The organism is Legionella maioricensis (genome assembly GCF_023618015.1).
Taxonomy (GTDB): Bacteria; Pseudomonadota; Gammaproteobacteria; order Legionellales; family Legionellaceae; genus Legionella; species Legionella maioricensis.
The window spans coordinates 57,048-114,718 of the sequence record NZ_JAJKBJ010000003.1; the positions used below are offsets into that span (position 1 = coordinate 57,048).

Consider the following 57,671-nt stretch of genomic DNA (forward strand, 5'->3'; position numbering starts at 1 on the left):
GAAAATGGCCATTTGATTTTTCATGACAAGCTTGATGTTGACGAATCATTAAGTATAAAAGAGCAAAGTATTGCCCAGTGGGTTTATGATTTGGGACAACCTGCTGGAATAGGGACTCCCAACTTACCTTTTGCTAAGGGTCTGTATCTTCCCTTAGTCGGTTCAGAAAATCCTATTGGCGTTCTGCGCCTTACTCCTTTAAAGATAAAACGATTATTAACGCCTGAGCAAATGCATTTATTAGAGGCGTGTACTAATCATCTTGCATTAGCTATTGAAGTAGATAGAACGCATGAGCAAAAAGGAAAATCAGCATTGTCTCGGGATAAAAACTATATGGATAATGCATTATTGCGCTCCATTGCACATCAGCTGCGTGCGCCTTTGGCTGTCATTATGGTCGCAGCAAACAGTCAAATAGAATTGGCACGTGACTTACGCCCTAATAAGATTAGATCTTTGGGGAGAGAGATTTATTTTGAATCAGAGCAATTAAACCGTTTAATTAATAATTTTTTGCAAATTACTTATCTTGAGTCGAGAGCCGCAACGGTACATAAACAACTTCATTCATTAAGCGATACACTCAAAACAGTACTGGAACTGTTTCGTTTAAAACTTGGAAACAGACGGGTTAAAATTAATATGCCGGAGAATCTACCGCGGTTTTACTATGATAATGCTTTAATTCAGGATGTATTTATCAACTTGTTTGATAATGTAATTCAACTTACCCCTCCAAGCTATCCGTTGGAGATTTCAGTCGTTCGGAACGACGAGATGGTTGAGGTGAGCGTAGAAGATCAGGGGGCTGGCATCATGCCTGATGAAATAACAAAACTATTTGAAAAATTTTATCGTGGCCGGATGATCACCACTGAACGTGGTTTAGGCTTGGGACTGACAATTTGTCATCGAATTATTAAAGCACACGGCGGAACTATTTGGGCTGAAAACCGAAAAGAAGGGGGAGCTGCTTTTCGTTTTACTTTGCCATTAAAAGTATAAAAAACAATTAGTAAACTGATTTTGTTCTTGCTCAAATGATTTTATTGAAATCACATCTGATTATAAATTAACATGTCGGTTCTTTTTTATTAACCATAAGGTAGCAATAATGAAATTTGAACAAATCGATGCAGCCCTCAATAAAGCAGGATTCCAATTAGTAAAAGATGGAATAGGATTTGGAGTTGCAGAAGGATGGCCTTCCTATCTATACCAAAAAGGGATTTCCGAGCGTGTTTTTCAAACTATTCAGGTAGCAGTTTCACCAAAAGATGCAAATATCGTACACCTATGCTTTAGTCTCAATGTCCCAGTGAGTGTTCGTGATTTAATTTATGCTATTACCAACGAGGAAAATGTGGAAAATGGCATGAAAGCTGATATTAGATAAATTTATGGCTCTGTGGTTATTGATGCAAACGTAGTTTGTAATTTCAGTCTACGTTTGCTTAATTCAAAGACATATTATTAACTTATTGCCAAAGAAATGAAGCAAAAGATAATAAATAGGCCTCATGTCTTCTTAATCAATCGCGCTAATCCCCTTAATAGAACATAGCCGGCAAGACCAGAAGCCATAATGACGGGAGCATAAGTCAATGGATCTCGTATCGCCTTAAAATTAGCCGTTCCATTTCTTATTTCAATGTATCCTACAGGCTTAGCAAAAAAACCACCGCCTCCTCCTTCACCACTATCATTTGCTCTTGTGCCAACTCCTCCGCCTAACCCATAAACGATTTTAGCAACAGGAATCACTGTCACATCCTCTTTTACTATAGGGTCGGAAAAAATAATTTTGCTGTTGAATGCGCTAGTTAATGCATTGGCAATGTGATCCATATTCGTTAAATTAGCTTTAATTGTCATAAAAACCTCGTCCATTAAGTTTATCATTATTATAGCTGTTATCTATCAGCAGGCAGAGGCTGGCTTTTTAGCAATACCGGGATGGATAAAATAGGAATCTGGTGCTTGATGGGATGGCTTTTACTCGTTTTATCTCATCAGACTCTGTGGAGTTCCCAAAAATTGCGCCATTAGGGGTTTCTTCCGATCAGGCTAACTCATTAATAATGCACTATGAGTCAACCTGATGAAACATTCTTTTAGTTAAGGTTTATGCTCTACGCGTGCTAAAGACCCTCTGACAAAATATAAACTGGCATGGCGGATTTCCATAGGTCCACTTCCTCGGCGCCAGGTATATGCATAATCCCAGCGATCGTTATTAAATGTGGGGCTTATGATGCTAGTGCCCATTAAAATGGCCGCGTCTTCTTTACTCATGCCTATTTTTAAACGCGCAACTTTTTCTTGAGTCAACAAGTTACCTTGCTGAGTTATGCGTCTCGAGAAATCATAAGAGACACATTGAGTTAAGGTTAATGTGATGATGATACTAAAAATAAAGGTAATTACTCGCATTTTTTTGCCTACAGTGAAAAATTTCGCCATAATAACATGCCATTTATTGAAAGACACCTGCAAGTAGGTCAAATTCATTTCTGTTAAGGAGCACCAGTGGAAGAAAGTAAGCAATTAAAAGATGCCGGATTAAAAATTACTTTGCCACGATTGAAGGTACTGCAAATTCTGGAGCAATCCCGCAATCATCATTTAAGCGCAGAGGGTGTTTATAAAGCATTACTCGAAACTGGTGAAGATGTAGGCTTGGCAACAGTTTATCGAGTACTGACCCAATTTGAAGCGGCAGGATTAGTTGCGCGCCATAATTTCGAAGGAGGACACTCAGTATTCGAATTGAGTCAAGGCGAGCATCATGACCATTTGGTTTGTGTCAAATGTGGGCGCGTTGAAGAGTTTGTAGATGAAGTAATCGAGTTAAGACAAAAAGTGATTGCAGAGCATGCCAATTTTAAAATGACCGATCATGCACTTAATATTTATGGGATTTGCCCCAATTGCGTTTAACTTGTTTGGTAAAGCGAGATGTGATTTTTGGATTATACTTAACATATTTGGTTTATAAGGATATTACCTATGTATGACGATATACGTATTCCCTATCAAGCCGGAAGTTTGCCCGCCCTACAATTAGGCGAAATTATAGTCAACAGTCAATTGATTGCTGATGCGCCGGTTAATCTGGTTTTAAAATCGTTTAACCGACATGGTTTAATCGCTGGAGCTACAGGGAGTGGTAAAACGAAAACCATTCAGGTGCTAAGTGAGCAACTTTCATTAGCTGGTGTGCCTAGTTTAGTCATGGATATCAAAGGAGATGTTTCCGGATTGGCCATGCCTGGAGAGGCTACTGAGGCAATAAAAGCACGGGCCAAATCTCTAAATTTGACTTTTAGTCCTCGTGGTTTTCCGGTTGAGTTTTTAACTTTAAGTGAATCTCATGCTGGTGTGCCGCTTCGCTCCACAGTAACTGCTTTTGGCCCCTTATTATTTTCGCGTATGCTAGGAATCAATGAGACTCAAGAGGGTGCTGTGACCGTTCTTTTTGAGTACGCTAAAGAGAACAAGCTGCCTTTAATTACGTTGGCTGATGTAAGAAGTTTATTGCAGTATTTACAAACTGATGAGGGAAAGGAGAAGATAGAGGCACGTTTTGGTAGCTTAGCGTCGTCGTCAATCGGCACGATTATGCGCAAAATGTTGGAATTGGAATCTCAAGGTGGCGATGAGTTTTTTGGTGAGCCGGCTTTTGACGTAATGGATTTAATTAAAGTGAATAGTCAGGGTTTAGGCATCATCTCTATTTTGCGCTTATTAGATATGCAAGATAAGCCCAAACTATTTTCTACATTTATGCTGAAACTATTATCTGACGTTTATGCCAAAATGCCTGAATTGGGTGATCCTGACAAGCCGAAACTGGTCCTGTTTATTGATGAAGCTCATTTGATTTTTGCTAATGCAAGTAAGGCATTATTAAGCTTAATGGATACTATGGTGAAATTGATTCGGTCTAAAGGTATTGGCTTAATTTTTTGTACTCAAACTCCGAATGATATTCCTGAAAACATCCTTAGCCAATTAGGATTAAAAGTACAACATGCCCTACGTGCCTTCACGGCAAAAGACAGAAAAGCCATGAAATTGGTGGCTCAGAACTTTCCGCCGTCAACCTATTATCAGACAGAGCAATTATTAACCGCTTTAGGTATAGGTGAGGCCTTGGTCAGTGGATTAGATCGCAAGGGACAACCGACCCCCCTCATCCAATGCATGATGAGAGCGCCTGAATCCAGAATGGGGGTTTTGACTGACCAGGAGCTAGCGCAAGTTATTGCCTCATCGACTCTTTATCCCCGTTATAGCCAACGGCAAGAACGAAGTTCTGCCAAAGACATGTTAGCTGCTCAAGCCTCTGCTGAGAAAGAGTCGCAACCACCTACTAAAGGGACTCAAAAGGGCTCCAGTGAGCCGTCTATTGTTAGTGTCGTGACCAAAAACACTTTGTTTCGTCAAATTGTACGGCAATTAGTACGTGACATGACCCGTGCAGTGATGTCCGCTTTGGGCATTAAGAAGCGCTAATTGGCGTTGTTCTTAAGCCTCCGCTGGCATCATGACTCTTTAAGCAAAAATATTGTTATACGCTGCTCACATTTTAGCTTGAAAGAGCTTTCTGGGGCATTAGCACTTTCTCTTCTTTATCTTTTTTAGAGAAAAATAAAGATTTACCCTTTGATGCCTTTTTTGTCGGTATTGTTGGCGCTGCTGCTTCAGGGGTCAACCAATTAGCAATTATTTCTCTCAAGGAGGATACTTCATTTCTGAGCAATTCAGTCTCTTCGTCTTGTTTTTTAGCTTCAGCTTTTAAAAAAGACACCTCTGACTTAAGACCATCAATTTGTTCTTTCTGCTATTGCGAGGGCACATGATTCTAATACGTCGATATAGAGTAATGCCTGCTTTTCATCTGCAGCCGATTGTTTCACCCAATCTATCAAGGCTGAGTTTTTACTGCGAAGTAGCTTATTATTTTGTTGGAGCAGAGCGGCTCTTGCATCTGACAGTTGCTTACTTTCTTTGGTTAATCTAAGTTGCTCTCTTATTAATATAATCTGTTGCTCCAAAACCGATTGACTTTGTTTTAATTGTTTATTGTCTTGTCTTAATAATTCAATTTCTCTAATTAAATACTCATTTTCTTCTTGAAGACATGCATTTACTTCCTGATCGATTAATTCAGGGGTGTCTACTACGGATACGGAATCATAGTTGGGCGGTTCATCAATCAGTAAGTCATTTGTTTCTTGATTGGAAAGCATACAACAATCGCCCTTTGTTGATTACGATTTAAATCATAATGAATAAAAGCAAATAAATATACACCTGCTGAATAGGCAGTATTTTAGCCTAGAAAAGCCGGAATGATAGGAGAGCATTAGGAGGGTTAAGAATAATTGATGGTCCTCGCCCACAAGCGTCAAGCGAAGAAAAATCCAATGGTTAATTTATAGCAGTTTTCTCTGCATGCGGAGCTTGACGGTTGGGCCTTGGCCCAACCCAACCTAAGGACAGCAAGCATTTACGCGAACATAGTTCGGCGCAGATTGGCTCTTAATCCAGATTGATAGAATAAGAATAACTGCCAAGACCATCATAAGTCGTGTTGACATAGCGCATGCCATTACAGGAAGCACTAATAGATGGATGGTTCATATAAGGACCGTCTTTAATATCCAGTACGCACCAATGTTCTTGATCATAAGCAACAGTAACATGGGCATAACCTGAACGACAGAAATAAGAGTCTCTGATGATGAAACTACGTGGGCCTACTATCTGCAAAATGACATCTTGCTCACTAAAGCCACTAACAACATATATTCCTGGATGTGATTGATCACTTAAATGGAAGTAGTCTTTATAATCACAATACATTTTATTATCATTGGCATACGCATTCATCATAAAAACACTGCTTGCCGCCAGCAATATCCATTTTTTCATTTGAGAGTACCTTATTGTTGTTAGAATCAGGGCTGAATTATAGGGAAACATTGTCTATGAAACAACCATGTTGTTTCTTTTATTTCTGAAATTTTTTCATCAGTCATCAGAAAAGAACCGTTCTGGATAACGGTTGTTCAATTGGATTCCCATCATTACTTGAGATAAGTTACAATCGCTTATCTCAAATACTCAAGAACAACACCATGACTTTAGATCATTTTCTCGATAATCTTATTGGCAAAGAAGTGCAACTTGAGCCTCTAGCGGAGCGCCATTATCACTCTTTGCGTCATGCCGCGAACGACGAGCGTATTTGGTCCTACATGCCGATGAAGGCGCATGATGTTTTTTTTGATGATTGGTTTAATGACAGTTTAATAAAACATGCTCAGGGCTCGCAAATTACTTATGCAATACGACGAACCAAGGATCAAAGTATTGTTGGCAGTAGCGCCTATTATGATATTGAGACTGATCATAAACGCCTGGAGGTAGGCTATAGTTGGTTCACTCCATCAGTCTGGGGAACAAGATTAAATCACGAGTCTTTATGGTTATTGTTTCGTCAGGCATTTGAACAATGGCAATTTAATCGTATTCAAGTAGCTGCAGATCCCAATAATAAGCGTTCTTACAATACCTTAAAGAAATTAGGTGCCAAAGAAGAAGGGGTTTTACGCCAACATATGATTCACCATAATGGTTTGATCACGGATACAGTCATTTTTAGTATTTTAGCCAGCGAATGGCCTAAGTTAAAAGAAAATTTATGGAATCGCCTCTATAGACTGACTTGAAGCACTCATTGTTCTATATTGATTGTTTTGTTCTGTGTAATCAATCTTCAATCTAAATAAATTGAAATTCGTTTTTATATCATAGATATCAAGACGCTCTGTTTGCTTTAATTGTTTTGTTAGATGCAGTGATAGGGGTAAACCTATTACTTCAATCATGATTTTAAGAAACCACATGTTGGTGATGAAGTGAAGTAAATGGTCGTAATTCATTAAACCACAAAATGCAAGGGTTCCAAAAATGAAACTATCAACTGCAGAAGCAATGCAGGTTGAAGCAATAAAACGGATAGCCAGTTTATTTCCTGAATAGCGGATTTTTAACTTGGCCATTACTAATGAATTAAGCGGTTCGGCGCATAAATAGCTAATCGTGGACGCAATAATCACTCTAATATTCATAGACTGAATTTCATCAAATTTATTATTACTGAGCAAAGCATAATCCGGGCTGGGGAGATGAATCACTATCTGCCCATAGAGAATAAAAATCATATTAAATAAGAGGCCGCACCAGATGGCTCGGCGTGCTTGTTGATAGCCATATACCTCGGTAATCAAGTCAGAGAGAATAAAAGTGAGGGGAAAAATCAAGGTACCGGCATCAGTATCAAAAGAAAAAAGACGAATCAGTCGGACATCAAACCAATTGGCAAGTACGATCACCATGCTGTATGACAGAATCAAAAAACACAAAAATGACGGGGGTGGCAACGAGTCATTAATTTTTCTTACGTTCATCATCTCGGGCTTATTGGTGATACCATGTATCTCTTTGATTTTGAGTTAATGGGATTGTAGCAAGAATGAGGGCTGATTCCACTTGGTTTTTATGGCCAATCTAACTAAAGACGAAATGATATTGAATTCTCTGGAGACTAATAATGAGCGTTAATGATGATTTTTATAAACTGATGCTGGAGATGGGGGAACAATTTAAAGCGATGGGCCTGGAGTTGGAAATGCCACCCAACTCCATTAAAACTCATAACACGGAATACACTTATTTCGAGCCGGGAACCGTTTTATGGGCTGAGTTTTCCTTCGATGAGCGCTTCACTAATCCAATGAAAATGTATCAAGGAGGATTCCTGTGCGCTGCCTTGGATGATGTGTTTGGTCCTTTGACTTATATGGCTGCCAAAAAACCGGCAGTTACTGTACAAATGAATACAACCTTTATCCGTCCTTTTACGGCTAAAGATAAAAAAATAGTAATTAAAGCAGAAGTAGTTTCTCAGACTAAATCACTGCTGGTTTTGCAGGCAGAAGTAAAAACAATGGATGGAAAGTTAATTGCCATTTCTAACAACCAATCATTCATTTTAGCTAACGCTTAAATGGGGCATTAAGGACAGGTGCCCCGAAGCTCAGTTATAGAACGGATGAAGGACGTAATCGTCCAGGATACATTTTGGGGCAACGAACTATTATTCTTTGGGTAGGGCGGTTTTCTCCGGTGCTATGGACACTTTATTTCCCCGCATTTTTATTAAAGCATATCCCCCTAAAACCAGGATAACTAATAAGCCAATGGATACGAAGGGTCTGATGGCAAACCAGGCTATTGCGGTGACAATAATCCAAACACTTAATCCACAAAGAAAGGCAATAAATCCTGTGCCAAAGCCAATAATGGAGCCTAAAAATGGCAGTACATCAGCTAAAACGACCAATGGTTTCATGATTAAAGAAAATCCGCCAATCAGCATGACTAAAGAGACCAATCGCAAGATCCAAGCCCAAAGACTATTTTGTGATAGAGCTTCTGCGATCATTTGATCGGAGGAATGTTGGCCTGTTGATAATAACATGACACTTTCGCCAGCGGGTGCAAGATAAGGCTGAAGGGTATTACCCGTTTGCTGGGCGATGATGCTGACCTCTTGAGGGTAAGCCGCGGTTACGCTAATTCGCAGATCTCCAGTTTGTGGATTTTGGCTGTCTTGCCCCAGATATAATTCATTGTTGATCCAGTTGACCGGTTTATTAAACTGAGCCTTTAACGACTCTTTATTAATTGAGGCTAAATCCACAGGTTGACTGACATTGACTTGTTTAATCAGCGTTTCAGGCAGTAAAAAATCCCCTAAGGTTACCGTTTGGGCATATTGCATCTGGGACTGGATAGGCATGGATGTGGGGTTCTGATGTCCTTCCGGATTTTTGAAATTAGAACTATTAATCAGCTGTTCTGACCAGGTTTTTTCATAAGAATATGTGGTGATTCGTTTTTCAGAACCTCCTATTTGTTTCTCGGTTTTAGTTTCAGTTTTTTCCTTCCATTGATACATCTCCACTTTGCGATTGAGATTAATGGCATTTATCGTTATTCCTAACAGGGAGTCTGACAATTTATCTTTAGTCGTCGCTAGGCCACTCAAATAAACTACTTTTAGATTATTTTGATTATTAATAGGAGCGTTAGGTACTGAAATTAATACTTTTTTTGCTTGCGCCAATGATTGAGCTGTGTGCAGGCTATGTCCTTCGTTCCAGAAGACCAAGACAATTGCGCCTACAATTAAAGCCAGGCCAACTAAAATGCCGATAAAAGCATCTTTTAAACGAGTTAACCATGAGGTTGTTGTTATTTCTTCTGTCATGACGGCTCACTCCCTGAATTTGGATTTTTTGGCCAGTTATCCTCAATAATAGTACTAATTTCATGAAGCGCACTGCATTTCGTTGTTATTTGTCTTCCCCTTCCCCTCATCCCGAGGAGATTGTGACGGGGGAGCTTCTGAAATAGGCATGAGCCACATTTTGAAGATCCTTCGCTGCGCTTAGGATGACGTCTTTTAAGTCAATGGCAGTCCCCCTTTCCCATTACTATTCTCTTAGCCTCACTATTTACTTATGCGATTTTTATTTGTATCCAATTTTATTGGTAAATTAAATGTTATATCACTGTTGATCAGCGCTTGAATTTCAGGGAGGGTTATTGGTTTAGAAAAATAAAAACCTTGTATTTCATCACATCCTGCTTCTAACAAGAAATTGACCTGCATGGCATTTTCAACCCCCTCTGCAATTACTCTCATATTTAAGCTATGAGATAATTGGATCATTGCTTCCATTATTTTAATACTGTTCACATCTGATGGCAGACCATCAATAAAGGATTTATCAATTTTAACGATATCTGGCTTAAAGGTTTTTAGATATTCAAAAGAGCTGTAGCCCGCACCAAAATCATCCAGGGAAATGCTGATGCCTAACTCTTGCAATTGTTTTAAAATTTCCGCAGCCCGTTTTTTATTAGACATTAATAATGTTTCCGTTACTTCGAGTTCCAGATATTTAGGATTGAAATGGAACTCAGCGAGCAATAGATTTAATTTTTCTCTTAAGTCATATGACTTATTAAACTGACGTACCGAAAGGTTTATTGAGGTGCGGAGCGGTTTGTCGGTAAGCAACATGTCTTTAATGGCAGTACGTAATACCAGATCACTTATTTCCAAAATCAAATCAGATTGTTCGCAAACAGGAAGGAAGTGTTGTGGGCATTGGAGACCATTTTGCGGATCATGCCAGCGAATTAAGGCTTCAACACTAATAATTTTTCCCGTTTTTAAGGATATTTTGGGCTGATAATAGACTTCGAATTCCTTGTTTCGAAGCGCATTATACATTGCATTCTCTATTTTAATTTGATGTGATGACAGTCTGTGGGTCTCTGAGTCTGTAAATCGAAATAGATTGCTCCCCTCTTTTATTGCTTGGCCAAGAGCCAACTCAGCATTACTCATTAACATAAAGGTGGTAGTACCATTTTGAGGATAGCGACTAATGCCAATGTTGGTAGTTAAAAAAATATCGATACTATTTTGTACAACAGGTTTTTTAGTAATGGCAAGTAAGGCATTGGCAAAATCAGTAATCATTTTTGAGGTACGAAGTTGATGAGAAAGAAAACCAATAATATTGGGTTGAACTACCGCAATCATGTCTATAGTCGATAATGAAATGCTTGAATAAGCTTTGGCAAGATACTGCAGAAGTTTATTACCAATTTCATATCCCAAAGTATTGTTGATTAGTTGTAAATTATTAATGTGTAACTTAATAACAACAATTGACTTATAATTACTGTCGATCATTTGTTGTAATCTTTTAATAAAGGCGTTGCGATTGTGAAGCCCCGTTAAGACATCATAGTTTGATATGTATTCAAGTTGATTTATGAGGATATTATTTTGAATGTATTGGCTCAAATTTACAGTTAATTTCATTAATATTTTATAAATTTCAATATCCAGATTTGATATTTGTTTATTATAAAAATTCATAACCCCAATATTCTTATCAGGCAATAACAGCGGAATGCCAATAACCTCTTTAAAAATTAGATCTTGCCCATTTTGTTGCCCATAAATGTTCGTAAGATGCGAAGCATGAGTGCTGTACTGAATAGTATTTTGCAAAAAACACGGTACCTGAAAGTAAGAGTGATTTTCTTCTGAAACATGTATTGGGGGATGGATTAAATGATGACTTGGCGACTCCTCTTTAGACCAAGTGGCTATGCAGTTGAGATCATTAGACTTTTCATCAAATAGCCAGAGCTCTCCCATGTCATAATTTATCGCTAAGCCAATTGATTTCAGTGTATTTCGAGCAAATACTTTAATATCATTGGTTTCACTCAAATTTTTATTTAAATTTTTCAGCAATTCCTCCTGAAGCAATGCATTATGTTGGGCTGTTATGTCAGTTGCAATGCCCAGTACCCCCTCTAATCGTCCATCATTGTTTTTTAATTGAAAGAGTTGATCAGAAATATGGACGATTGCCCCATCTGCCCGTATGATTTTATATTCTATCTTTATTCTGGGTATACCATTTTTAATTTGATTTAAAGCCGCAATTACCGTTGGCCGATCTTCAGGACTTATTGCATTTAACCAGGTATGCAGATCCTGATTAAACAATTGGCTGGCTCTTCCCCAAATATGTTCATAGGCTGGACTCACATAAGTGATTTTATTTAGCCTGAAGGATAAACGCCAAAGTACCGCATTGATATTCTCGGTAAATTCGCTAAATAACTGTTCTCTTTTTTCTAGGGCATATTTGAGTTTATTTGATTTTGATTCAAAATTTCCCAAGATTAGAGTAACAATAAAAATAATAATACTGGTCACAATAAGGAAGAATATAGAAGCGAGCACCCCATTAAACGATGCTCCGTAAAGGTCATGTTTTGCCCCGCGCCCTATAAGCGCAAGGATAATAATTGATGAAATATAAATCGCGGGTAATACGTGTCGAGCAAAGCGGCCACTGAGGCTATTGCCTAGTAATATGGCGCCGATGCCTATTGTAGGTCTTGCAAAGAATAATCCGGCCACTATCAAAAGCATGGCTATTACTGTATGAATTGCTAGATAAAGATAAGATATTAATACGTAATGAATTTGCACATTGGCAACATATAATAAAAAGCTGAACATGCTCAAGAAAAAAATTAGAACAACGAAAATCTGATAAATCCATGGCCTTATTTTTTTTGTATCTAGCAAATAAAGTGCAATACTTATAAAAACAAAATTTAAGGCTGTATTAAAGGCCATGCGTCCTGGAAAATATAGCGCGTCAAACGGAGTATCAATGAATAACAATTGATCGATGCCCAGATCAACTTGAAATAGATATTCAATTAAAGTTAACAAACTGATGGTCAGTATAACTGTTGTGCTTATGCGCGCTAAATAACGAGATTGTCGACTCGTCTGGTTATCACGCAATAACCAGATTGCTACGCCACTCAAAAGAATACAAATTGCCGCATTGCATTTCATTGAAATCCAGTGCGGGGAAATACTTTTTAATAAAGGAACGTTAAAAATCCAGCCAGTTAAGCCTATGGAGCCGATTAATATAATACAAAAGGAGAGAGTCACGGTTATGGAGCGACATGTGTGAGAAGAAAGAATGAGCTTTGTCATACCATTTCCTAGACTTTTCCAGAGCTGATTCGATGTTGACCAAAATCATGATGTGCAAGCTCAATTGTCAACAGATGGCGGCCTGTTCGACAATTAATTAAATCATCTTACAGATCCCTCATCTCTGTTAGCAGTATAGTATACGGTAGTATTTTCAGCTAATTTCCTATTAACAAATAAAATAACCTTTTGATTGTATAAAACAAAATATGACCTCAAGGCGGTTTTCAGATTATTTTACCTAGTATAATTTCATCTAATGTTTATACTTAAAACAAGGGCTATCACTTGGGATGCTATAAAGGGCTAAAGGGCTAAAGGGCTAAAGGGCTAAAGGGCTAAAGGGATGAAAAATAAATTGGGACAAGCAAGAGAAATAGCCAAATGCTTAACGGGCATTCATGGGTTTGATGACATTACTCATGGAGGTATCCCACAAAACCGATCTACTTTAGTAGTTGGTTCTGCTGGAACAGGTAAAACCCTTTTTGGCATGCAGTTTCTTTTTCAAGGTGCGGTGAATAAAGAACCCGGTTTATTTATTGCTTTTGAAGAAACCGAATCTGATTTGGTTAAGAATTGCATGTCATTAGGATTTAATTTGCAAGAGCTAATGGATAAGCAGCAAATTATCCTCCATCATATTGACATTGATCGTTCCAAGTTTGATGTATCTGGAGAATACAATCTTCAGGGGTTATTTATCCAGATAGGTTATGCCATCGAGAAATATAAAATAAAACGCATTGTAATCGATACAATAGAGGTATTATTTAGTCAATTATCTGATGACATAATTATTCGCTCGGAATTACAGCGCCTGTTTCAATGGTTAAGTTCGAAAAAAGTCACCGCTGTAATAACGGGCGAACAGGGGCAGCATACGCTCACTCGTTATGGGTTGGAAGAGTATGTGGCTGATTGTGTTATTTTTCTTAATAATCGAGTTAGTAATGAATTATCAACTCGATATTTGCGTATCCTTAAATATCGTGGTTCAGGACATGGTTCCAATGAATATCCATTTATCATTGATAAAAAAGGCTTGGCACTTACCCCAATAACTTCCCTCTCCCTGGATTATCCTGTTTCCCACAAGTTTATTTCGACTGGCATCGGGGATCTAGATGAAGTATTAAATGGTAAAGGTTATTATCAAGGGGGGAGTATTCTTATTAATGGGGTTGCTGGAGCAGGTAAATCAAGCTTTGCTGCTGCATTTGCCGAAAGTCATTGTATTAATGGAAAAAAATGTATTTATTTTGCCTTTGAAGAGTCTGCAGAACAAATAATTCGTAATATGAGTTCGATTAATATTCGTCTGAAACCATGGGTGAAAAAAGGAAACCTGGTATTCCATTCTGTCAGACCCAGTGTGTATGGTTTGGAGTCTCATCTGATTAAGATGGTGCAATTGATTGAGGAGTTTAAACCAGAAGCCGTAGTCATTGATCCGATATCGAATCTTGGGCTTATAGGCTCTCCTCTTAGTGTTAAATTAATGCTGGCTCGTTTAATAAATTATCTCAAATTTAAACAAATCACTACTATTATGACTAGTTTATTACAAGATAATGCGGATATTGGGCAACAAGGTGTCTCATCATTGATGGATACCTGGCTTTTGCTAAAGAGCGTTGAGTTTGAGTTAGAACAAAGTACTTTGCTGGTTATTAAAAAATCACGGGGGATGCCCCATTCTCGGCAAATGCGAGAAGTCATTTTGAGCAGTAAAGGAATTTCTCTGCAAGATGTTTATACCGGGGCTGGGAAAATTGTGGTGGGTTCTACCCGTGTTGTTCAAGCCATGCAGGAGCAAATAGAACAAATTCAAAACAATGAAAAGTTTAACGAAAAATTGCGTACTCTTAAAGATGAAAAGATAATGATTGAATCAGAAATTAAACAACTAAATAAAAAGTTGGTAGCTTTGAAGGGCGATGAGAAATCATTATTAAGTGAAAAGAAAAAAATTAAGCAGATAACGGTTAGCGGTATTAAACAAATTACTCAAATCAGATCGCCCAAACCTGTTACCTCTGTAAACAGTGAGGATGACAATGAATAAAGGAAAAACAAAAAATTCAAAATTAAAGAAAAAATCTGCTGTTTCTGGCAAGGAGAAATGGGTATTTAATCTTTATATCGCCGGCGGTACACCTCATTGCATGTTAACCCTGGATAATTTAAAAAAATTCTGTAACGAGTATCTTCCAGACAGTTACGCTATAGAAGTTATTGATCTTCTCCAGCATCCTGAATACGCGCAATCTGCTGAAATTATTGCAATCCCAACGGTTATTAAATTTAAACCAGATCCTGTGCGATACATTATTGGTGATTTTTCCAATTCGAAATTGATGTTAATGAAACTTGGGCTAGACATGAACCCAAAGACAATAGAGGCATCAAATAAGTCAGAACAGCCATTTCCCCCCTTTCAGTAGGTACCCTCAGGAATAACATAAAGAAAAGATTGCTTAATGATGTCCCATCACATTGGAATCAAACCTGCGGTAAAATGAATAAGTAGCAAAATTTAGCATTTCCTTATCACCCTCACTGTCTCCGTATGCGTAAATAATTGCATCAAATTCTGGCAGAATTTGTTTGATCCTATTCACTTTTTCAGGCCCATAGCAGGATATACCTTTTAATTTTCCAGTTAAGTTACCTCGCCCATCACAAGCGATTTCCGTGCAAAGCACCTCGGCGAAACCATGAAAATCCCCCCACGCTTTGATGTATAAATCATAAGCAGCGGTAGCCAAAATACATGGATGGGCGTTTTCCTGATGTTCTTTAAGTTTTAACATAGCTTCAGTCCGTATATATCTAGGAAGTTTATTTAAAGCAAAATCACGTCCTATTGCATAGAGATGTTCTTTTGATTTTCCCTTGAAAAAAAAATGACATAACCAATTGTTTAATTGATCTATTGAGATTATTTTTGTGAGATAAAGAAACAAAATAGGGAGTAATATTGGGAGCATTAAATAAAAACGGCGAGGATCTGTATAGTGAAGAAATGAAAGGGTGGTGTTTTTGGAGGTCAGCGTTCCATCGAAGTCAAAAACGGCTACAGCCTTTTTTCCTTTGGCAATCATAGTAAACCCATCCTCAAATAAATTCTCTTAAATAATCAAGAGACATATTTTCTGCTCAGTATGCAATTCGCGACATTTAACGGTCTTGATGATAAATTTATGATTCAATTATGGACAATAATTTCAAATAAAGCTATTTGTGACCTAAAAAAACTTATTGACTATGGCTTTAGAAAGACATTTTTTACACTTTAATACAGTGAAGGTAAAAATGAGATATATTGAAGTTGAGTAGGTTAACTCATGACTAATTCATGTTGTTCTTCGAAGTCCTGCACCTCATCGGAAGTTTTTTGCATCCGCTGTCTAAACATGAGCATGTTTCTTCTGCCCTTGGTATTCCATTCCTCCGCTAAACTTCTCTTTGGTTCCTCATCCGTTTGGCCAGCACTAGCCTCAACACCAGCTTCAATTGGTAATGAACATTCTTCGGTAATACTTGATGCAGCAAATAAACCAAAGCGTTTGGTGAGCTCATTAATTCTAGGTTTATTGTTTACCGCATCGCTTAAGCTATAAAAAAGAGCCTTTCGGGTTGGCGTATAAAGATGAAGGATTTCTAATAAAGAAATCAAACACTGTTTGAGATAGGTAAAACTAAAATAACTTTCATGTTTGTGAGCCAGTATTATTCGTTCAAAATTGGGGTTTCTGACATGGAGTTTTATTTGTTCGAAACGAGTATCAATGCTTAGTTCTTCATTTTCTGCAATTCCAATAAGTCTATTAATACAGTCGGACTTTCTTTCTAAAGTATCGTCGCTTTCAAAGACAGAGGTACCATTTTCAATGGCTGAATTAGAGAGACTAAAGTAATTTTTGAATTGGGCTAGAGCAACGCGTACCGTATCGAGGTGATAATGTTGAGCAAAATTCTCTTTTTCGAAAAGACTAATTTTTTCTTTCAGTAAATTTCTGATCGTTAGATTAATATCTTCAGCAGTTCGCGATTCATTAATAATCTGTTCTTTGAAGGTAAGTAAATACGCTTTAAGTTTTTTGCGATATTCTTTATCAGTATATTGCAAGCCTATATGACGGTTACATAAGGCTTCTAAGTGTTTATTAAATGATTCTTTGGTGTATTCCTCTACAAAAAGAAGGTCGTCTTGTTCTTGTTCTGTTTTTACCTTGTTGAGATAAGTTAATTTTTCTGTAGCAGTATTTAACTGCATTTGATAAGTAGCTTTTACCCCTAAATAGTAATGATGACAAGACGCGACTACGGCTTTGATTTGCGTTAATTTAGGTTCGTATTTAGAGACTTCTGAATTAAGTAAGTCATCCAATTGGTAGTCCGTTGCCTTTTTACTCGCTTGTATGTCAATTTTTTTCTGGAGTTTAACCAATTTGGGTAAAGCTTTTTTATAAGTTTCAACTAATTCGGCTCGAGTTAGATTTAAAATTAAATCAGATGTGGGCAAAAGGCCGCCATTAAAATTTTCGTATTTGGTGATAAGTTCATATAGATGTTCTACATGTTTATAATTTTTTTCCAGTTTAGCAATATGCAGGGTTGCACTATCAATCTTTTTATTGGTTATGGATATTCTTTTTTCTATAGGGGCTTTATCACAAATCAGGGCAATATGAGTTGCAGAATTCAAACTAAGAGGGTGAAGTAAGCCTTTATAATATTCATCGGTTATTTTTTTTAGCGTCTCAGATAAAGTGCCTGGCTTTAATCCTAATTTATCTTCCCATAAATCAGCTTCAAGAAGCATGGGTGTAATAAATTCAGCTCTAAACTTATCTAAATTATCCATCATCGTATCATGAGAGGTACTGACGAATTCATTGAGTTTATTGGTGAGGTCTCGGTACAACCGATACATATTCGGTGTTTGTAAGAACAATTTAAAATAGGAGTTCGAGTTGCTAATTATTTTTTCTATTCTTACTGCTGATTTTTTGGCACACACATGTAACTCATCAAGTTCTTCGGTAGTGAGATAATTACTATTGTTTAAGGCTCTGATGTGTTTGGGAATGATAAAAAAAGCATTAAGAGTATACCACAGGCCACTATATTGTACTGTTCCTTCGGTAGGTACTTCATCAGGCGAAACCTGATAGGGATCGCTGTGCTCCTGGATGGTTGCAAAAATAGTTTGTGCTTTTTCCAATAACTCACGGCCTATGAGTCCAAAATGGGGGTCAGCAGCCAGTCCCTCGGCTAACTCCTTGATTTCATTAATGTGCCCATAGGCTTGTAATAGATGATAAACATATTCACTTTCGTATTGACGATTAGTTAGATCTTCTAATTCGCGAACGATGCCTTCAATATGATAAACCGCATTGAATATTCTTTTTATCGCCACCACCTGTTTACTTTGACTCAGGGTCTGATTTTTATCTTCTAATTCAGGAAAAGGGATGGCGTTGATTTCATCGTTTATAAATTTATTAAATGCCTCAATAAATTCTTCGACAGGGGTTACAGGCTTTTGGTAAAGAGGGACATTTTGCTTGGGCGTTAACTCTGCCCGCATTGCGTCGTTAAATGTTGCTGTCATTTCAAGCAAAGTAGTTCTAAATTCCCTGATAAATTTAGAATATTTAGTATGGGGAATTAAATGATACGCTCTATTTTCCGTATTGGTTTCGGGTTCCAGTGGGGAGGCTTCATTTTCACTTTCAAATTTTTCTCTTGCACATCTTAAATAAGCGCGACTTTTTTTATTCCAATTTATATCAATCTGAGTAAAGTACACTTGAAAATATTCATTCATTTCCGCAAACAGGTTTACCGGAGGAGCCTGGGTAGGAGATACCTTATTTGACAAGGAATGAACCAGATAACTATCAAAAACTAATGCCGCGGCTCGACGCTCTTTGGGCATTCCATTAATGAAGTAGGGTTGAAAGAGGTTATATAAATTGCGACATTGGGCTTTTGTTGCCTGATTAAGATTATTGATATGAAGAACATCACCGCGAGTTTGCGGATGTCTTTTTAACAAAGCAATAAATTCATTATAGGCATTTCTGGCGATCATAAATTTACTGTGCTTGTTTCTATACCATTGGTATAAATCAAGAGCGTGATCGGCACTTAACTGTTCTGGATTCACCAGTAAATTATGTTCGTCTTCTTTTTTAAATTGTAATAGTGAGGTCGGTTCATCTGCTATTTTTTTAGCGATTAAGCGCTCTAAATTATCTTTTTTCTCTAAAATGAAACCAACATGCTCTTCGGGAGTCTTATTTTTTATCCAGGGCCATGGTTTGGATAGAAAAGAAGCCCAACTTTGTGGACGAAAAAGAATCTGAGTGACCAATTCATTGAACTCCGGATCAACTTGTGTGATATAAGGTCTAAGAAGTTCATAATGCTTAATGAGTTGATCTTTGGTTTCTTTAGGCAATTCATATATTGCAGCAGTTCTATATCGTGGTTCATTGAGTACCCGATAAAAGTCTGCTAAAGCTTTTTGTGCTTTTTTATGTAGCAACAAAGAGTTTAAATTAAGGGCGGTTGATTCATCAATAGTAAAGATATTTGCTTTATCGCTGTAGGGGAATAAAACCAAATTTGTTTGTTTTTGAACGGAATCAATCAAATCCCTATTCAAAGCGATATGAAATTCCTGGGTAGCTATTTTTTTAGAGATTAAATCCTGTACCGCACTTTTCTTTTCCAAAACGAAACTTACGTGGTCTGCAGGGCGCTCGCCTTTTAACCAACGCCATTGTTTGGATAGATAAGAGGCCACATCTTCTTCTCCAAGGTCCTGGAGATTTCGAATGATGAGGTTATTAAAATCCCCATCAATGTGCATCATATAAGGTTTAATAACCTTATAATGTTCAATCAGCTGATTTTTGGTTTCTTGAGGGAGTTGACTAAGTGTCATATCCCTAAACTGGGGATCATCAAGGATCAGATAAAAATCAGTCAAAGCGTCTTGAGCTTTATTAATTTTAAACAGCGCTTTATTCGCTCTATCAATTCGCTTGAACGTGCCCTCTAATCTTAAAGCAAGAAAACGAGAGTCTTCTATGCTAAGTAATTCTTCGCCTTTTTCCTGAAAATTAACCGGCTTGGATGCATAATAGATCAATAAGTCATACAGAGGTTTTACTTTCTCCATCAAGGGAGCAGAAAATGTGCCAGGCTTTAGCATGGCATTGTCTTCAATTTTATCAACCAGGCCAAATAATTCAGGTAACACAGAATATTTTAACAGAGCTAAGTTATCACGAATGACATCTTGAGATGAGTCACTTAAATTCCCCATTTGCTCTAAGGAACTCATCGATAAGGTAATAATATTGCGGATAATGTGAATGTATTTTAAAACTTTAAATGAGAGGAACAGCCTGTTGCCCTTTAAATTTTCCAAATCATTTAATAGCTTAAAAGCGGCATCTTGCAACTCTTCTATTTTTTCTTTACTGAGCGGCTCTTTTTCTATGATTTGAGAGGAGTACTTTGAGATGTATTGGGTTACTTTGTCTATGTATCCCGGCAAATCAGCACTGAATTGAGTTAGAAAATTATAATCCAAATCGCCGCTGTTGGGCTGCATTTGTTCTATAGCAACCCCGGTAATTTCTCCGGCTTTATAACTGATTGGAAATTCTTTATATTTCTCGGCTATTTCTTGTGTTGTTGTTGATTGCCTTTTTATGAACGCTTGAAAGTCATTAATATAAGGAAGAATGAGGGAAAATTCTTCACTAAACATGTCCTTAATATCAACATCTAAATGGGTTAATAAATAACTGGCTTCATAAGCTTCATGGATTGTTTTGCCATACAGTAATTGCAAATCAGCCGTAGTACGTGACGGATTTCTTAAATCAACATTTTCCAGATCTACAAAAGTTAAGTGAGCATGATATAGGGCATTGATGACTTTCTTAATTTGAGAAATATTATCCGGATCCAGACTGAAATCAGTGAACGGAACCCCTTCTTTATTTCTATTGGCGAAATAGGGAGCGATTCGAGGATTAAACTTAGGGCTGTCTAAGGTCTCAAAAATTTTTGCGTTAACTGTTTCTATTATCTTGGAGATCTGGTTTTTTTTAAATGATTCAACTAGTTCTATATATTCGGAAACATATCCTGATGCTAGAATGTATTCTAAAATATATTTTGAAAAAAATTCTGAAATCATCAAATTACCAAAAGCATTAAGTGCCGTTTATTTTAATAGAACTTTATTAAGTTAATATTAACATATCAATTTTAATAAGCTAATTGCTAGAATATTTTTTAAATTGTCGAGATTTTGAGTGTTTTGGGTTAATGCTTGATTGGATTCTACTTCAATACCGACGTATGCCTCACTTGGATAAATTTTCCTCATCATGCTCGTGAAACCATCGCTCACTCCTTTATAAGGGTAGTTCATCCTGATTTTGTATTCGGGGGGGTGTTTTTGAATTTCCTTTTTCCACTGTCTGGCCAGCGTTTTTTCCGGGGGGCGCTGAGGATCGTACAGAAATCCTATATCTGCATTACGGACAATGTCGTGCAACACCGGAGTAAAGCTATGAATAGACAAATGCCATACTTGTGATCCTTGTTCAATATGTTTTTTGATCGAGGCCATGACCTGTTGGCGATAGGGCCAATAGTAAAGGTTCAGGATTTTTTGCTTCTCTTCAGGAGGTAAACTTCGAGTCACTTCAGAGAAACAGCGAGGATGACTCATACTTTTGTTGCAGTCCACGAGAAGTCTTGTGGTCGTGGCCTGGATAAAATCACAAGAAACCTGTTTTGCTAGATGTTCTGCTATGGTTAAAGCGCCAAAGTCAATTCCTCGATGGCTGGCTAAAAGATCTTTAAATGGAACAAATAAAGATTGGTACGGTGTCGGGATGCTATCAACTGCATGCTCGCAACTCACAACTAAAGCTATTTTTTTCATCATGGCATAAATTGCTGATTGGAAATAAGGCAATGGGCCAGTTGATGGTATACTTTGGGTAACAAATTTTTATCCATATCTTTACCGATAGCGTGCAAAATACGTTCGCTTAAATTTCCCTGGCTTAATATAAGTTCTAGAGCCAACTGTTGTTTTTGCCCCAATTCAGAACTGACTTTTTCTATTAACTGCGACCACACCTCTCTAAGGGTTAGCGCTCGATGAGGTAATTGCCATTGCGTCATCAATTCTCTGTCATCTACAGTTACAGCCAGTCCTTTTTCTATGCTTTGATCAAATACCTGTTTTAAACGTTGTGTGTCACAGGGATGATGAAGGTAATAGCTCGAGGAGCTTTGCCAATGTTTTAAAATAGCATTAATCGCTGTTGCTATGGCAATATCAGCCTCTACACATTCCTGACTGTCTAAAATCCGAATTTCTATGGCTTTATGATCAAATTTGGGGATTGCAGCTCGTGAATTTAACCATTGATATTGTAATATTTTATCTGGATCAAAAGGACTAATATCTTGGTACATAGGTGCTAGAATTTTTTCTTGGTATTCCTCTTCGGTTCTAATGAATTCAGGAATAATGTCACCACTAATTGAGGGAATGCGCAGTTGGTTCCGGCAATAAAAATATAATCGTGAATCCAATAAACCAGTGGCTTTTCCATCAAGTAAGGGAGAGCTTGCGGCAAGGGCTGGCAATAAGGGCAGAATCAGCCGAATAATATTATGTAATTGACAAAACTCTTCCTGATTGGAGTAGGGCAGATTGACGTGCATGCTCTGTAAGTTCGCCCAGCCGTGGCCTTGGCAGTTAAATATAGCATCAAATTGCTTATAGATGGCATGACTACCATGTGGCCAGCGCATGGTTTCACTATGGGGGTTCATCCAGGGATGCGCGCCAGTGGGTAATAATAATAAGTTGTGTTGGGCAAGAAGGGGTTGTAATTGCAAAATAGTATTTTGAAATGATTCGCTAATGGGGGTGTTAGGGGGCTTGGGACCATTATTTTTTAATTCCAGGACATGCATCACCAGTTCATTACTGATGGCGATGTCTCCTAGTTCTACTTGATTAACGAGCTGACCGGCTAAAGCGCTTAAAATCACGTCGCTTTTAGGTTGTACATTTAAACTGTTTTTATCAACCAGCATGTATTCTATTTCTATACCCAGAACTGAAAAAATAGGGAAGTTAGACATAACCATGTTTCCTGCGAATACGTTGTAAAAAGACATTCATAATTTGCTGGTATAAATTCTCACCCAGAATTTGATCTTCGAGTCCATTATCTATATTAGGATTGTCATTGACTTCGATGACATAATGTTTATCGCCATGACTTTTGATATCGACACCATATAAGCCATCACCAATCAAGCGAGTGCTTTTTAAAGCAATTTTAAGGATAGCTTCTGGTACGACATGGATGGGGAGGGTTTCATGATCTCCTTCCTTTTGTTCCTGGGTTCCATGCCAATCATAGATCTGCCAATGGCCTTTTGCCATAAAATACCGGCAGGCAAAAAGGGGTTTATTATCCAGAATGCCGATTCGCCAATCGAACTCAGTAGGAATAAACGGTTGGATCACCACCAAGTCAGAGGTCTTGAAAAATTGGCTTAGTGATTTTTGTAACGATTTTTCATCGTCAATTTTAACGACGCCATGAGAAAAAGCACTGTCTGGTTTTTTCAAAACACAGGGAAATTCTATTTTAGGTAATTTTTCGTCGTATTTACTGATAAATATGGTGTCAGGAGTCATGATTTGATGACTACTCAGCAGTTCTGCAAGGTATACTTTATTGGAGCATTTAATGATTGACTGAGGATCATCGATAACCACCAGATTTTCCTGGGCAGCACGCCGGGATAGGCGATAAGTATAATGGTTTACTGAGGTAGTAGCTCTTATAAATAAAGCGTCATATTCTGCAATCGATTTGCTTTCATTTTTATCAATGATATCAACATTTAATCCTAACTCTTCGCCGCAGGAAACAAAAAGCTCTAATGCTTTCTTATTTGAAGGGGCATTAGGCTCCGTCGGATCCACGAGAATGGCCAGATCATGAAAACGTTGTTTTTTGCGCCATTGGTGCACTCTTTTTTTTGATAAGTAGTTCTCAGCTGCTTCACGCATAAATTCCAGATGTTGTACTGGAACATCACCCAGAGATAATGGGGTTAACGATTTAATTCGCCATTGCTTTTTCTTTTCCAGGGTAAAACGAATCAACGGCAGTGGAAATAGGCCATGTAATTGTTTCGCTAATGTGGCGTAGCGTTTCGCCATATTTTGGCCAAAATACAAACTTAAGATAAATTCATTACCTTTAATATCGTGTAAGCTATGCTGAATTTCTTCGTGAGTATCTTGTGAGATTAATTTGGACAGACTGACATTCAAAACGTCCTGAATACTGTGCACAGAAGGCAGTGCTTTATGATCACGCGCCTGAGCCAATAAGGACACGTAATAACCTATAGTTTGGTAATTATATGATTGGCAAAGATTAATGACTCGGAATGATTTGCTTTGGTGGTATTCATCACCACTTAAGTATTCAAGGGCATGTACTATTGGAGCAAGCTCACTTAAAAACGACCAACTCTTAAGATTATCAGTGACTATAACTGTTTGCATTTATCTCTCTTTGGGTTCGATGATGAGTAAATTCGCGTCATAAGTTAGTACACCAAGCATTATCGAGTTAATCAAGCGATTTATACTTACTTTATAATAATTATTATGAAAAAGTGGATTCTTCGCGTGGGGATCAGCAATAACGACGAGTCGTTTTTTTTGATCGTAACCACAAAGTACAACAAAATGTCCACATGGTGTACCACGAATATCATCGTAAACTGATTTACCTTCTGGAGTAAAGTATTCTCGCGAACTACGATATAAATAAGTGGCGCTCAGGGCAGTTAGAATGGGGATCCCTCGTTTAAAATATTTTTTTAATAAATCCACATTCAGTGAGTTCATGCTGATTTTGCCGTCTAATTTTAAATAATCCAGATAGGCCAAAGTTTCCTTTACCATATAAGGATCATTTTTGTATTCCATTTGGGTGTTGAGTTTTTCTATTAGAAATTGATTGTCGGCTTCGCCGTGGTGAAACCAAGTAGGGTCAAATAGATTTAAATTGTAAATATAAATACGAGTTTGAAAACCATTTTGTAAGGCATGTTTTGCTAGCATGGGGGTTAATGTGCCGCCAGAAAGAGATCGATCAATGCCCTGGATGATTTCGTCTAAAGGGATATCGACCCCATAAAATTTATAGATGGCATGCAAACTGGTTGGGCCACAACTTTCATCATCAGGCTGCGTTTGGATTATTAGATCTATCATATATTTGGGCCTCAGGGCGGTGAAAATAAAATCTCACCATGATTTTAAATTAGACTTGCTTGAATACTTTGTCAAATTCGCTCGTGCCCGGAATATAGGTATTTTTTTATAGTCTGCCAACCAGGATAATGGATTCATTTAATTACTTTAAGCGAGAGTTCCAAAATAAAATCCGCAACTTCTTCTGGTTGAGTAAGATAATGAGTATAGGCTTTGACGTTAATGGGTTTATTGATTCGCTCACCTGAATTTTGCGATTCCGTTATCATCTTTTTGACAAGTTCGCCGCTGGTGGAAACAAAATACACATCAGACTCTGGTCTATGTAAAAAGTGAGCCTGAAATGATTTAAAAGCTAAAGACACCTTGCATTTTTCCACGTCAGCATAATAAAAACCATGTAATCCGGCTGCTAAATCAGCGCCTACTGCTAAGGCACCAAAATACATTGAATTTAAATGATTACGGCTGCGTCTTCTTAAGGGAAGGCGTATCACTATTTCACTGTCCGATAGTTTAATTAAACGGGGTTTTAAATAACCAATCATTGCTATTTTAAAGTGGCCAAAATACCATAGAAATAATTTAAAGCGCGTCATAAGTTTCATACATTATCCTTAATTTCTAAACGACTGATGATTTTTTTGACACCACGTATTGCATTGACTCGTTTAATAATCGATGCAAGAGATTGAGCACTGAAAACATGGCCAGACAGTGTAACTACTCCATTAGTTGTGGTTGCGTTAATTCCTACCAGTGGTATGGATTCATCGTCAAGCACCTTAGCCTTGAGTACAGCCGTTTCTACCTTGGCCGTAATGAAGGCGTCGGTAAATGCAGTATTTACTTTTTTAATATATAAATTATTGGCGCGCACTGATTTCACCCCATGAGTGGTTTTGGCAATACGCAATGCATCAACAAAGGCCTGTTTGTCTCTGACATAGCCACTTAATTGCACAATTCCTCCAGTCGTTGAAACAGAGATTTTTAATGGGTTGATGTTTTTATTTTCGGCAAATCGGGCGGTAATTTTGGTGGTAATTAAAGAATCACTAATGTCTTGCTCTATTTCCTTAAGATTACTGGCTTGAATCTGATTTATAAAGAAAATTAACATGAGGGAAATAAAACAATAAATACTATGACGCATCGTGCTCTTCACTTAATCCTCCGTTCAATCAGAATTCATCTACAGAAGTATACTCGCATTATTATTGATACCCAAAATCAATTTGTGAGAAATGAGCACTAATTTAAGTCGGATGATCTTTCTTAATAGTCTCTTTTTATAATATCCATACTTTGAATAACATAGGGGTCCTCACTATTGGCACTTCTTAAAAGAACAAGGATTGAGAAAAAAAGTTCTACTTTAAACTCGGGTAAGACTACCGTTTGATTAACGCGCCAGAACTGGATTCCTGAAGAAATCCCTTGGCCCACTACAATAGGGTCTTCTTTAAACAAAGGATGGACGACGAGTTTCTGGTTGCGAGTGGTCTCCATATAGTCACCCAAAAATCCAACTAAGGCACTCCAGGAGTCATAAGTGTAATTATTACGAATTGGTACCAGATTATCTTGTTTTTCCTCAAAGCTTATCAAGAAGGTATCCGAAAGGGTTTGCTTCACCCATTCACCTACATCGGGAGTCGGATTAGCGTGGAGAACAGATGAAAAGAACAGGAGAGTTACAACAACTGCTCGCAGAAAAAATTTCATCTTTGAAGTCCTTTTTTTTAGCCAAATGAACCGTTTGTTTTATTAGTATAGCAGAGCTATACTTGTTTCTTTTTAAATCAAAATATGAATTATATGCATACTATTAGTATTCGTGGCGCAAGGACTCACAATCTTAAAAATTTAGACTTGGATCTCCCCCGAGATAAGTTAATTGTAATCACTGGCTTGTCGGGTTCTGGAAAATCTTCTTTGGCTTTTGATACTTTATACGCTGAAGGACAGAGACGTTACGTTGAGTCTTTATCTGCTTATGCAAGACAATTCTTATCCATGATGGAAAAACCAGATGTAGATTCTATTGAAGGTTTATCCCCCGCTATTTCTATTGAACAAAAAGCAACGTCACATAATCCGCGTTCTACTGTGGGAACAATTACTGAGATTTATGATTATTTACGTTTGCTTTATGCTCGTGTTGGGGAGCCGCGTTGTCCAACGCATCACATTAGTTTGCATGCTCAAACGATTAGCCAGATGGTGGATCAGGTTTTAACTTTGCCGGCGGACAGTAAGGTGATGATTTTGGCGCCTGTAGTACGCGAGCGTAAGGGGGAGCATGTGCAATTACTGCAACAATTGCAAGCTCAAGGCTATGTGCGTGCTCGTATCGATGGGGAGCTTTGCGAATTAGATTCTCCGCCCAAACTGGGGTTGCGCACCAAGCATACTATTGAAGTAGTTGTGGACCGCTTTAAAGTGAGAGCAGATATTGCTCAGCGCTTAAGTGAGTCCTTTGAAAATGCATTAAATTTGGCCGAAGGCATAGCCATCGTTTCCTCAATGGATGCTGAGTTTGATGACCTGCTGTTTTCTTCCAAGTTTGCCTGCCCCGAGTGTGGTTATAGTTTAAGTGAACTAGAGCCTCGATTATTTTCTTTTAATAATCCTATGGGGGCCTGTTCTGCCTGTGATGGTTTAGGTGTAGATCAATTTTTTGATCCTCAGCGGGTGGTCCATAATGAAACCGCCAGTTTAGCTGAGGGAGCCATCCGGGGGTGGGATAAGAAAACCAATTATTATTTCAGTATGCTTGAATCACTTGCTACTCATTATGGTTTTGATCTCAATACGGCTTTTTGTGATTTATCAGAAGACATACAGAAAATTATTCTCTATGGAAGCGGGCGAGAGGTAATAGAGTTTAATTACCATAGACCCAATGGTGGTTATATGGTGAAAAGACATGCTTTTGAAGGGATAATCCCTAATATGCAACGTCGTTACCGTGAATCAGATTCCAATATGATAAGAGAGGATTTGGCGAAATATTTATCGTCACGCCCTTGTCAATCCTGCCACGGGGCAAGATTACGTGAAGAAGCCAGAAATGTGTTTATTGATGATAAAAATTTACCTGAAATCTCCTCTTACTCTATAGAAAAAGCGCATGAGTTTTTTAAAAACTTGCAGTTGACCGGTTATCGCGGTGAAATTGCCGCCAAAATTAATAAAGAAATAATTGAGCGATTAGGGTTTTTAGTCAATGTCGGTTTAGATTACCTTTCTTTAACGCGAAGTGCTGAAACTTTGTCAGGTGGTGAGGCGCAGCGTATTCGTTTAGCCAGTCAAATAGGATCTGGACTCGTTGGGGTGATGTATATCCTGGATGAGCCATCCATCGGTTTACATCAGCGCGATAATGATCGTTTACTGCAGACGCTTATGCATTTGCGCAATCAAGGTAATACCGTCATTGTCGTAGAGCATGATGAAGATGCAATTCGAAGTGCCGATTTTGTGCTCGATATAGGTCCCGGAGCTGGTGTGCATGGAGGAGAAATTGTTGCGAGCGGCACTCCTGCGGAAGTGATGCAAAATCCGGCGTCGCTAACAGGTCAATATTTATCAGGTAAGCAATCCATAGTCATTCCTGATACGCGCTTACCGATCAATTTAGAACGGATGATTCATCTGAAAGGGGTTACTTGTAATAATTTGCAAGAGGTTGATGTCAGTATTCCTTTGGGTCTATTGACCTGTATTACTGGTGTTTCTGGGTCGGGTAAATCCAGTTTAATCAACGATACCTTATATCCTTTGGCCGCGAACACACTGAATCGAGCCAGTTTATTTATACCGGGAGCGGTAAAAGAAATTTCAGGTTTGAATTTATGCGACAAAGTAATCGACATTAATCAAAGTCCTATAGGGCGTACGCCGCGTTCAAATCCCGCAACTTATACCGGCTTATTTACCTTTATCAGAGAATTATTCTCTGGGACTCCTGAGTCTCGGGCTCGCGGTTACCAGCCAGGAAGATTTAGTTTTAATGTAAAAGGAGGACGTTGCGAGGCATGCCAAGGCGATGGTCTTATCAAGGTGGAAATGCATTTTTTACCCGACATTTATGTTTCTTGTGACGTATGCCATGGCAAGCGTTACAACAGAGAAACTTTAGAAATTCAATATAAAGGCAAGAACATCCACGAAATTTTAGAAATGACTGTAGAAGATGCCTGTACTTTTTTTGCAGCGATTCCTTCACTTGCCAAAAAATGTCAAACCCTAATGGATGTTGGGTTATCCTATATAAAATTGGGGCAAAGTGCCACAACGCTTTCTGGGGGCGAGGCGCAAAGGATTAAATTAGCAAAGGAATTATCAAAACGAGATACGGGAAGTACTTTATATATTTTGGACGAACCAACAACCGGCCTACATTTTCATGATACCAGGCAATTATTGGCAGTACTGTTTCGCTTACGTGAACAGGGTAATACCATTGTCATCATTGAACATAATCTGGATGTGATTAAAACAGCAGACTGGATCATCGACTTAGGCCCTGAGGGCGGCAGCAAAGGTGGACTTATTATTGCGACTGGAACGCCAGAAGAGGTTGCTCAATGTAAGCAGTCTTACACTGGACAGTTTTTAAAACCAATTCTGGCTGGATGATTCGCAAGGATTGGAGTGATTGAGCCTTGATTACGCTATCGCTGCATCAAGGAGAGGGAGCCAGCAAGTAGGTTGGGTCTTTTAGACCCAACAAAAGCCACCGTCTATTCTCCAAGTGCCTCGCTCACCTTGATTCATTTACCTATTCCTTAAGCCCTCGTTATATAGCCTTTAGGTGCCTATGGCAATATTCGTTGTTGGGTCAAAATGCCCCAACCTACTTACTGAAACGCCAGAAGAGGTTGCTCAAATTATTTTGTTGAATTCTCATTAAAACTCCCTGTCAATTTTATACATTTCAGGCTATAACTTAATTTAGGAAATCTAGGCATAGGATAAAAAAATGGGTACTTTTTTTATAGCTATTTTGGTAATAGTCGCACTGATATTTATCTGGGCTATTAGTATTTATAACACCTTAATCGGCTTAATAGAGGCGATTAACAACAATAAAAAACAAATTGATATTCAGCTGGATCGTCGATTTAAAGTATTCGAATCGTTGATTTCGGCAGTCAATAAATATATGGATTATGAAAAAACTACTTTAAAAGATGTCGTGGCCTTACGTAATCAAGCGCAGGCAGCCAAAGCCGCAGGAGATGAACAAGGACGGATCGCTGCAGAAAATGGAATCTCTCAAATTGCCTCGGGTCTGAATGTTGTGTTTGAACAATATCCGGATTTGAAAGCCAATCAAAACGTAATTCAATTGCAAGAAGAGATAGTGAATACTGAAAATAAGTTGGCTTATTCCAAGCAGGCTTATAATGACGGTATCGAGCGCTATAATGCGAAGAAAAAATCTTTTTTTGAATCCATTGTCGTGTCAATGTTTGCTTCTTCTTTGAATAAAGAGTTTGTTTATTGGGGACTTCCTGAAGAGCAGATCCAAGCCAAAGAAGACTATACGGTTAAATTTTGAGTATAAAATATGGCCATTGCGGATTATCACGCTTCAGTAGGGGATTGGCGTGAACAATTGAAAAAAAATGAGCGTAAGACTCGTGGCGTTATTGCGCTCTTTTTTTTCGTTTATCTTATTGTTGGTCTAATCGCTGATACCTTTATTTTACAGACTTACTATTCTCATGCCGCGCAAGTTCATCTTTCTTTGGACCAGTGTCTTTTGGCGTTAATCACCTTTAGGGTCGTTCCCTATGCCACCTTGATTATGGTGGGATTGGCAGTGGTGTCTCTATGGATTACCTATGCTTTTTACGACCGGATAATGTTATTAGGCACCGAATATCATGAGGTGACCCCTGAAACGGCCCAATCACTACAAGAAAAACAATTATATAATGTCGTTGAAGAGATGAAAGTCGCTGCAGGGTTACAGTATATGCCTAAGGTATTTATTATCGAGGCAGATTATATGAATGCTTTTGCCAGTGGCTATAGTGAAAAATCAGCGATGGTCGCCATTACTCGCGGTTTAATGGGCAAACTGGATAGAGCCGAACTCCAGGCGGTAATGGCACATGAGTTAAGTCATATTCGTCATCACGATATTAAATTGACCTTAATGGTTGCGGTACTCAGTAATATTTTATTGATCGTTATTGATATTCTGTTTTATTCAGTGGTTTTTCGACGCGATAATAAACGTGAAGATAATCGATTAGCGATGGTCATCATTGTTCTTCGCTATGTTTTACCTATTATCACGGTGTTGTTAACATTATTTTTAAGTCGAACCCGAGAGTATATGGCCGATTCAGGATGCGTCGAATTGATGCGGGATAATGAGCCTATGGCGCGGGCGTTACTTAAAATCAGCGATGATCATCAACAACATGCGGAAGAGTATGCCCAGCAGTATGGCAATACCGCTCACGAGCAGGTAAGACAAGCTTCTTATTTATTTGATCCTTCAGGTATTGATCCCGTAAAGTCTTTAAGCAGTGCTTTTTCCACTCACCCCTCTATTGAGCAGCGCCTGGCTGCTCTGGGTTTTAAACCTAAATAGGTCTGTTGACAATTGGTTTTTGGGACCTCCGCATCTTGCTGGAAAAATCCTGTTTTGTGAACCAGATATCTGTCTTTGCTCTCGATTTCTGGATGCCGAACAATCTGTGACGTAGGCGTTGGGAGAATTGCCAACGCCTGTTATCAATATGCGTTAAGGGATTGCCGCCATCGTGTCTACAACATCCAAAGAAGGGGCATTGTTTGTTGCGGTGTTTATATAGATACCTGTTGCAAATAACCCTATTCCTGAAAGAGTTAATGCGACCCCGACGCTTGCGACTGCTACTCCTGCAATACCACAGGTGGCCGCATTAAGAGCAGTAAAGGCTATGGCTACGGCGGCAATTCCTACTGCCGTGACAAAACCACTTAAAACCAGCATGCTAATATTCGCCAGAGTGCATGGTTGAACGTTTTCCTCTGTCTGGGCAGGTACTTGCTGTTCATTTGTTTCTATGAACTCTATGGGGCCGGGTACTGGTGGCTCATTTTTTTCTGCCAGTTCCATTTGAGACAGTCGTCGCAGTTGATCAAGAGCCCTCATCGCCTCACCATTCCCCAACTTACTTGCTCTTTCAAAAAGGGCGATGGCTGCGGGGTAATCTACGTTACCGCCTTGACCATATTGATACATGTAAGCTCTACAAACCATTGCAGCGGCATTGTCTTGTTTGATTGCCATTTCATAAAGGGCGATGGCTGCGGGGTAATTCACGGCATCGCCTTGGCCATATCGATGCATGAATGCTCTATTAACCATTGCACGAGTGTTGCCTCGTTCGATTGCGGCCTCATAAAATCTGATGGCTTTGGGGTAATTTCTCTCACGGCCTAGACCATAATGATACATGTATGCTTTTTTATTCATTGCACCAGCATGGCCTAGTTTGATTGCCTCTTTATAAAGGCTAATGGCTTGGGGGTAGTTTCTGTTACCGTCTAGAACGCCTTGACCCTCTTCATACATGAATGCTCTGTTATACATTGCACTCGAATTGCCTAGCTTGATTGCCTCTTCATAAAGCCTTATGGCTTCAGGGTAATTGAAGGGACCACCCTGACCATAATGATGCATGAATGCTCTATTCGACATTGCACAATCACTGCCTAGCTTGATTGCCTCTTCATAAAGCTTGATGGCTTTAGGGTAATTGACCGGACCACCCAGACCCCAATGATGCATGCATGCTCTATTATTCATTGCATGAGTATTGTCTCGCTTGATTGCCTCTTCATAAAGCCTGATGGCCTCTGGGTAGTTTTTGTCTCTGCCTATGCCATATTGATGCCATAAAGCATTTACATATAAGGCGTAGCTTTTTTGTAGTCCTTCCTCGGCAGCATTAATTCCGTCAATTGTTTGTTTAATTTCTTCTTCGTTAAATATATTTCTCTCTGTATATTCAAACCATTGAGTCAAGGCGGGGCTGTCACCATTTAAGACTTTATTTAGTAATTCTGAGAAATTAGGTATGGGCATGATATCCTCTCTGTTAGCGCACAATGTTGATGACTGTTGACTAAAAAACATAAGACTTAATGAGTTGAGGAGACTGGAATTAAACCCGTTTCGCTGAACCAAAGCTCAATGAGCGCGGATGTAATAAATACACCTTTTCTTCATTAGGTCTTTACCTCAGCGACGAACCCGTTTAATGATTAAAACTAGGAGGGTACCAGTTCTCCAGGAGTCCTTGAGGAGAAGATAGGTCGCGATATCCGACTGAATTTTGCTTGTAGTCAGTCGTCGATTTAATAATTATACCATGTGATCAAGCGCAACCACTGTAGTGGTTATCTTTCATAGCTATATTGACTCGATTGCCAGGCTGCGACTTAGGCGTTGAGGTCAATTGTCAACGCCTGGTATCAATAGGTTTTTAATGAGTAGCAACCATTGTGTCTACCACATCCAAAGAAGGGTAACTGTTCGTTGAGGTGTTTTTATAGACCCCTGTTGCAAATAACCCTATTCCTGAAAGAGCTAATGCCGCCCCGACGCTTGCGACCGCGACTCCTGCAATACCACAGGTAGCTGCATTCAGAACAGTAAACGCTATGGCTATGGCGGCAATTCCTGCAGCAGTGATAAAACCACTTAAAATCAGCATGCTAATATTGGCCAGATTGCCGGAAGGGGTATTTTCCTCGCTCTGTGCTGATACTTGCGGCCCCATTGTTTCTATAGACTGCTCAGGAACTTGCGGTGCATTTGTTTCTACAAACTGCTCAGGAGCTTGGGGTCCATTTGTTTTCACAGACTGCTCAGGAGCTTGTGGTTCATTTGTTTCTACAAACTTTATTTGAGATAGCGCAATCTGCGCGAGGATATCCCCTAACTTACTTGCTTTTTCAAAAAGGGCGATGGCCGCGAGGATATCTTTGTTACCGCCCAGACTATATCGATGCATGTTGGCTCTATTAACCATTGCCTCAGTATTTCCTCGATTGATTGCCTCGTCATAAAGTCTGATGGCTTCGGGATAATTTGTAACATCGCCTAGACCAAATTCATGCATGAATGCTCTTTTAACCATTGCTTCAGTATTTCCTCGATTGATTGCCTTGTCATAAAGTCTGATGGCTTCGGGATAATTTATGTTACCGCCCAGGCCAAGTTGATGCATGTAGGCTCTCTGAGTCATTGCCTCCGTCTTGCCTCGATTCATTGCTCTTTCATAAAGGGCTATGGCAGCGAGGTAATTTCTGTCACCGCCTATACCATATTGATGCATGTAGGCTCTGTTATTCATTGCAGCAGTATTGCCTCGTTCGATTGCCATTTCATAAAGGTTGATGGCAGCGGGGATATCTCTGTTACCGTCTAGACCATATTCATGCATCAATGCCCTATCATTCATTGCATGAGAATTGCCTAAGTTGATTGCTGCCTCATAAAGTCTGATGGCTTCGATTTGGTTTTTATCTGTGCCTATACCATATAGATTCCACAAAGCATTTAAATATAAGGCGTAGCTTTTTTGTAGACCTTCTTCCGCAGCATTAATTCGGTCAATCGTTTGCTTGATTTCCTCTGCACTAAATGCATTACTCTCTGTATATTGAAGCCATTGCTCCAATGCAGGGCTGTCTCCATTTAAGACTTTATTGAGTAGTTCTGAAAAATTAGGTATGGGCATGATGTCCTCTCTGTTAGCGCACAATGTTCATGACTGTTGACTAAAAAATAGAAGACTTAATGAGTTAGAGGAGACTGGAATTAAACCAGTTTCGCTGAACCAAAGCGCCATGAGTGCTGGTGTAACGAATACACCTTTTCTTCATTAGGTCTTTACCTCAGCGACGAACCCGTTTAATGATTAAAACTAGGGAGCACCAGTTCTCCAGCAATCCTTGGGGAGAAGATAGGTCGCGATATCTGACTGAATTTTGCTTGTAATCAGTCGATAATTTGATAATTGTACCATATGTTTAATTATTATTCAATCGGGTTGTAGTTATATTGGCTCGATTGCCAGGCTGCGACATAGGCGCCGGGTTTTAATTGCCAACGCCTGTTATCAATATGTGTTAAGGGATTGTAGCCATCGTGTCTACAACATCCAAAGAAGGGTAACTGTTCGTTGAGGTGTTTTTATAGACCCCTGTTGCAAATAACCCTATTCCTGAAAGAGCTAATGCCGCCCCGACGTTTGCGACCGCGACTCCTGCAATACCACAGGTAGCTGCATTCAGAACAGTAAACGCTATGGCTATGGCGGCAATTCCTGCAGCAGTGATAAAACCACTTAAAATCAGCATGCTAATATTGGCCAGATTGCCGGAAGGGGTATTTTCCTCGCTCTGTGCTGATACTTGCGGCCCCATTGTTTCTATAGACTGCTCAGGAACTTGCGGTGCATTTGTTTCTACAAACTGCTCAGGAGCTTGGGGTCCATTTGTTTTCACAGACTGCTCAGGAGCTTGTGGTTCATTTGTTTCTACAAACTTTATTTGAGATAGCGCAATCTGCGCGAGGATATCCCCTAACTTACTTGCTTTTTCAAAAAGGGCGATGGCCGCGAGGATATCTTTGTTACCGCCCAGACTATATCGATGCATGTTGGCTCTATTAACCATTGCCTCAGTATTTCCTCGATTGATTGCCTCGTCATAAAGTCTGATGGCTTCGGGATAATTTGTAACATCGCCTAGACCAAATTCATGCATGAATGCTCTTTTAACCATTGCTTCAGTATTTCCTCGATTGATTGCCTTGTCATAAAGTCTGATGGCTTCGGGATAATTTATGTTACCGCCCAGGCCAAGTTGATGCATGTAGGCTCTCTGAGTCATTGCCTCCGTCTTGCCTCGATTCATTGCTCTTTCATAAAGGGCTATGGCAGCGAGGTAATTTCTGTCACCGCCTATACCATATTGATGCATGTAGGCTCTGTTATTCATTGCAGCAGTATTGCCTCGTTCGATTGCCATTTCATAAAGGTTGATGGCAGCGGGGATATCTCTGTTACCGTCTAGACCATATTCATGCATCAATGCCCTATCATTCATTGCATGAGAATTGCCTAAGTTGATTGCTGCCTCATAAAGTCTGATGGCTTCGATTTGGTTTTTATCTGTGCCTATACCATATAGATTCCACAAAGCATTTAAATATAAGGCGTAGCTTTTTTGTAGACCTTCTTCCGCAGCATTAATTCGGTCAATCGTTTGCTTGATTTCCTCTGCACTAAATGCATTACTCTCTGTATATTGAAGCCATTGCTCCAATGCAGGGCTGTCTCCATTTAAGACTTTATTGAGTAGTTCTGAAAAATTAGGTATGGGCATGATGTCCTCTCTGTTAGCGCACAATGTTCATGACTGTTGACTAAAAAATAGAAGACTTAATGAGTTAGAGGAGACTGGAATTAAACCAGTTTCGCTGAACCAAAGCGCCATGAGTGCTGGTGTAACGAATACACCTTTTCTTCATTAGGTCTTTACCTCAGCGACGAACCCGTTTAATGATTAAAACTAGGGAGCACCAGTTCTCCAGCAATCCTTGGGGAGAAGATAGGTCGCGATATCTGACTGAATTTTGCTTGTAATCAGTCGATAATTTGATAATTGTACCATATGTTTAATTATTATTCAATCGGGTTGTAGTTATATTGGCTCGATTGCCAGGCTGCGACATAGGCGCCGGGTTTTAATTGCCAACGCCTGTTATCAATATGTGTTAAGGGATTGTAGCCATCGTGTCTACAACATCCAAAGAAGGGTAACTGTTCGTTGAGGTGTTTTTATAGACCCCTGTTGCAAATAACCCTATTCCTGAAAGAGCTAATGCCGCCCCGACGTTTGCGACCGCGACTCCTGCAATACCACAGGTAGCTGCATTCAGAACAGTAAACGCTATGGCTATGGCGGCAATTCCTGCAGCAGTGATAAAACCACTTAAAATCAGCATGCTAATATTGGCCAGATTGCAGGGTGGGGTGTTTTCCTCGACCTGTGCAGGAACTTGCGGTTGAGACCCTCGTAATATATTTAGAACAGGCCTCGCGTGGCGATTACCCAACATAATTGCTCTTTCGTAAAGGGCGATTGCAGCAGGGATGTCTATGTTACCGCCTATACCCTGTTCATACATTAATGCTCTTCCATACATTGCCTGAGTATGGCCTAGTTCGATTGCTCTTTCATAAAGGGCTATGGCTTTGCGGTAATTTACGTTACCAGCTATACCATGCAAATGCATGAATGCTCTATTAGTCATTGCAGTAGCATTGCCTCGTTCGATTGCCATTTCATAAAGTTTGATGGCAGCGGGGTAATTGACGTAATCGTCTAGACCATAAAAATGCATGGATGCTCTACTAGTCATTGCATCAGCATTGCCTCGTTTGATTGCCTTATCATAAAGTATGATGGCTTCTGAGAGATTTATTTCGCCGCCCAGGCCCTGTCGATGCATGGCGGCTCTGTTGGTCATTGCATGAGGATTGTCTAATTTGATTGCTTCGTCATAAAGTCTGATGGCTTCGGTTTCGTTTCTATCCGTGCCTATGCCATATTGATGCCGCAAGGCATTTAAATATAGGGCGTAGCTTTTTTGGAGCCCTTCTTCGGCAGCATTAATTCGGTCAATCGTTTGCTTAATTTCTTCTTCGTTAAATATATTTCTCTGCGTATATTTTAACCAACGAGCCAATGCTGGACCGTCTCCATTTAAGACTTTATTCAGTAATTCTGAAAAATTAGGTATGGGCATGAAATCTTCTCAATTAGCACAAAATTGCTGTTGACTACCAAAATATAAGACTTAATGAGTTGGCGGAGACTAGAATTAAACTAGTTTCGCTGAACCAAAGCTCAATGAGTGCTGGTGTAGCGAATACACCCTTTCTTCATTAGGTCTTTACCTCAGCGACGAACCCGTTTAATGATTAAAACTAGGAGAGTACCAGTTCTCCATCAGTCCTTGGGGAGAAGATAGGTCGCGGTATCTGACTGATTTTTTTGTAATCAGTCGATAATTTTATTATTGTACCATGTGTTTTATTGTTGGATAACATGCGTCGGATTTCTATAAGAATCAATGCATCATCATTCACGTAACCCAACCCCTTTTTTTAGCAGGATCATATTAATCACGGTTAAAGCCACCAACATGAGACAAATAATGCTCATAGCCAAGGTCATACTTACTTCCTCCTGACCTATCATGGCGTGCCTTAGGGCATTGACCATGTATAAAATAGGATTTAAGAAAGATACTTTCTGCCAAAAAGCCGGGAGCATGCTTGTGCTGTAAAATACCCCTCCCAAATAGGTGAGTGGGGTGAGTACAAAGGTTGGTATCAGCATAATCTCATCAAAATTACGCGCTACCATAGCATTGGTGAATCCCGCTAGAGAGAACACGGCGGAGACCAGTAAAACAACCAGTAAAGTCATGGGCAAATGCTTTAGTTCCAGAGTTAGAAAAAAGCTGGCAATAAGAAAAACTAAAATGGCAACAATTACTCCTCTGAGTACCCCGCCTAAAACATAACCTAATAATAATAAGCCATTATGCATGGGGCTGATCAGCATTTCCTCGATGCTTTTTTGAAAGCGTACACTGAACAAGGATGTGGACACATTGCCATAGGAGTTTACGATAACCGACATCATGATTAACCCCGGGGCGATAAACATAGGATAGCTGACCCCCTCTATGGTGCCAATTCGCGGTCCAATCAAACTGCCAAAAATTAAAAAATAGAGGGTGGTGGTAATGACGGGTGGTAAAAATACCTGACTGGCGATGCGGAACATACGAACTAACTCGCGTCTAACCAGAGTATAAAGGGCAATGAGTTGTGGTTTAATGGCCATTTTTAATCAGATCCAGAAAAAGCTCTTCCAAGCGGTTGGTTTTATTACGCATACTGTTAATTTTAATTTGATGCTTTGTTAATACTGCAAATACTTCATTCAGAGTACGATCATTCTCAATCCGTAATTCAAAGGTATTTGCGTCAACAAGAGCTGTTTTAAATGGGCTAAGATCCGGCAATACTTCTATAGGCTGTTCCGTATTAAAAATAAATGTTTGATGATGTAAGGTTTGTAATAGGGCGCTCATTGACGTATTTTTTATAATTTGGCCTCGATCAATGATGGCAATATTTTTACAAAGTTGTTCGGCCTCTTCCAGGTAATGAGTCGTTAGAATAATAGTAGTTCCTTCCTCATTAGTCCGGGTTAAAAATTTCCACATGCTTCGCCTAATTTCTATATCGACACCGGCAGTGGGTTCATCAAGAATAAGGACTTTAGGTTGATGAATTAACGCTCGAGCTATCATGAGCCGACGTTTCATTCCACCTGATAGATGGCGTGCGATAGAGTGTCTTTTATCCCAAAGTCCTAATTGCTCTAATAATGATTCGGCTCTGGGTAAGGCTTGTTTTCGTGAAATTCCATAATAACCTGCCTGGTTTAATAAAATTTGGATGCAGGTTTCGAAAATATTCAGGTTGACTTCTTGAGGAACAAGGCCCAGACAAGACTTGGCTTTTTCTGGTTCATTATATAAGTCATGGCCATGAATACGAATGCTGCCGGACGTTTTATTAACTAAGGTAGTTATTAATCCAATGGTAGTCGATTTCCCTGCGCCATTAGCTCCTAATAAGGCAAAGAAATCCCCAGTCTTGACTTTTAAATCAATGCCTTTCAATGCTTCAACACCATTGGCATAAGTTTTAGATAATTGTTCAATATCTAGAGCATACATAAAGGCTTTTATGAAAATAAAAATATCATTATACACGATAATTTTTATTCTTCAGCTGACCTTTTATCTGGATGCATTCTATTGGAAAACTGTTACCGATATTTATCTTGAGCAACTAGCCAAAGCAGCTTTTTTTAATGGTATATTAATCATAGTCAACTGATATTTAAGGAATTATAGTGTCGGTATTGTTCAAAAATAATATGGATTTATTTAAATCAACTCAACTGAGTGATCTAACTCTTGCTAATCGAATTGTTATGGGGCCGCTCACTCGCTCTCGGGCGGGGAAGGGGGATGTTCAAGGCCCCATGAATGCAGAATATTACGGCCAAAGAGCTTCAGCTGGATTAATTATTTCAGAAGCTACTCAAATTTCCCAACAAGGAAAAGGGTATGCATTTACTCCGGGCATTTATAATGAGCAGCAAACTTTAGGTTGGAAACTGTCTACGGATGCTGTTCATGCAAAGGGGGGGACTATCTTTGCTCAATTGTGGCATGTAGGGCGAATTTCGCATCCTGATCTGCAAATAGATAATCAGCCCCCCGTCGCTCCTTCTGCAATTCGTCCTATTGGAAAGGCTTATACCGAAACAGGGTTTCAAGATTATGTCACTCCTCGTGCCTTAGAGGGCAGTGAAATTCCGAATATTATTGAGCAATATGTTCACGCCAGTGCCTGTGCGAAACGGGCCGGTTTTGATGGTATAGAAATTCATGCAGCAAATGGTTATCTAATTCATCAGTTTCTAAGTGATAAAACCAATAAACGGACGGATAACTATGGGGGCAGTATTGCCAATCGGGCGCGTTTATTGCTGGAGATTGTCGAAGCGTTAACTGCCGTATGGCCAGCTGGCCGTATCGGTATCCGTTTATCACCGGTGACTCATTCAAACGACATTGACGACAGCGATCCCATGGCCACGTTTACCTATGTCGTGAAACAATTAAATCATTTTGGTCTGTCCTATATTCATTGGATTGAAGGGGAGACCATGGGGCCTCGTACCATCCCGGCTCATTTTAGCTTTGCCGCTTTGCGAAAATTATTTAAAGGAATTTATATAGCCAATAATAGTTATGACTTGCAGTTAGCACTTAAAGCTCGTGAGGATAATTTAGCCGATTTAATTTGTTTTGGTCGTCCCTTTATTGCTAATCCTGATTTAGTCGCTTGTTTGGAAAGAGGAATAGAATTAACTCTCGCGCCCAAAGAAACCTGGTATGGAAACGGTGCCAAGGGGTATACGGATTGGCCTATGAAAACTTAAAGTTGTTTTAAAATAAAGAACTGCTCTGTACCTAATGGTTTTGCATTTCCCACGTCCTCTCGAGAGACGTGGGTATCGATCCAATAATACTAAAGAATCGCTTCAGACATGGAGCGGGTTTTCATCCATCCTGCGATACTATATCGTGGTTGATGGGTTAAACATACTTCATGAGGTAATTCGCTATTAAAACAGATAAAGCGATTTGCCTGTGGGGAAACATTTTGAATCAGTTGATCTTCTTGATTGTATAGTTTTAACTCCCCGCCAAACTCTTCTTGCCAATCTTCATTTAGATAATAAACACAGGAAATTTTTCTGGTTTTTTTGGTGGCGAACTGATCACTATGTTTTTTATAAAAAGACCCGGGCTGATACGCTGCAAAATGCGTTTCAAATTCGATTAAACCTAAAAACAGAGAATGATTTAGAATATGGGCGATGTGAAGGGCTTGTTTTAAATAGGCCTGTACTGCAGGTTCAGCAGAATTCTCATCTAACCAACAAATTTCATCAGTTCTGATCTTATTATTATGTTGTGCATGCACTATAGGGCCTATCCTGGCACTTTTAAATAAACCGTTCTGCTGCATTTCTTTAGCAATTTTGCGTAGCGACTGGTAATGATGTAATTCTAGAAAGTCATCAATAATGTGAAATCCATGAGTACACAAGTCATTCGTTAGGAGGTCGTTATCAATCAATGTGCGCACCTGACAGGCAAAGTGAATTAAGAATTTTACTCCAAGATTAAATTCTTGCAAGCAGTGGCTTTGGGAAGAGTTCCTTTCAGAGGGGGGAACTCTCTTAACAACACACTATAAATTCTAATCGTTTCCTGAAACAGGCAGCGCTTTATGTTTCGCTGTATCCATCGTGTGAAATGAATGATGGGTCTGATCGAGTAAACGATTGGTCCATGCTATGGCTAAAGCGGAAATGATTAACGTTAAATGAATGATTACTTGCCACATGACCGAAAAATTGCTTAATTTAGTGGGATCAATAAAGGTGCGTAACAAATGGATGGATGAGATACCTATTAGTGAAAGGGCTAATTTTATTTTCATCGCTCCAGCGTCCAGGTGATCCAACCATTCAGGATTGTCTGGATGGGCTCCTAAATCCAGATGCGATACAAATGTTTCATACCCGCCCATAACCACCATAATCAGCAGATTAGCTATCATGACCACATCGATCAAATCCAGGACTCCTAGCATGATATGCGTGTCGTCAAACCCGTTTAGATGAATGATCAAGGAAAATAACTCACGGATAAAGCGATATACATAGGCAGCGAGTATTAGAATAAGGCCTAAATATAAAGGAAGCTGAAGCCACCGTCCCATAAAAATTATCTTGCTAATATTTTTTCTTACGTTATTCATTTGATCCTCAATAAGGTTTCTATGAAATGGAATGATAAACCTTATCCATACCGTTGTTAATGCTTTGCTGTTCACTATTGCTAATTTATGAGCACTTCAGCGGTTTTCTTTATAAAATCATCTCTTAATTTAGATCCCTTCACCTACTTTTAAAAATTTTTAAAAGTAGGTCATATTTTGTTATAAATGGTGATATTCTGCAGTTCAGGTATTTGATTCATTCTTATTCAAAGGGAATCAGTAGTTTTATAATCAGAGTAAAAGGATGTAAAAATGGGATGGAGAGATCGTTTCTGGTCAGCGTATGGTGTGGTTGTCGATACAACGATTGAGATTACAGCAAATACTCTTAATATGGTTGGTTCATTGGCTTGCGTGATAGGAGGCGCCGGATTTGCCATTTCATTTGCTATAGATGAAGTACTTAACGCCTCTTATTATGGATCGGTCGCCGCTATGGGGGCGGTTAAACTTAGTGTTGAGTTTGAATCCTTTGATTATAGGATAAATGAAACCATACCCTTTGATGATTCTTTCCAAAAGAGTGACGGAATTTCTTACCTGGTGAAAGATTACCTCCATAAAGATGCCGTTCAAATCACAAGCGCTGCTCTTTTTTCTTCCGGTACTGTTTTAAGAGTTTTAGGTGCTAATATGAAACAGTGGCAGCAGGGACGGGTTGATAAAGCTCATTATAAAAATCGTCTTGGAGTTGATATTCCCAGTCCAACTGGAAAAGAGTATTTGTACACCAATGCTGAGAGTTTGTTCGGTTCTTTATCTTATACATTTTTAAGTACGGCGGTTACTGGTGCGGTCATTAAGGCACAAGTGATTAGCCCAACTCAGCATCTCACTTATCCTGACAAGGGGAGGATTCAAGTAAATGAACCATACTATAAAGGCCCCGTAACCGAGGTATCAATTCCGCTGGCTTATACCTTTGTTCGAAATATATCTCTTGATTTGTTTGGATTCGCTTTGCTAAAAGCACGAGCACAAGGGTTGGCTAATGCCACTTATGGCGGCGGCTTATTTCTTCAACCGGCAGATAACCCTCCTGATCCTCCGGTAGTGCTTCCTGCAGCACTAGGAGCTAGTGCCTACCTGGTGAATAATTTTTTTTCCAAGAAGTTAATACACTTACGCGACGAGCGAATTATGCAAGAAACGAACGATAATCAACTCAGCATTAATTAAAGATGCTGAGGGGTATTTCCGACCGGCTGGTGTTGGAGCTTCTTGTAATTTGCTTATTTTCTTGAGTGTTTGCCCTCTAGCAGGTATTGATACTCTCGCCATTGCGGCATGAATTGAGTCATTAGATTATAAAAGCGTTGATTATGGCTTGCCTCTAATAAATGAACCAGTTCATGCACCAGGACGTATTCAAGACAGGGGGCGGGTTTTTTGATTAGGTTGAGATTTAACCAAATCCGGCGTGCCCGGGTATTGCATGAGCCCCAGCGAGTTTTCATTTTTTTAATACCCCATTGGGTCACCTTAACGCCTATTATCATTTCCCAATGCCTGATTAATTCCGGTATTAATGACTCCATTTCCCGTCTATACCAGCGCTCGATAAGCATTTGGATTTGTATTGGCGAGGCATTTTGTTGGGTGTAACAATGAATGAGTTCGTCTTTGATTTTAATTTGGGAGGGGCCGTGGTGTTCTTCAATAATTAATAAATAGTTCTTCCCTTTAAATGGTATGGTTGCGCCTGTTTGGAGTACTTCTTCCTGATGAGAAGAACGTTCTCGAATACGGTTTCGCTGGGTATGAATCCAATCACTTTTTTCCTGCAAGTACTGATGTAGGAACTGTTCACTAAAACTCATTGGGGCACTAACCTTTACCAAGCCGTCTGGAGGATAAATACGTAAGTTCATATTTTTTATTGGCTTTCTTAAAACTTCTATGGAGATGCCATCAATTTCAATGATCATAAGTGAAGAGGGTATTAGGAGTTTCCCAGATTATATAGAATAAATGAGCTTTAGATGTAAAAATCATGGAGATTTTACATCTTTCTTTGCAAGTTGATCAGAAAGCATAAATTTTTGTCGTCATTGTGTGTGCAGCGAGGCAACCTCTGGTTCATTGTTTATAGCCGTCAGACTAAGAAGGTTTTCTAGCCGTTTGAGCAGGGGAGGAGCGCAGGCCCGTCTCGAAGCCTTGTCGGTCCAGGCCTGAGACTTCGAAACTCTCAGTCCAACGGTTTATAATTAAGAGTCTTATTACCGTTCAGCCCCTTCACACGGACTATCCACATATTCGCCATTAATATCTAATACCATATTCACGCTAGCACGTTGATAACGAGTTAATACATCATATTGTGCTTGGGTAATATAACCATATGAATTACCACAGTAGACCAGAGACGACGCCCCAGGTTTGGCTCTAACGTGGACTGGAATATCACAATCCCAGCGAAATTTACTTAAATCACAATTCGCAAAAACCATACTGGTCGGTAAAAGAAATAACATCAGCGTGATATGCCATTTATTCTTCATTGAATTCTCCACCGCATTATTATTTTATTTTAAGTATAGATAACTATTAAGAAGTTAATGATGTTTCACGTGAAATAAATTCTAATAAGCTTTATAGTGTTATTTATTATATAAATTAGACAGTTAGATTCCAGGAAGGAATTGACATGCTCTCTTCAAGTAAAGAATATTTGCAAGCTCTTCGTGAGGGAAAATATCTTCTTTTCTTAGAATGGCCCCAATTTATTGTTGAGCTTTATAAAGACGGTGATCATCCACAAGATGCAGATGACACGGTAAATTTATTGGTTTTTGAATGGTTAAATAATGGATATTGCGAGGACGATGCAAAAAAAATAGCTCTTTTATATGCTGTATCTGATCTTCCTGCCAAACCGTTAAAAAATAATTTATCTTATGCCATCACTACAATCTCAATCGCTGTTTTTCAATGCATGACCTATCAAAGCAATAATTTACAGGATTACTTTCTTTCTAATGAAAAAAAGAGCAGAGCACAAATAAAAAAATTGATGAACGATCCAATAGAGTTCTGGGATGAATCAACTTTAGTTAATCTGGATGCCTCCGCTTTTCAGAATTTATTAGCCAAACAACAGCTCTCTTTCTTTACCTGGGTTGATAATATGTCGGGCAAAGAGGTAGATAATGCCTGGGGACAGATTCGTCCCCTCGCTGAGTTGAGGTATCTTGCCGAAGAATACAGTACTCAATTGGAAATAAGTAAACTGGCGGATGATCCTCTAAAAGCATCGCGATTGAGCGTGGTAAAAAGATTGGCTCTCTATTTGAATGGACAATCAGAGTTAACCTCCTCAGTAACAGCCGAGATTGAACTTTATGTAAATAAAATCAGAGAAATGCAACCTGCTGATTTTGAGAAAGAATATTTGTTAACTATGTCACCGTTATCGTTTGATAAAACCTGGCGAATGATAACCAGCCTGGGCCTGAGTTTTTTTAAACTGATGCAACCCATACCATCAATTGTTTTATCGGCGGAGTCCGCACCAGGTAGCAAAACTTAATGTAAGGTTTCTCGCAGCGTTACTTTATTTTTGCTTCATGAGCGAGCAGGCGTTCTTTATAAGATAGGGCTTGGGGATTTCCCATATAACCGCCTAAATCATTTTTTCCCACCACGCGATGACAAGGGATAAATAAAGCTAAAGGATTGCGTTTACAGGCTTGTCCAATTGCTCTGGGGCTGCTTTGCAATTTTAAAGCCAGCTCTCCATAGGTCAAAGTTCGTCCTACAGGAATAACTAATAACGCATTCCATACTTTTTGTTGGTAAGTACTGCCTTGCGGCTTTAGTGGTAATTGGAAGCGATGATGAGGATCTGCAAAGTAGGAGTTTAATTCGCTTTCAATTAGCGGGGTAAGTCCATTCGAAGAAGAAGTTACTGTTTTTTGCGTAAAAGAGGAATTATAAATAAAATGCTCATCATGTATTATTTCAAGCATACCCAAAGGGGTAGTAAAAATAGACACGATGAGCTTTGCATTCAAGAATTAATCGCCTTTTTTGCCAGCTAATTTTTCTTTAATTCGAGCAGCACGTCCAGCAAGGTTACGTAAATAATACAGCTTGGCACGACGAACATCGCCACGTCTTTTAACTGTAATGCTATCAACAATCGGGCTGTAAGTTTGGAAAACACGCTCAACACCAACGTTGTGAGAAATTTTACGCACAGTAAATGCTGAGTTTAGGCCACGATTACGTTTTGCAATAACGATACCTTCAAAGGCTTGTAAACGTTCACGAGTACCTTCAATTACTTTTACTTGAACCAGAACAGTGTCGCCTGGATTAAATTCAGGAATTTCCTTGCCTTGCATTTGCTCGGCATTCAATTGGTCAATAATATTAGTCATGGACTACTCCTCAAATTGGTTTATCCTCAACAGGAATCACCGTGTTCGCATTTAAACTCAACAAGCAATTGCTTGTCTGTTTCACTTAACTGTACTTTTTCAAGTAAATCCGGACGTTTAAGCCAGGTTTTACCAAGAGATTGTTTTCTGCGCCATCTCTCAATATCCTTATGGTTCCCGCCTAACAAAACGGGAGGGACTTCCAGCCCGTTAATGGTTGCAGGTCGGGTATAATGAGGGCAGTCGAGCAAGCCATTCATAAATGAATCCTGCTCCGCTGAACCAAGATGCCCAAGACTACCCGGTATTAAGCGAATGATCGCATCTATAAATACCATAGCAGCCAACTCACCACCGCTTAAAACAAAATCTCCTAACGACCATTCTTCATCCACATGATGACTAATGATACGTTCATCAATTCCTTCATATCGCCCCGCAATAAAAAGCAAAGGCTGTTTTTCATTTGCCACTTTATTTAAATCATTCTGCCGAATTACCTTACCCTGAGGGCTTAAGTAAATCGTTTTGCAGTTGTTGGGCATTTTGCTGCGTGCATGCGTTATTGCTGCATGCAATGGCTCATACAACATGACCATTCCTGGTCCACCACCATAAGGCTTATCATCGACCTGTCTGTAAGGTCTTGATGCCCAGTCTCGTGGATTCCAACAATCAATCTTAGCTAAGCCTTGCTCAATCGCTCTACCCGTAATACCAAAATTTAAACTTTCCAGTATCTCGGGAATTAGGCTGATTATTCCAAAATGCAGTACCACTAAAAATCCAAATCCCAGTCAACGGTAATGACTTGTTGGCTTTCATTAATTTCAATAATAAATTGGCCAGGTAAATAGGGAATTAAATGCCTCTTTTCACCTTGCGCTACAAGCACATCATTTGCACCAGTAGGCATGACTTCAACAACGGTTCCAAAAGATTCTCCCTTGGTATTAACCACACTCATGCCAATCAGCTGGTGCCAATAGTATTCGCCGGGTTCAAGTTCAGCAAGCTGTTCTTTTTGCACGGCAATTTCAACGTTAGTCAGGCGAGCTACTGATTCACGTTCTGGGTACCCTTCAATTTGCGCTACTATGGATTTATTGTGGACTTCGATATTTAATACCTTCACAGGCTGCCATGTGTGATTTAAATAGACATGCCAGTCTGTATAACGCAAGATATTATCACGAGGTTCAGTAAAGGAATGAACCGTTACAAACCCTTTAACACCATGAGGTCGCCCAAAACGACCGATAACTACCCAGCTCGCTTGATTACTCACGTGATTAAGCAGCTGACTCAGCTTCTTTATTAAATTCTTTAATTAATGCACTAACGCGATCAGATAGTTGTGCACCAACATTTTGCCAATGGCTTAATTTTTCCATTTCAACGTGAAGACGTACTTCTTGTCCACGTGCTACAGGGTTAAAATAACCAATACGCTCAATGTAACTACCATCGCGACGCTTGCGGCTGTCAGTAACAACCATGTGATAAAAAGGACGCTTTTTTGCGCCAGCTCGTGATAAACGTATAACGACCATTGTTTTCCTCTACTTTAGAGTGGTTACATAAAAATGCCGTGTATTGTACGAAAATTAACTCGACATGTGAAGTAATTCTTGCGAATTATTTTACTAACTATTCAGCACTTCCATTTAAACGTGCAGATTGAGTACATTTTGCCAGATGGTATCGTGGAAAAATGCGTGAAGCTAATGCATCTTACGCGTTTTACTCACCTTAATCTCTTACGTTTATACTCAAATCTGCACGTTCATCAGGACATTTAATCGTGATGAATAAAATACTTATTTTAAATCATCTGGAAAGAGACCCTTCATTCCAGCCATGCCACCAATTCCTCGCATCATTTTTTGCATTCCGCCAGGTTTGGTAAACTTTTTCATCATCTTCTGCATTTGCTCAAATTGTTTTAATAATCGATTCACATCCTGGATTTGAGTGCCTGAGCCCATCGCGATGCGTTTTTTACGTGAACCAACAATTATTTTAGGAATTCGTCTTTCTTTAGGGGTCATTGAATTGATGATGGCTACAGTTTGAGCCAATGCTTTGTCATTGACCTGTTGCATGGCCTGTTGGGGCATTTGGCTCATTCCAGGTAATTTGCTCATCATTCCAGCAATTCCACCCATATTATTCATTTGGAGCAATTGTTGTTTAAAATCTTCCAGATCAAAGCCTTTACCTTTTTTTAATTTTTTAGCTAATTTTTCGCTGGCTTGTTTGTCTGCTTTGCGCTCAACTTCCTCAATTAGAGTGAGAATATCACCCATACCCAGTATTCTTGATGCAATTCGCTCTGGGTGAAAAGGCTCTAAAGCCTCTACTTTTTCCCCACTACCGATAAATTTAATCGGCTGGCCTGTAATTTGTCTGACTGAAAGAGCTGCTCCACCCCGAGCATCACCATCGGTTTTAGTAAGGATTACCCCTGTTAAAGGCAAGGCCTCATGAAAGGCTTTAGCAGTATTCGCTGCATCTTGTCCTGTCATACTATCGACAACAAACAGGGTTTCAATTGGATTGACTGCATGATGAAGCGCTTTAATTTCTGCCATCATTTCTGCATCAATGTGCATGCGACCTGCAGTATCGATGATGAGCACATCCATATATTGCTTTTTAGCGCTATCTAATGCTTTTTGGGCAATAGTTATGGGTTGTTCACTGGATTCTGCCGGAAAGAAAGCGACATCAATTTGTTCAGCCAAGACTTTAAGTTGTTGAATGGCTGCAGGTCGATACACGTCAACACTGACCAGCATTACTTTCTTATTCTCGGTTTCTTTTAAATAGCGAGCAAGTTTAGCCGTACTTGTTGTTTTACCCGAACCTTGTAAACCAGCCATCAAGAATATGGCGGGCGGTTGGGTTTTAAAATTAAGCTCGACACGCTCATCACCCATCACATGAATTAATTCATCATGTACGATTTTGACAAATGCCTGATCGGGATTTAAGCTGGTTAAGACCTCTTGTCCCAGAGCTTTTTGTTTTACTTGTTCAATAAATTCTTTAATGACAGGTAGGGCTACATCCGCCTCAATAAGTGATAGTCTTACTTCACGCAAGGCTTGCTGGATATTGTCTTCTGTTAAACGACCCTGACCTCGCAAGTTTTTAAAGGTGCGGGTCAATCGTTCGGTTAAGTTGTCAAACATAAATAGTACCCGAAAAAAATACGCACTATAGCACAGAGAGATAAAGTTATGCCACTTAATAGGATTGGTAAATAGTAACTTTAGCTTTGTCGCCTAATTAAGTTATGTCAACTATCTTGTTGCGTATTCTTGAAGTATTGGATGATGAAATTGCCTTTATCAGGGTACCTATTAATATGGAATTTGTAGCCTCTTACTTACCAAGCCCAATTACTTCAATTTTTTATCTATAATTAAGAAAGTGCTGATGTTTAGGTATCTATGCTATGAGTAATCCTAATAAAAAATCAAAATGTACCATTAACTTTCTTATTTCTGCTGCTCAAGCACCTTATAGAGTAGGACAAGCTAATGTTATTAATCCCAACGATAATCCATCCAATCCTGAGCTTCTTAGGCATATAGCCGAGCATGGTTATGAAATAGTAAAATCTATCGCTCCAGTTCGAAGTAAAGGATCAGGGCAATCTCCTCTAGCCGCCGTATGTCTTAAACCGCAGGATACTGATGGTCCTCTTGTCATTTCTTTTCGCGGCACTCACACGATGGGTGATGTTTTTTCGGATCTAAGGGTGGTAACTGGAGGAGTTGTCGAGAAAAAATTTCGTGCTGCTGCTTTTGAATTTTATCAACAAGTCCGTAAAGAAAATCCCGGTAGAGAAATTATTCTTACTGGACATTCTTTAGGTGGGCATTTGGCTCAGTATGTTGCCACTAAAGCATATAATACAGATACTGAGTTGCAAACAAATCCTATAGTGCAAGTAAGAACTTTTAATACAGCTCCGGCAGATACGACTCATAACGCTGTATTTAATAGATTTCCAAAAATCTTGGCTCAATTTGTTAATTACAGGTTAGCTCCTGATGCGATAAGTAGTTTGCCTCTGCAAAAATACACCGGTAATACTTTTGTGTTTCGCAGCGAGAAAGGGACTTTGGATTCGCATAAGCTTGGCACAATGCGGGAACAGCTGCCCGCTGAGATCCTGAGCCAGGAAGTAACTGCTCATTCTAGCCCCAATAAGAAACAAACTATGCTGGTCGAACTGATTAAAGGCGTTCAATACAGTTATCAATGTCGTGTAGAAGGACAATTCTTTTCACGTTTTCGTGCAGGAGCCAAAAACATTGGCGAGATGCAAAAAGCTTTTCCTGACATTATTGACTCGATAGAAAAAGGCGAATATGCCGAGGCGGCTTTGAAAATTGAAGCACTCAAAGGAAAACTTAATGGCAATGTATCAAAACAGATAGTCGAGCTTCTTTTGCAAAAGACTGAGGAGTGTAAAGTAAGTCAACAAACGCAAGATCCTGAGAGACCATCACATATTCCCAAAGAACAACAACAAATAAAGGCAGAGTTACTCAAAATGAAAGAAGAAGATAATGCTGATGAGGAGTTAATACCAGGTGCTAGTCCTCCCTGAAAAAATGATGTATTGGGAATGCCCAAAGCAGTCGCTCTGCTTCGAGTGAAATAAACCATGGCTTGAGGCTACAAAATAAAGACTTCTATGTATTTTTTGAACCTATTTTTTTCCCTTCATATTTTTTGTCGTTATTTTGGTTTATTCTAAACTCCAAATATTATTTAATTAAATTAGCTTTAGTTTATAAGGAAGAGTGATGAATAAAACAATGAGTTGTTTCTTCTTTTCTATTGCCTTCTTAGTCGGTACTAAAGGCTTTACAATGAATAAGTCAATTAAAACATTGATGTTAACCAGTTATGAGTTGTTACCTGGCAAGGCACTCACTTTGGCAAACTCATTACCCAATACCATTACCGCTCTATGTCACATGAATGTTGTTTCAAGCCACAATCATAGTATTTTAATCAAAGTATTAAGTGGGGGCGGCCAAATCAATGGCACGACGGTAACTAAAGGCCAAACTTTAGTACAGACGGTTCAGAATATGCAGGTTATTCCTGTGACGGCCAATTCAGGAGCAAAGGCAGAGTTTACCAATCTGGGGCCATACACGGTCACTGCTTCTTGTGGCTAACCCAGGGGTCTCGACGTTCTTGGTTAAATAATCTTATACTGGTTTGACTATGGATAGTATGAGCTTGATAAGACATGAACGTTATCCTGCTATTTCTTTATTTTGGCTTTCTCCTCACCTTGATTTTATCTCTGTTGGGTAAATGGCGAACTAAAGCTCCAGATCCCAACTCATTAACCCATGATGCAATAACCACCGTATTAAAAGATTTGGAACACCCAGATTTTGATGGGGTGTGTTATGGCTTCACTCTAAATTGGGCGCTGGCAACCGCGACTCACAAAGAAAAGTTATTTTATCGGCAAATTCATCTCCTGCGTGTCCATCAAACGAATGTCCCTGCTGCCATAGCGCGAGTAATGAATAAAAAACGGCACAATAAGTTGTTAACCGCCGATGAGAAAGTCATTGAAACGCTTCCTGCCTTATGCAAACGCATCTGTATTGCTCAAGATCCCTTAGAATATAAAATGAAGTATGGCAAACTCGTTTGGCAGGCTGATATTCCGGCTATTTTGAACAAAATAAGTTCAAAATCAGCGAGGCCCAGACATATTTTTTATAAAACCCATACTTTTGCTTCCAAGCAGGAAGCAGAGAGCTATTTTAATCTGTTACAAACTATAGGAATTAATAGCAAGGTCGCCGTGATGATTAGCTCATCTGATCATGCAATGGGATTTAGGCGTTCTGGTCATTTATGGCGGTTTATCAATATTAATGATTTATACCAACAACAAGTAAACCACCCTTATTTTATGTTCACCTCAGAGCAACTGGTTAATGAACTGTATCGAGTGAGTACTACTGGGCCATTAGTACGTAGGCTTACAGTGAACACCGATTTTATTGCTTTGCGGTCTTATAACCAGTTATTTCAGTCGTTACACAATGTATTTCCTGCCTTCCCCCTGAATTCTAGAACTACCTATCCTGAAAAAATATCATTTTTTGTAATGGCAGCTTTACAAGGCGATATTTTAACAGTGAAAAAATGTTTAAATTCTGGTTGGCCCATTTTCTTTAATTGTCAGATGGGAGATAACTCACCACTATTGACTGCTATATACCAAGGCCGGCGTGAAGTGGTTAAAACGATGCTCGCATCCACTCATTTTCGCATCAATCAAAGGCATAAAAAAAATGGTGCAACCTTACTTCATCTAGCATGTAAATATGGCGGTGCAGGCATGGTAGAGGATTTACTGGAAATGAAACGGATTGACATCAATGCTCAGGACAACAAAGGAAGGACTCCTTTGATGATTGCCTGTCAGTCAACAATTATTACTAACGAGGCCGCTCTGTTTGGATTACTGCTGAATAAAGGGGCTTCTCTTGTTATTAAAGATAAAGAGGGGCTTACCGCGTTGGACCATGCTATTAGAAACAAGCACACGTTCGCCATCAAAATGATTAAGATTAAACTGCAAACTCAAAGGAGCCAAAGCTTAACACCACCTGCGCGTACCCCTTCCAAAGCGACCTCATTCAAAGCGACTTTTTTTAATAAAGTGGGCAGGAAATTGCCTGCAGAACGCTCTTTAGAAAGCGGTCTGCATGAGCAGGAGCAATGGGGTATTTGCAAAAACGATGACTTACTAAAAACATCAATTTGATACATTTAGTTTCTTTAAAGAACCTGTTATGATGCCCTGCGAGTAATTTTTTGGATAAGGATGTCTATGAAAATGCCATTGAGTTTTCTATAGCGACTGCATCGGCATTTTTCTCTTTTTCCTTTTCCTATTGTACAAGCCCGTCCCGGTTTTTAGTTAAGCAAAGGACGATACTGTCTTGTGTACCTTACCACAGTGGTGAGTGTTGGCTGAGCGGTTTTTAAAAGCGGAACAACAATAATGTAGTATTTGCCTATTTTTTATGCGATTATTAAGATTTACTTAAGCTTGTTTCTATATAATAAGCATTGAATTAATAAAGACTGTATTGAAGGAATGAAATGAGTAATAAAAAGCACTCACTTACAATTTTTAGCCTGACTATGATTACAGTCGGTTCTGTAGACAGCATACGTAATTTGCCAGCTACGGCTTTATTTGGTAGTCAATTAATATTTTATTTTATTTTAGGCGCTTTATTTTTCTTGATTCCTACCGCTTTGGTTTCAGCCGAGCTGGCTTCAGGCTGGGCAAAACAGGGAGGTATTTATATTTGGGTAAAGGAAGCCTTTGGTAAGAAATCTGGTTTTTTAGCTATTTGGCTGCAATGGATAGAAAATGTGATTTGGTATCCGACTATTTTATCTTTTGTTGCTGGAACCATTGGCTATTTGATCAATCCTGCTCTAACCAGTAACCCTTATTTTCTTTGGGCAGTTATAATCAGTTGTTTTTGGGGCGCGACTGTCCTTAATCTGCGAGGCATGAGTTCTTCCGCCTTATTTAGCAATGTCTGTTCTTTAGCCGGTTTGTTATTGCCGATGTCCTTGATTATTGGTTTGGGGGTGGCATGGATTACACAGGGTAATCCCTTGCAAATTCAATTTGACATCCCAAGCATTGTTCCACATTTAGCGGATAAATCGGTGTGGGTGTCGTTAACTGCAATTATTATGTCTTTTTGCGGAATAGAAATAGCCACTGTCCATGCTAATGATGTTAATAATCCTCAGCATGCTTTTCCCAAGGCATTAATTTATTCTGTCGCTATTATTTTAAGTACCTTAATCCTTGGCTCTTTAGCCATTGCTGTAGTTTTACCTGGAAAAGACATCAATTTAGTCGCGGGAATTATGCAAGCCTTTGAAGCATTTTTTACCCGTTACCACATGCATTGGATGATGCCTGTTGTTGCTGTAATGCTGGTATTAGGTGGACTTGGTGGCGTGAGTAACTGGATTATTGCTCCTACAAAGGGATTACTCGTTGCCGCTGAAGATGGTAACTTACCTGAGGTCTTTCAGCGTACTAATGCTAAAGGTGCGCCGGTGATGATGTTAATAACTCAAGCAATGATTGTTACTGTATTGTCTGCTTTATTTTTATTTATGCCTAGCGTTAATGGATCTTACTGGCTATTAACCGCTTTAGCGGCCCAATTGTACATGTTGATGTATTTTATTATGTTTATTGCAGCCATTAAATTGCGGTTAAGCCAACCCAATCATATTCGGCCATTTAAAATTCCTGGGGGAATGTTGGGCATGCTATTTGTAGCTGGTATTGGTATTATTGGTGTGATGGCTACTTTAGCGGTTAGTTTTATTCCACCGGAAGGTATTAATGTCGGAAGCACTGCCCGTTATGAGCTTACTTTAATTATGGGCTTAATGTTAATGTGTTCTCCTCCATTTATCAGCTCCTGGCTGAAGTCCAGGAATGCAGTTCTGGAACCGGCGGCTTAATTTCATTAATTAAATCATGACAGGGAGCTGTCAACGACTCACGAATAACCTATGAATTATATTAATGAACTGTTAGCGGAGTTAACTTCGCGATTGCCAGAGTTGGAATGGAAAGTCAATGGCTTAAGTTCATTAATCTCAGGTCAGAATGTACCAAGAGGTTTATTTCGTTCGAGTAACGAATTGACTGGATCTGCCTGCGTTGAGGAAATTAAAGCAGATATTCAAGCATTATCTCACCAGAAAAACGAGCGCAGCGCTCATTTTCTTGCCAATCGAATCAAACAAAAAGTAAATGTCTTAGTGGCTCTATGTCAAATAGACAGCAAGAAAAATAAAGTGGAGGAAAAAACTCATTTTGGTGTAAAAATGCTAAGTACACGACAGCAATGGATAGAAAATCTTGAAATAGAGGTATCTACTCTAGAGAAGCAACAACAAGCGATCGCCAAGGCTTTAACCCAGATGAAACGTACTAATGCCAATGCTGCGGCTATTTTAACGGTACAAAGCGAGCTAGGTGTGGTCCAAAAACGATTGACTCTAGCAAGAGAAGCTCTAAACCAAGCCACTTGTTAAGAGCAAGAACTAAAAACAAAAACATATTCTTCGCAATTGTTCTTTTGCTTAATATAATTATACGTTAAATTAGGGGCGTGTATTTCATTAATTAAAAAGGAGCCTCCCCCATGTCAGATAAATTTACTCATATTACCAAGGACATTAGTACACAATTAGCTAAAATGCGTAAGGAAATGCCAGAGGTTATGGCCGGCTTTTCTGCTTTATCACAAGCGGCAACCAAAGAGGGTGCTTTAGATAAAAAAACCAAAGAACTTATTGCCATGGCTTTAGCTGTTGCTAAACAATGTCCGGGTTGTATTGGTTTTCATTCACAAGCCTTGATTAAATTACAAGCGACAAGAGAAGAGTTATTAGAAACACTAGGTATGGCTGTATATATGGGGGGCGGCCCTTCTTTAATGTATGCTGCAGAAGCTTTGGAAGCTTTTGAAGAGTTCAGTCAATAATTTAGTTGATGTCTAAGTAACATACGTTGGTATTTTCTCTGGCAGCCCTCGCTTTAGTGAGACAAGGCTGCCGGAAAACAAAGAAATAACTTATTTCCCTAATAAAGAACTAACATGAGCCTGAGCCATTTGATTGCCAGCGTTAGTTTGACACGGATACTGTTTACTGACCCCTAACCAGGCTATTTGAGATACGGTCATTTTGTCTTTATCACTTTGCTGACTGGAAATTTCTTTGTAAGTTTGTTGAATCAACTCATTTAAGTTAATTGAATTAAGCTGGGTTCCCGCAGGTAAACAAAAAATGGGCTTCCCTTGGCTTTTTGCAGTTTCATTAGCTTGAATCATTGTTTCAGCAATACTTTCACATGTGATGGTGAGAACATGATGAGCCGATCTGGCCCAGGCTTGAGCTTGTGGATCTGCTTTGATCTCCATTTGAGGAATATTATTGGCAATTTTCATGTAATTATTAATGGTATCAGCATGCAGGCCGCTACAAAAAGAAATTAAACTGATTAATAACAAACGCATAATAAATCCTTAAAGTCTCATAATGGGTACTTAAAAATAATATTGAGTTGGGTTATCAGGGCAAGTAAATGGTCCACATAATATGAATGTACTGACTACATTAGCAAGAATCAAGAAAAGAAATAAAGCAATTAATGCTTTGCCCCCTGGATGCTGGATTTTATATTCAATATTAAAGCCTTGATCGAAAATAAGCGCCAGAGCAATCAATGTGATGATGACGGCAAAACTAATTGCGGCCCAAGTATAAAGGTAATAACCCAAAATCGGGCTTCCGTATCCCATATCCCCTGGCGCCAAATGGAGAGTAATTTGACGTACTGAAATTGCTAATCCGAGTAGAGTCGCTAAGCTCATTAAGCCGTAGTGCGATGGCTTAACCCCTAACCGTAAATTCATGAGCATACCTAATCCAATTGCTATATAACAAACTCGTTGCAATAAACATAGAGGGCAAGGTAGGTCATCAATAATCAGCTGATCCCATAAAGCAAAAATCAAAATGCTGCAAATAATCAAGAGCCCTAGCAGGTTTCCTAA

At 39.2% G+C, this 57,671-nt stretch carries 55 protein-coding genes (2 of these 55 cut by a window edge); 20 read left to right on the plus strand and 35 right to left on the minus strand.

Annotation, left to right across the window (positions count from 1 at the left end; genetic code table 11):
• Positions 1-1,008, plus strand: the 3' end of a protein-coding gene (locus tag LOX96_RS03915; protein ID WP_250419611.1) for a sensor histidine kinase. The gene continues 1,653 nt to the left of window position 1, outside the view; the window shows 1,008 of its 2,661 coding nt (coding positions 1,654-2,661); its start codon lies beyond the left edge, outside the window; it ends in the stop codon at positions 1,006-1,008.
• A 109-nt stretch (positions 1,009-1,117) separates the two neighbouring features.
• Positions 1,118-1,399 carry a hypothetical protein gene (locus LOX96_RS03920; protein ID WP_250419609.1) on the plus strand — a complete coding sequence of 94 codons (282 nt, stop codon included), beginning with the start codon at positions 1,118-1,120 and terminating at the stop codon, positions 1,397-1,399.
• 122 nt (positions 1,400-1,521) lie between these two features.
• On the opposite strand, the gene LOX96_RS03925 is transcribed toward LOX96_RS03920, so the two are convergent.
• Complete coding sequence (locus tag LOX96_RS03925; protein WP_250419606.1) at positions 1,522-1,878, minus strand: spore germination protein GerW family protein; 357 nt, start codon at positions 1,876-1,878, stop codon at positions 1,522-1,524.
• A gap of 243 nt (positions 1,879-2,121) precedes the next feature.
• Entirely contained in the window at positions 2,122-2,466 is a 345-nt protein-coding gene (locus LOX96_RS03930) for an outer membrane protein assembly factor BamE (protein WP_250419603.1), read from the minus strand.
• A gap of 66 nt (positions 2,467-2,532) precedes the next feature.
• Here LOX96_RS03930 and fur point away from each other — a divergent pair, with 66 nt between their 5' ends.
• Both fur and LOX96_RS03940 read left to right on the plus strand, forming a co-directional pair.
• Positions 2,533-2,943, plus strand: a complete 411-nt coding sequence (fur, locus tag LOX96_RS03935; protein WP_250419599.1) for a ferric iron uptake transcriptional regulator — start codon at positions 2,533-2,535, stop codon at positions 2,941-2,943.
• Between the two features lie 69 nt (positions 2,944-3,012).
• Complete coding sequence (locus tag LOX96_RS03940) at positions 3,013-4,521, plus strand: helicase HerA-like domain-containing protein (protein WP_250419597.1); 1,509 nt, start codon at positions 3,013-3,015, stop codon at positions 4,519-4,521.
• Between the two features lie 73 nt (positions 4,522-4,594).
• On the opposite strand, the gene LOX96_RS03945 is transcribed toward LOX96_RS03940, so the two are convergent.
• From LOX96_RS03945 to LOX96_RS03955, 3 genes are all read right to left on the minus strand, one after another.
• Positions 4,595-4,816, minus strand: a complete 222-nt coding sequence (locus LOX96_RS03945) for a hypothetical protein (protein WP_250419594.1) — start codon at positions 4,814-4,816, stop codon at positions 4,595-4,597.
• Positions 4,817-4,832: 16 nt separating this feature from the next.
• Positions 4,833-5,258 carry a hypothetical protein gene (locus tag LOX96_RS03950; protein WP_250419591.1) on the minus strand — a complete coding sequence of 142 codons (426 nt, stop codon included), beginning with the start codon at positions 5,256-5,258 and terminating at the stop codon, positions 4,833-4,835.
• A 292-nt stretch (positions 5,259-5,550) separates the two neighbouring features.
• On the minus strand, positions 5,551-5,943 hold the full coding sequence (locus tag LOX96_RS03955) for a hypothetical protein (RefSeq protein WP_250419589.1): 393 nt from the start codon (positions 5,941-5,943) through the stop codon (positions 5,551-5,553).
• Positions 5,944-6,149: 206 nt separating this feature from the next.
• On the opposite strand from LOX96_RS03955, the gene LOX96_RS03960 reads away from it, so the two are divergent.
• The gene (locus LOX96_RS03960; protein WP_250419586.1) at positions 6,150-6,743 is read left to right on the plus strand and encodes a GNAT family N-acetyltransferase; all 594 of its coding nucleotides are present in this window, start codon (positions 6,150-6,152) and stop codon (positions 6,741-6,743) included.
• Here the strand turns inward: LOX96_RS03960 and LOX96_RS03965 are convergent.
• On the minus strand, positions 6,714-7,487 hold the full coding sequence (locus tag LOX96_RS03965; RefSeq protein ID WP_250419583.1) for a queuosine precursor transporter: 774 nt from the start codon (positions 7,485-7,487) through the stop codon (positions 6,714-6,716). The genes LOX96_RS03960 and LOX96_RS03965 overlap by 30 nt on opposite strands.
• A gap of 140 nt (positions 7,488-7,627) precedes the next feature.
• On the opposite strand from LOX96_RS03965, the gene LOX96_RS03970 reads away from it, so the two are divergent.
• The gene (locus LOX96_RS03970; protein WP_250419581.1) at positions 7,628-8,083 is read left to right on the plus strand and encodes a PaaI family thioesterase; all 456 of its coding nucleotides are present in this window, start codon (positions 7,628-7,630) and stop codon (positions 8,081-8,083) included.
• 90 nt (positions 8,084-8,173) lie between these two features.
• Here the strand turns inward: LOX96_RS03970 and LOX96_RS03975 are convergent, their stop codons facing one another.
• Positions 8,174-9,349, minus strand: a complete 1,176-nt coding sequence (locus tag LOX96_RS03975) for a TMEM43 family protein (protein WP_250419578.1) — start codon at positions 9,347-9,349, stop codon at positions 8,174-8,176.
• Between the two features lie 243 nt (positions 9,350-9,592).
• Positions 9,593-12,697 (minus strand): bifunctional diguanylate cyclase/phosphodiesterase, encoded by a 3,105-nt coding sequence (locus LOX96_RS03980; protein WP_250419576.1) that lies wholly within the window; start codon positions 12,695-12,697, stop codon positions 9,593-9,595.
• Positions 12,698-13,043: 346 nt separating this feature from the next.
• On the opposite strand from LOX96_RS03980, the gene kaiC reads away from it, so the two are divergent.
• The gene (gene kaiC, locus LOX96_RS03985) at positions 13,044-14,765 is read left to right on the plus strand and encodes a circadian clock protein KaiC (protein ID WP_250419574.1); all 1,722 of its coding nucleotides are present in this window, start codon (positions 13,044-13,046) and stop codon (positions 14,763-14,765) included.
• Positions 14,758-15,144 (plus strand): circadian clock KaiB family protein, encoded by a 387-nt coding sequence (locus LOX96_RS03990; protein ID WP_250419571.1) that lies wholly within the window; start codon positions 14,758-14,760, stop codon positions 15,142-15,144. The genes kaiC and LOX96_RS03990 overlap by 8 nt, the downstream gene beginning before the upstream one ends.
• 33 nt (positions 15,145-15,177) lie before the next feature.
• Here LOX96_RS03990 and LOX96_RS03995 read toward each other — a convergent pair whose 3' ends face one another.
• The 9 genes from LOX96_RS03995 to LOX96_RS04035 all read right to left on the minus strand — a co-directional run bounded on the left by LOX96_RS03995 (position 15,178) and on the right by LOX96_RS04035 (position 26,801).
• A complete protein-coding gene (locus LOX96_RS03995; protein ID WP_250419569.1) occupies positions 15,178-15,804 on the minus strand; it encodes an HAD-IB family hydrolase in 627 nt (208 codons plus the stop codon).
• Positions 15,805-16,040: 236 nt separating this feature from the next.
• A complete protein-coding gene (locus tag LOX96_RS04000) occupies positions 16,041-20,933 on the minus strand; it encodes a protein SdhA (RefSeq protein ID WP_284498305.1) in 4,893 nt (1,630 codons plus the stop codon).
• A 57-nt stretch (positions 20,934-20,990) separates the two neighbouring features.
• A complete protein-coding gene (locus LOX96_RS04005; RefSeq protein WP_250419566.1) occupies positions 20,991-21,692 on the minus strand; it encodes an N-formylglutamate amidohydrolase in 702 nt (233 codons plus the stop codon).
• Positions 21,689-22,909: a glutamate-cysteine ligase family protein gene (locus tag LOX96_RS04010; protein WP_250419563.1), complete on the minus strand. Its 1,221-nt coding sequence runs from the start codon at positions 22,907-22,909 to the stop codon at positions 21,689-21,691. Before LOX96_RS04010 ends, LOX96_RS04005 begins: the two co-directional genes overlap by 4 nt.
• Positions 22,902-24,356: a RimK family ATP-grasp domain-containing protein gene (locus LOX96_RS04015; protein WP_250419560.1), complete on the minus strand. Its 1,455-nt coding sequence runs from the start codon at positions 24,354-24,356 to the stop codon at positions 22,902-22,904. The genes LOX96_RS04010 and LOX96_RS04015 overlap by 8 nt, the downstream gene beginning before the upstream one ends.
• On the minus strand, positions 24,357-25,073 hold the full coding sequence (locus LOX96_RS04020; RefSeq protein ID WP_250419557.1) for a C39 family peptidase: 717 nt from the start codon (positions 25,071-25,073) through the stop codon (positions 24,357-24,359). It abuts the gene before it with no gap.
• A gap of 134 nt (positions 25,074-25,207) precedes the next feature.
• Positions 25,208-25,681, minus strand: coding sequence for a DUF4442 domain-containing protein (locus LOX96_RS04025; RefSeq protein ID WP_250419554.1), 474 nt, complete (start codon positions 25,679-25,681; stop codon positions 25,208-25,210).
• The gene (locus LOX96_RS04030) at positions 25,678-26,229 is read right to left on the minus strand and encodes a BON domain-containing protein (protein ID WP_284498309.1); all 552 of its coding nucleotides are present in this window, start codon (positions 26,227-26,229) and stop codon (positions 25,678-25,680) included. The genes LOX96_RS04025 and LOX96_RS04030 overlap by 4 nt, the downstream gene beginning before the upstream one ends.
• A 122-nt stretch (positions 26,230-26,351) precedes the next feature.
• Positions 26,352-26,801: a hypothetical protein gene (locus tag LOX96_RS04035; protein ID WP_250419550.1), complete on the minus strand. Its 450-nt coding sequence runs from the start codon at positions 26,799-26,801 to the stop codon at positions 26,352-26,354.
• Between the two features lie 93 nt (positions 26,802-26,894).
• Here LOX96_RS04035 and uvrA point away from each other — a divergent pair, with 93 nt between their 5' ends.
• From uvrA to htpX, 3 genes are all read left to right on the plus strand, one after another.
• Positions 26,895-29,720 carry an excinuclease ABC subunit UvrA gene (uvrA, locus tag LOX96_RS04040; RefSeq protein WP_348645814.1) on the plus strand — a complete coding sequence of 942 codons (2,826 nt, stop codon included), beginning with the start codon at positions 26,895-26,897 and terminating at the stop codon, positions 29,718-29,720.
• Between the two features lie 343 nt (positions 29,721-30,063).
• A complete protein-coding gene (locus LOX96_RS04045) occupies positions 30,064-30,645 on the plus strand; it encodes a LemA family protein (RefSeq protein ID WP_250419545.1) in 582 nt (193 codons plus the stop codon).
• A 9-nt stretch (positions 30,646-30,654) separates the two neighbouring features.
• Positions 30,655-31,692 (plus strand): zinc metalloprotease HtpX, encoded by a 1,038-nt coding sequence (gene htpX, locus LOX96_RS04050; RefSeq protein ID WP_250419543.1) that lies wholly within the window; start codon positions 30,655-30,657, stop codon positions 31,690-31,692.
• Positions 31,693-31,845: 153 nt separating this feature from the next.
• Here htpX and LOX96_RS04055 read toward each other — a convergent pair whose 3' ends face one another.
• The 6 genes from LOX96_RS04055 to LOX96_RS04080 all read right to left on the minus strand — a co-directional run bounded on the left by LOX96_RS04055 (position 31,846) and on the right by LOX96_RS04080 (position 39,924).
• Entirely contained in the window at positions 31,846-33,174 is a 1,329-nt protein-coding gene (locus LOX96_RS04055; RefSeq protein WP_250419540.1) for a tetratricopeptide repeat protein, read from the minus strand.
• Between the two features lie 400 nt (positions 33,175-33,574).
• Positions 33,575-34,834 carry a tetratricopeptide repeat protein gene (locus tag LOX96_RS04060; RefSeq protein ID WP_250419537.1) on the minus strand — a complete coding sequence of 420 codons (1,260 nt, stop codon included), beginning with the start codon at positions 34,832-34,834 and terminating at the stop codon, positions 33,575-33,577.
• A gap of 391 nt (positions 34,835-35,225) precedes the next feature.
• Positions 35,226-36,485, minus strand: coding sequence for a tetratricopeptide repeat protein (locus tag LOX96_RS04065; protein ID WP_250456350.1), 1,260 nt, complete (start codon positions 36,483-36,485; stop codon positions 35,226-35,228).
• A gap of 391 nt (positions 36,486-36,876) precedes the next feature.
• Positions 36,877-37,911 carry a tetratricopeptide repeat protein gene (locus LOX96_RS04070; RefSeq protein WP_250419535.1) on the minus strand — a complete coding sequence of 345 codons (1,035 nt, stop codon included), beginning with the start codon at positions 37,909-37,911 and terminating at the stop codon, positions 36,877-36,879.
• Positions 37,912-38,246: 335 nt separating this feature from the next.
• The gene (locus tag LOX96_RS04075) at positions 38,247-39,020 is read right to left on the minus strand and encodes an ABC transporter permease (RefSeq protein ID WP_250419533.1); all 774 of its coding nucleotides are present in this window, start codon (positions 39,018-39,020) and stop codon (positions 38,247-38,249) included.
• Entirely contained in the window at positions 39,010-39,924 is a 915-nt protein-coding gene (locus LOX96_RS04080; protein WP_250419531.1) for an ABC transporter ATP-binding protein, read from the minus strand. Before LOX96_RS04080 ends, LOX96_RS04075 begins: the two co-directional genes overlap by 11 nt.
• Before the next feature lie 179 nt (positions 39,925-40,103).
• Between LOX96_RS04080 and LOX96_RS04085 the strand changes: the two genes are divergently transcribed.
• Positions 40,104-41,201 (plus strand): alkene reductase, encoded by a 1,098-nt coding sequence (locus LOX96_RS04085; RefSeq protein ID WP_250419529.1) that lies wholly within the window; start codon positions 40,104-40,106, stop codon positions 41,199-41,201.
• Between the two features lie 89 nt (positions 41,202-41,290).
• Here LOX96_RS04085 and LOX96_RS04090 read toward each other — a convergent pair whose 3' ends face one another.
• Both LOX96_RS04090 and LOX96_RS04095 read right to left on the minus strand, forming a co-directional pair.
• A complete protein-coding gene (locus tag LOX96_RS04090) occupies positions 41,291-41,905 on the minus strand; it encodes a 2OG-Fe(II) oxygenase (RefSeq protein WP_250419526.1) in 615 nt (204 codons plus the stop codon).
• Between the two features lie 123 nt (positions 41,906-42,028).
• The gene (locus tag LOX96_RS04095; RefSeq protein WP_250419523.1) at positions 42,029-42,592 is read right to left on the minus strand and encodes a TIGR00645 family protein; all 564 of its coding nucleotides are present in this window, start codon (positions 42,590-42,592) and stop codon (positions 42,029-42,031) included.
• Positions 42,593-42,865: 273 nt separating this feature from the next.
• Here LOX96_RS04095 and LOX96_RS04100 point away from each other — a divergent pair, with 273 nt between their 5' ends.
• Positions 42,866-43,792: a hypothetical protein gene (locus LOX96_RS04100; protein WP_250419521.1), complete on the plus strand. Its 927-nt coding sequence runs from the start codon at positions 42,866-42,868 to the stop codon at positions 43,790-43,792.
• A gap of 53 nt (positions 43,793-43,845) precedes the next feature.
• On the opposite strand, the gene LOX96_RS04105 is transcribed toward LOX96_RS04100, so the two are convergent.
• Together LOX96_RS04105 and LOX96_RS04110 are read right to left on the minus strand one after the other, a co-directional pair.
• Complete coding sequence (locus tag LOX96_RS04105) at positions 43,846-44,541, minus strand: M48 family metallopeptidase (protein ID WP_250419519.1); 696 nt, start codon at positions 44,539-44,541, stop codon at positions 43,846-43,848.
• A gap of 291 nt (positions 44,542-44,832) precedes the next feature.
• The gene (locus LOX96_RS04110; protein WP_250419517.1) at positions 44,833-45,114 is read right to left on the minus strand and encodes a hypothetical protein; all 282 of its coding nucleotides are present in this window, start codon (positions 45,112-45,114) and stop codon (positions 44,833-44,835) included.
• Positions 45,115-45,260: 146 nt separating this feature from the next.
• Between LOX96_RS04110 and LOX96_RS04115 the strand changes: the two genes are divergently transcribed.
• Positions 45,261-46,142 (plus strand): helical bundle domain-containing protein, encoded by an 882-nt coding sequence (locus LOX96_RS04115; RefSeq protein WP_250419514.1) that lies wholly within the window; start codon positions 45,261-45,263, stop codon positions 46,140-46,142.
• 19 nt (positions 46,143-46,161) lie between these two features.
• Here LOX96_RS04115 and LOX96_RS04120 read toward each other — a convergent pair whose 3' ends face one another.
• The 6 genes from LOX96_RS04120 to ffh all read right to left on the minus strand — a co-directional run bounded on the left by LOX96_RS04120 (position 46,162) and on the right by ffh (position 50,192).
• Positions 46,162-46,626, minus strand: coding sequence for a methylated-DNA--[protein]-cysteine S-methyltransferase (locus LOX96_RS04120; RefSeq protein ID WP_250419511.1), 465 nt, complete (start codon positions 46,624-46,626; stop codon positions 46,162-46,164).
• 3 nt (positions 46,627-46,629) lie between these two features.
• Positions 46,630-46,995, minus strand: a complete 366-nt coding sequence (gene rplS, locus LOX96_RS04125) for a 50S ribosomal protein L19 (protein WP_173236064.1) — start codon at positions 46,993-46,995, stop codon at positions 46,630-46,632.
• A gap of 26 nt (positions 46,996-47,021) precedes the next feature.
• The gene (gene trmD, locus LOX96_RS04130; protein ID WP_250419509.1) at positions 47,022-47,774 is read right to left on the minus strand and encodes a tRNA (guanosine(37)-N1)-methyltransferase TrmD; all 753 of its coding nucleotides are present in this window, start codon (positions 47,772-47,774) and stop codon (positions 47,022-47,024) included.
• Positions 47,774-48,283: a ribosome maturation factor RimM gene (rimM, locus tag LOX96_RS04135; RefSeq protein WP_250419507.1), complete on the minus strand. Its 510-nt coding sequence runs from the start codon at positions 48,281-48,283 to the stop codon at positions 47,774-47,776. Before rimM ends, trmD begins: the two co-directional genes overlap by 1 nt.
• A 4-nt stretch (positions 48,284-48,287) precedes the next feature.
• Positions 48,288-48,548: a 30S ribosomal protein S16 gene (gene rpsP, locus LOX96_RS04140; RefSeq protein WP_250419505.1), complete on the minus strand. Its 261-nt coding sequence runs from the start codon at positions 48,546-48,548 to the stop codon at positions 48,288-48,290.
• A gap of 267 nt (positions 48,549-48,815) precedes the next feature.
• Positions 48,816-50,192: a signal recognition particle protein gene (ffh, locus tag LOX96_RS04145; RefSeq protein WP_250419502.1), complete on the minus strand. Its 1,377-nt coding sequence runs from the start codon at positions 50,190-50,192 to the stop codon at positions 48,816-48,818.
• A gap of 266 nt (positions 50,193-50,458) precedes the next feature.
• Here ffh and LOX96_RS04150 point away from each other — a divergent pair, with 266 nt between their 5' ends.
• The 6 genes from LOX96_RS04150 to LOX96_RS04175 all read left to right on the plus strand — a co-directional run bounded on the left by LOX96_RS04150 (position 50,459) and on the right by LOX96_RS04175 (position 56,597).
• A complete protein-coding gene (locus LOX96_RS04150) occupies positions 50,459-51,622 on the plus strand; it encodes a lipase family protein (RefSeq protein WP_250419499.1) in 1,164 nt (387 codons plus the stop codon).
• A gap of 199 nt (positions 51,623-51,821) precedes the next feature.
• Positions 51,822-52,202: a hypothetical protein gene (locus LOX96_RS04155; protein WP_250419498.1), complete on the plus strand. Its 381-nt coding sequence runs from the start codon at positions 51,822-51,824 to the stop codon at positions 52,200-52,202.
• 74 nt (positions 52,203-52,276) lie between these two features.
• Positions 52,277-53,821 carry a Dot/Icm T4SS effector AnkG/AnkZ/LegA7 gene (gene ankG, locus LOX96_RS04160; RefSeq protein ID WP_250419495.1) on the plus strand — a complete coding sequence of 515 codons (1,545 nt, stop codon included), beginning with the start codon at positions 52,277-52,279 and terminating at the stop codon, positions 53,819-53,821.
• Between the two features lie 341 nt (positions 53,822-54,162).
• Positions 54,163-55,566, plus strand: a complete 1,404-nt coding sequence (locus LOX96_RS04165; protein WP_250419492.1) for an APC family permease — start codon at positions 54,163-54,165, stop codon at positions 55,564-55,566.
• Positions 55,567-55,617: 51 nt separating this feature from the next.
• A complete protein-coding gene (gene priC / locus LOX96_RS04170; RefSeq protein WP_250419489.1) occupies positions 55,618-56,145 on the plus strand; it encodes a primosomal replication protein PriC in 528 nt (175 codons plus the stop codon).
• A gap of 110 nt (positions 56,146-56,255) precedes the next feature.
• Positions 56,256-56,597: a carboxymuconolactone decarboxylase family protein gene (locus LOX96_RS04175; protein ID WP_250419487.1), complete on the plus strand. Its 342-nt coding sequence runs from the start codon at positions 56,256-56,258 to the stop codon at positions 56,595-56,597.
• A gap of 90 nt (positions 56,598-56,687) precedes the next feature.
• On the opposite strand, the gene LOX96_RS04180 is transcribed toward LOX96_RS04175, so the two are convergent.
• Both LOX96_RS04180 and LOX96_RS04185 read right to left on the minus strand, forming a co-directional pair.
• Positions 56,688-57,131: a phosphatase gene (locus LOX96_RS04180; protein ID WP_250419485.1), complete on the minus strand. Its 444-nt coding sequence runs from the start codon at positions 57,129-57,131 to the stop codon at positions 56,688-56,690.
• Positions 57,132-57,161: 30 nt separating this feature from the next.
• Positions 57,162-57,671: the 3' portion of a disulfide bond formation protein B gene (locus LOX96_RS04185; RefSeq protein ID WP_250419483.1), read on the minus strand. The gene runs 27 nt beyond the window's last position; only the last 510 of its 537 coding nucleotides appear in the window; the start codon falls outside the window, past its right edge; the stop codon is at positions 57,162-57,164.

Coding starts and splice junctions, on each gene's coding strand:
- LOX96_RS04065 (WP_250456350.1), bottom strand. CDS start 36,485: ATGCCCATACCTAATTTTTCAGAACTACTCAATAAAGTCTTAAATGGA.
- LOX96_RS04155 (WP_250419498.1), top strand. CDS start 51,822: ATGAATAAAACAATGAGTTGTTTCTTCTTTTCTATTGCCTTCTTAGTC.
- htpX (WP_250419543.1), top strand. CDS start 30,655: ATGGCCATTGCGGATTATCACGCTTCAGTAGGGGATTGGCGTGAACAA.
- rpsP (WP_250419505.1), bottom strand. CDS start 48,548: ATGGTCGTTATACGTTTATCACGAGCTGGCGCAAAAAAGCGTCCTTTT.
- LOX96_RS04150 (WP_250419499.1), top strand. CDS start 50,459: ATGAGTAATCCTAATAAAAAATCAAAATGTACCATTAACTTTCTTATT.
- LOX96_RS03925 (WP_250419606.1), bottom strand. CDS start 1,878: ATGACAATTAAAGCTAATTTAACGAATATGGATCACATTGCCAATGCA.
- rplS (WP_173236064.1), bottom strand. CDS start 46,995: ATGACTAATATTATTGACCAATTGAATGCCGAGCAAATGCAAGGCAAG.
- LOX96_RS04055 (WP_250419540.1), bottom strand. CDS start 33,174: ATGCCCATACCTAATTTCTCAGAATTACTAAATAAAGTCTTAAATGGT.
- LOX96_RS03990 (WP_250419571.1), top strand. CDS start 14,758: ATGAATAAAGGAAAAACAAAAAATTCAAAATTAAAGAAAAAATCTGCT.
- kaiC (WP_250419574.1), top strand. CDS start 13,044: ATGAAAAATAAATTGGGACAAGCAAGAGAAATAGCCAAATGCTTAACG.
- LOX96_RS04080 (WP_250419531.1), bottom strand. CDS start 39,924: ATGTATGCTCTAGATATTGAACAATTATCTAAAACTTATGCCAATGGT.
- LOX96_RS04070 (WP_250419535.1), bottom strand. CDS start 37,911: ATGCCCATACCTAATTTTTCAGAATTACTGAATAAAGTCTTAAATGGA.
- LOX96_RS03980 (WP_250419576.1), bottom strand. CDS start 12,697: ATGACAAAGCTCATTCTTTCTTCTCACACATGTCGCTCCATAACCGTG.
- ffh (WP_250419502.1), bottom strand. CDS start 50,192: ATGTTTGACAACTTAACCGAACGATTGACCCGCACCTTTAAAAACTTG.
- LOX96_RS04000 (WP_284498305.1), bottom strand. CDS start 20,933: ATGATTTCAGAATTTTTTTCAAAATATATTTTAGAATACATTCTAGCA.
- LOX96_RS03995 (WP_250419569.1), bottom strand. CDS start 15,804: ATGATTGCCAAAGGAAAAAAGGCTGTAGCCGTTTTTGACTTCGATGGA.
- LOX96_RS04010 (WP_250419563.1), bottom strand. CDS start 22,909: ATGTCTAACTTCCCTATTTTTTCAGTTCTGGGTATAGAAATAGAATAC.
- LOX96_RS04115 (WP_250419514.1), top strand. CDS start 45,261: ATGCTCTCTTCAAGTAAAGAATATTTGCAAGCTCTTCGTGAGGGAAAA.
- LOX96_RS04165 (WP_250419492.1), top strand. CDS start 54,163: ATGAGTAATAAAAAGCACTCACTTACAATTTTTAGCCTGACTATGATT.
- LOX96_RS04005 (WP_250419566.1), bottom strand. CDS start 21,692: ATGATGAAAAAAATAGCTTTAGTTGTGAGTTGCGAGCATGCAGTTGAT.
- LOX96_RS04025 (WP_250419554.1), bottom strand. CDS start 25,681: ATGAAACTTATGACGCGCTTTAAATTATTTCTATGGTATTTTGGCCAC.
- LOX96_RS03920 (WP_250419609.1), top strand. CDS start 1,118: ATGAAATTTGAACAAATCGATGCAGCCCTCAATAAAGCAGGATTCCAA.
- LOX96_RS04180 (WP_250419485.1), bottom strand. CDS start 57,131: ATGCGTTTGTTATTAATCAGTTTAATTTCTTTTTGTAGCGGCCTGCAT.
- LOX96_RS03965 (WP_250419583.1), bottom strand. CDS start 7,487: ATGATGAACGTAAGAAAAATTAATGACTCGTTGCCACCCCCGTCATTT.
- uvrA (WP_348645814.1), top strand. CDS start 26,895: ATGCATACTATTAGTATTCGTGGCGCAAGGACTCACAATCTTAAAAAT.
- LOX96_RS04060 (WP_250419537.1), bottom strand. CDS start 34,834: ATGCCCATACCTAATTTTTCAGAACTACTCAATAAAGTCTTAAATGGA.
- LOX96_RS03975 (WP_250419578.1), bottom strand. CDS start 9,349: ATGACAGAAGAAATAACAACAACCTCATGGTTAACTCGTTTAAAAGAT.
- ankG (WP_250419495.1), top strand. CDS start 52,277: ATGAACGTTATCCTGCTATTTCTTTATTTTGGCTTTCTCCTCACCTTG.
- LOX96_RS04020 (WP_250419557.1), bottom strand. CDS start 25,073: ATGATAGATCTAATAATCCAAACGCAGCCTGATGATGAAAGTTGTGGC.
- LOX96_RS04045 (WP_250419545.1), top strand. CDS start 30,064: ATGGGTACTTTTTTTATAGCTATTTTGGTAATAGTCGCACTGATATTT.
- LOX96_RS04015 (WP_250419560.1), bottom strand. CDS start 24,356: ATGCAAACAGTTATAGTCACTGATAATCTTAAGAGTTGGTCGTTTTTA.
- LOX96_RS04100 (WP_250419521.1), top strand. CDS start 42,866: ATGGGATGGAGAGATCGTTTCTGGTCAGCGTATGGTGTGGTTGTCGAT.
- LOX96_RS04075 (WP_250419533.1), bottom strand. CDS start 39,020: ATGGCCATTAAACCACAACTCATTGCCCTTTATACTCTGGTTAGACGC.
- LOX96_RS03950 (WP_250419591.1), bottom strand. CDS start 5,258: ATGCTTTCCAATCAAGAAACAAATGACTTACTGATTGATGAACCGCCC.
- LOX96_RS04095 (WP_250419523.1), bottom strand. CDS start 42,592: ATGAATAACGTAAGAAAAAATATTAGCAAGATAATTTTTATGGGACGG.
- LOX96_RS04105 (WP_250419519.1), bottom strand. CDS start 44,541: ATGATCATTGAAATTGATGGCATCTCCATAGAAGTTTTAAGAAAGCCA.
- priC (WP_250419489.1), top strand. CDS start 55,618: ATGAATTATATTAATGAACTGTTAGCGGAGTTAACTTCGCGATTGCCA.
- LOX96_RS04175 (WP_250419487.1), top strand. CDS start 56,256: ATGTCAGATAAATTTACTCATATTACCAAGGACATTAGTACACAATTA.
- LOX96_RS03960 (WP_250419586.1), top strand. CDS start 6,150: ATGACTTTAGATCATTTTCTCGATAATCTTATTGGCAAAGAAGTGCAA.
- LOX96_RS04110 (WP_250419517.1), bottom strand. CDS start 45,114: ATGAAGAATAAATGGCATATCACGCTGATGTTATTTCTTTTACCGACC.
- LOX96_RS04035 (WP_250419550.1), bottom strand. CDS start 26,801: ATGAAATTTTTTCTGCGAGCAGTTGTTGTAACTCTCCTGTTCTTTTCA.
- LOX96_RS03955 (WP_250419589.1), bottom strand. CDS start 5,943: ATGAAAAAATGGATATTGCTGGCGGCAAGCAGTGTTTTTATGATGAAT.
- LOX96_RS04030 (WP_284498309.1), bottom strand. CDS start 26,229: ATGCGTCATAGTATTTATTGTTTTATTTCCCTCATGTTAATTTTCTTT.
- LOX96_RS03940 (WP_250419597.1), top strand. CDS start 3,013: ATGTATGACGATATACGTATTCCCTATCAAGCCGGAAGTTTGCCCGCC.
- LOX96_RS03970 (WP_250419581.1), top strand. CDS start 7,628: ATGAGCGTTAATGATGATTTTTATAAACTGATGCTGGAGATGGGGGAA.
- LOX96_RS03930 (WP_250419603.1), bottom strand. CDS start 2,466: ATGGCGAAATTTTTCACTGTAGGCAAAAAAATGCGAGTAATTACCTTT.